Raw genomic sequence first — 56,721 nt, 5'->3', positions numbered from 1 at the left:
GAGGCCGAGAAGCAGGCCAGCCGCGAGCGCGCCCGCCTGATGCGCACCCTGCGCGCCGAGGGCTACCTGATGGCGGATGCCGGCAGCGGCCAGGTGATCTCCGCGATGGCCCGCGCCGGCGTGTTCCGGCTCGGCGGCACCCTGGTCGGCACCCAGGCCTTCCGCTGCTACGAGGGCGAGCTGGGCGTGCGCATCACCTTCGATCAGGCGGCGATGACCGACGATATCGACATCGCCAGCTTCGAGCGCCTCTCGCTGGTCTTGCAGGACAGCGTCGACGCCCCGCTGGCCGATGTCTTCTCGGAGCTGAAGTTCGACCCGCTGCCCTCCACCGAAAAAGGCCAGGTCTGGCGCTGGCGGCAGACCGACCGCCGCACCTTGGTGGAATTCCTCACCCCCTCCTTCAGCGATCAGGAGGGCCTGCGCGCGCTGCCCGCCCTCGGCGTCAGCGCCCAAAGCCTGCATTTCCTTAACTACCTGATTGCCGAACCGCTGCAGGCGCCCCTGCTCTACCGCTCCGGCGTGCTGATCCAGATCCCCCGGCCCGAACGCTTTGCCATCCACAAGCTGATCGTCGCCGACCGCCGACGCGGCGGCGCCGACGCTCTGAAATCGCGCAAGGACCGGGCCCAGGCCGCATTCCTGATCGAGGTTTTGCACGCCGAACGCCCCGACGATCTGGCCGAGGCTTACGAGACCGCGATGGACCGCGGCCCGGCCTGGCGCGCCCGCATCTCCGCCAGCCTGCAGCAGATGCCGGAGACCCGCGCCCTTCTGGACACGCTGCCGTCCTGACCCCGCCTCAGCCGGCCAGCTGCCGGACCATCTCGTCCCGCATCCGGAACTTCTGCGGCTTGCCGGTGACGGTCATCGGCAGCTCCGCCACGATCCGCACATGCTGCGGGATCTTGAAGTGCGCGATCTGGCCGCGGCAATGGCTGCGCACCTCCTCTTCCTCCAGGCTGGCACCCGCGGCCGGCACCACCCAGGCACAGACCTGCTCGCCGAATTTCTCATCCGGCACCCCGAACACCTGCGCATCCGCGATGGCAGGATGGCGGATCAGAAACTCCTCGATTTCGCGCGGATAGATGTTCTCGCCGCCGCGGATGATCATGTCCTTCACCCGCCCGGTAATGCTGCAAAACCCCTCCGCATCAAAGGTGCCCAGATCGCCGGTCCGCATCCAGCCGTCCCGGATCGCCTCCCCGGTCGCCTGCGCGTCATCCCAGTAGCCCTGCATCACCGAATAGCCGCGCACCAGCAGCTCGCCCCGCTCGCCCGCAGGCACGGTGCGGCCGTCGCCATCTACCGCCTTCACCTCCAGATGCGGATGTACCCGGCCCACAGTGGTGCAGCGCTTCTCCGCCGGGTCGGTGGTGAAGCTTTGAAAGGACACCGGCGCGGTTTCGGTCATACCATAGCAGATCGTCACCTCCTGCATGTGCATGTCGCGGTTGACCCGCCGCATGATCTCAATCGGGCACGGCGCACCCGCCATGATGCCGGTGCGCAGCGAGGAGACATCCCGCGGGCTCTGATCCAGCTCCTGCAGCATGGCGACAAACATCGTCGGCACGCCATAGAGCGCGGTGGCGCGTTCGGCGGCGGCGGCGTCCAGCACCGCGGCCGGCTCAAACGCCTCGCCGGGGAAGACCATCGCGGCGCCCTTGGATACCGCCCCCAGCACCCCCATCACCATGCCGAAGCAATGGTACAGCGGCACCGGGATCAGCAGCCGGTCGGCCTCCGTCAGCTTGATGCGGCTGGTGACGAACCGGGCGTTGTTAACGATGTTGAAATGCGTCAGCGTCGCCCCCTTGGGCAACCCGGTAGTACCGGAAGTGAACTGGATGTTGATCGCCTCCTCCGGCGTCAGCCCGGCGCTGAGTGCATCCAGCGCGGCAGTGTCCGCACCCGCGCCCATCTCCTGCAAGGTATCAAAGGACAGAACGCCGGGGCCCGGATCCGCCGCCATCACCACCGCATGGCGCAACGCGGGCAGCCGCGCCGCTGCCAGCCGGCCGGGAGCAGCGGCGGCCAGTTCCGGCGCCAGCTCGCGGATCATGCCCAGGTAGTTGGAACTCTTGAAGCTTTCCGCCGCGATCAGCACCTTGCAGCCGGTTTTGTTCAGCGCATATTCCAGCTCCGCCAGCCGGTAAGCCGGGTTGATCGTCACCAGAATGGCGCCGATCCGGGCAGTGGCGAACTGGGTCAGCACCCATTCGCAGCGGTTCGGCGACCAGATGCCGACCCGGTCGCCCTTGGCCACGCCAAGCTCCAGCAGCCCCGCCGCCAGCTCATCCGCCTTCCGGGCCAGCTCCGCATAGGTCATCCGGATGCCTGCCTCCGGGAACACCAGCGCCTCGCGGCCGCCATGCTGTTCGACCGCCTGCCGCAGCAACGCCGGGATGGTGATATGCTGCAGCGGCGGCGCGCTTGGCCCCTGCACATGCGAGAGGCCGTCAATCGGGGCAGTAAGTTCAGTTTGCGGGTCAGTCATGGGTGTTCTCTGCTGCTAGAGCGGACCGGGCCGCCGCGGCGGCAGCCCGGCCGGATTTCAAATGGGATCAGCCGCGGGCGACGTTGATCACCTGCATCTGGGTATATTCCGCCAGCCCCTCGACCGACTGTTCCACCCCCAGGCCAGAGCCTTTGAAGCCGGCCATCGGGATATGCGGGCCGATGTTCAACTGCTGGTTCACCCAGATGGTGCCGGATTCGATGCGCCCGGCGATCTCGGTGGCCTTGGCCGTATCCGAAGAATGCACCGACCCGCCCAGCCCGTAATCAGAGGCATTGGCCCGCGCGATCACATCGTCAATGTCGTCAAAGCGGATCACCGGCAGCACCGGGCCGAACTGCTCCTCGTCGACGATCTTCTGGCCGTCGGTCACATCGCGCACGATAGTGGGCGGCACGAAATAGCCCGGACCGTCCTTGGCGCTGCCGCCCGCAATGATCTGGCCGCAGGCGCGCGCATCCTCCAGAAACCCTTTGATCTTGTCGAACTGCGCCTTGTTCTGGATCGGGCCAATGGTCGTCCCCTGCTTCATGCCGTCATCGACCACCGCCTGCCCGGCCAGCGCTGCCAGCTCGGCGCAGAAGTCCTCGTAGATATCGCTGTGCACATAGGCGCGTTTCACCGCCAGGCAGACCTGCCCGGCATTCAGGAAAGCCCCGCCATAGACCTTTTCGGCCGCCGCCTTCACATCCACATCCGGCAGCACGATCGCCGGGTCATTGCCGCCCATCTCCAGCGTCACCCGCTTCATGGTGTCCGCCGCACTGGCCATGATCCGCTTGCCGGTCTCCGACGAGCCGGTAAAGCCGATCTTGGCCACATCCGGATGCGCCGTCAGCTTGGGGCCGAGGTCATTGGCATCGGTGATGATGTTCACCAGCCCCGCCGGGAAGATCCGCGCGCAGATCTCGCCCAGCTTCAGCGCCGCCACAGGCGTGGTCGGCGCAGGTTTCAAAACAATCGCATTGCCCGCCATCAGCGCAGGCCCGATCTTCCAGCAGCACAAGAGCAGCGGGAAGTTCCAGGCAATTATGCCCGCCACCACGCCCAGCGGTTTATGCCGGGTCTCAATCCGGAACTCCGCGTCGTCCTGGATCACCCGGTCCGGCAGCTCCAGCGTCGCGGTATGCGCCAGGTATCCTTGCGACCAAGCGACCTCGCCCTGCGCCTCGGGCAGCGGCTTGCCCTGCTCCATGGTGATCAGCCGCGCCAGCTCATCCGCCTCTTCGCCGATGGCGGCGGCCAGCGCCTCCACCTTGGCGCGCCGGTCCGCCATAGGTGTCTCCGCCCAGCCCTTCTGCGCCGCCTTGGCAGCGGCCACCGCCTGCTCCAGATGCGCCTCGGAGGCATGCGGCACGCGGGCAAACACCTCCTCCGTCGCCGGGTTGATCACCTCGATCATGCGCTCCGCCGAAACCTGTTCGCCGTTGATCAGCATGCGGTATTCCATTGCCGTTCTCCCTGTTTATCCGTCAGCCGGGTTTGATTGAAAAAGACAACCACGCCCCGGCGGCGGGGTCTTGGGGATGGGTGCCAAAGAGTTTGCGTCCTGCGCCAAAAATCCGCCCAGAGTGCAGGTGCTGAGGAACCCGCGCGGCGAGCAGCCGAACTGCTGGCGGAAGGTCCGGTTGAAGTGGGAGATATCGCCAAACCCCGCACCATAGGCGATCTGGGCAATCGGCACCCGGGCGCCCTGCCGCGCCGCATGGCGCAGCTTGCCCGCCACCGCGGCCAGCCGGGTGCGGGTCAGGCAATCGGTGAAGGTGGTGCCGTTTTCCTGGAACTCGCGTTGCAGCTGGCGCCGCGACAGCCCGGTGCGCGCGGCCAGCCTGTCCACCGTCAGACCCGGGTCTGCGCTAAGCAGCTCCAGCGTCTCGCGCACCAGCCGGAACCGGTGCTTGCGGCTGCCAAGGCTGCCCGCCCCCGCTCGCGCTCCGGCCCCGGCAAAGGCCAGCGGCACCAGGTCAAAGATATAGCCCGCGCTGTCCTCTGCGCCGTCCCGATCCAGCAGCCCGCACAGGCTGGCGTGCAGCGGATGCGGCGGCGCGATCTTGCACCCCGCTGCGGGCATCTCCCGGCACCTCTCCAGCACCAGCGCCCGCGGCAGATGCGCCGACAGAAACGCGGCAGGCCGGCCGCTTATGCTCAGCTCTGCCGCGCGGGTGGAATCGAGCAGCAGAAACTCCCCCGGCCGCAGCAGCACCTCGCACCCCGCGTGCAGGATGCCGGTTTCACCCTCCAGCTGGCGCAGCAGAAAGAAATGCTCCTGATCGTCGCGCAGGATGCCCTTGCGGGTGCGCTCGATGCGGGCCGGCGGGCAGCGGACCTCGGCCACATCAACCCCGCCCCGCTGCCGCAGGTCAAAGGTTCCCGCCCAATCCCGCACGGCCCGGTCCGGCGCCGCATAATAGTGGCCGCAGCTGGCCCGCAGGGTGCTGTTCCAATGGTCAAAGCAGTTCATGCCGCCTGCGGGCCTCCTGCCCCGATACGTTCCCGGCCCGTGAAGGACGGGGTTTGCAGCATCTCCTCGACCCCGCCGCCCGAGCAGGCGCGGGCCAGCAGCCCGGTGAAATGCGCCGCCGCCAGGCTGGCGCCCCGCACCGGCGCGCCGGGACCGCCCGGGCAGGCGCCAAACCGCGCCCCTGGCAGGTCCAGCAACGACCACTGGCCGGGCGCACAGCGGGCATCGCCCTGTACGGACAGAACGCCCTCGCACCCCGCCGGATAGACCGGCGCGCCGCGGGCGGGGGCGGAGGCCACCAGCAGCTTGCCTTCAGCCAGCACTGCCGCCACCGCCTCAGCCAGCAGCGGACTGGCCTCACCGTGGCCAAAGGAGCAGTGAACAATCTCCGCCTCCGACGCCGCCGCCCGGCACAGCGCCTCCGCCACGATGGCAAGCGAGGTGGCGAGCCGACCCGGAAAGATGCTGAGCCCAAGAATGCGGGCCTCAGGCGCATTGGCCCGAATGGCGGCGGCCATATGACTGGCATGGAGCGCCGCCGGGCTTTCAGCAGCCCGCGGGTGCAGCTGGCACATATCCATGCGGGAGCACACGCCTGGCGTGCCTTCCGCCAGCGGCCCGTCAATCAGCGCTATCAGCGGTGCACGGGTCATGGGCTGACCTCCGTCAGGTTGATTTCCATGTCGAAATCCCCACCCGCCGCCGCGCCGCCGTGGGCGGTCAGGATGCGGGTGGCATCGGGGAAAGTCGTGTCGATATGGGCAAGGATCCGGGCGGCCGTGGCGGGATCCACCTCCGACAGCGCCTCATCCAGGATCAGGATGTCAAAGGGCTGCAACAGCGCCCGCAAAAGGCACAGCCGCTGGCGCTCGCCGCCCGACAGGGTCAGCCCGCTCTCACCCAGCATGGTGTCCAGGCCCTCTGCGCTGCGGAACCTGTCTGCCAGGCCAAACAGCTCCAGCAGTGCCCAGACCCGCGCTTCAGTCTCAGGGTTGGCCCAGAAGGCACGGCTTTGGAACAAGTTGTCCCGCAGGCTGGCGCGCAGGGTAAACGGCCGCTGCCCGGCGTAGGCTACCCGCTCCGGCAGGGCAGCCCCGCCCAGCAGGCCCAGATCCGCACCGCCCAGGGTGACACGCCCGGCCAAGGGCCGCGCCCGCCCGCACAGCACCGCCAGCAAGGAGGTCTTGCCCGCCCCGCTCGCCCCTCTCAGCGCCACCCTGGCGCCCTCGAGAATGGTCAGAGACAGCGGACCAACCGGCTCAGCCGCCCCGCGGGAAACAGTCACGCCCTCCAGCCGCAGCGCATAGCCTTCCGGTGCAAAGCGGGCAGTCCCGGCGGGGGCCGCCCGCATCACCGCATCCAGCCGGGCCGCGGCAACCTTGACCCGCGCCTGCGCGTGCCACAGGCCCAGCAGCGACTGCATCGGCCCGGTCATGAAGCCCATGTAGGCCACAAAGGCGATCAGCGACCCCAACGGCCACTCGCCCCGGATCACCATCAGCCCGCCCGCCAGAAAGATCGCCGACCGGGTCAGCGCCGACAGCAGCACCGGCACCGCGCGGGTGAACTCGCCCCAGAGGTTCTGCGCAATCAGCCTCTGGCTCAGCCCGGCATGATCCCGCAGGCTGCGCCGCTCAGCCCATGCCGTTCCCCGCGCCGCCTGCAGCGCAGGCAGGCCGAACAGCGTCTCCGACAGCCCCGCCGCATACCGCCCCTGCCTCTCGCGCACCGCTGCCGCGTGGCGTTCGGTCCGGGGCCGCGCCCAGATCAGAAAGGCCAGCTCCGCCGGCGCCAGCAGCGCCGTCAGCAACCCCAGCCGCCAATCCAGCACCATCAGCATCGCCGAGCCGCCAATCAGCCGGATCAGCGCCGAGGAGCCGCCCAGCACCGCGTTGAAGGCAAACTTCTGCACCTCCGCCGCGTCGCCATCCACCCGCGCCAGCAGCTCGCCCGCGCGCTGGCTGGCAAACCAGCCCGCCGGTTTGGCGGCCAGCCGCGACAGCAGCCGCTTCCGCATCCGCGCCAGCATCCGGACCGAGGCCCGCATGTGCAGGATGTTGCTCAGCGCGCCGGTGCCGGTGGCCAGCAGGCCGATCCCGAACAAAGCCAGCGACCAGATCACCAGCTGCGCCGCATCCCCCGCCATCAGCCCGCGGTCAATCACCAGTTTGCTGATATAGGGCGGTAGCAGGCCAAGCGCGGCGGCGGCAAAACTGATCAGCAGCAGCACCGCCAGCCGCCGCCGGTGCGGACGCAGCAGCGGCAGCAGCCAGGCCGCGGTGGCGGGTGTAAATAGCGCCGCGCCCGCACGCGATGGCAGGCGCAGCCAGGCCCGGGCAGCAGCAGTGCCGCCCGGCTGGGAGGAGAGTTTGGCAGCAGGCCCGGTCATCCCTGCGGCACGACATGCAGGGTGGAAACCGACATATCCCCGCCGGAGGGCATCCGGATCTCGCCCACCCGCTCCAGCGTCTCGCTGTCATAGATGCCGATGTCGTCATTGGTGCCCGCGACATATATCTCGCGCCCGTCGCTGGAGACGTTGATGACGTAATAGGTGTGCGGCAGGTCCACCCGCTTGACCAGTTCCCTGGTCTCCAGGTTGTGCTTTGAGAGCTGGGTATAGACGCCATAGAGGTGCTTGGGATCCACCGCACTGCGCACGGCGGAGAACATCAGCACCTCGAAGGAGGCGAAATCGGCGATCTCCGTCTCACCGGTGGTCAAGTCAACCGACTGATACCCCCAGACGAAATCCGCCAACTCCTGCTGGGTTTCGTCGGCGAACACCGCCGCCGTGTACATCAGCAGCATCTCGTCGTTCTGGCTGCCGGTCGGCCAGAATGCCAGCACGTCCGGCGGGCTGTAGGTGGGACGGTCCCAGCTGGCATTGGCAATCGCCACCTCGGTCTCGCCGCTGGTGGGATCGACCCGGTAGATCTCATGCCCGGCGACATAGACCTGCCCGTTGCGGTCGCTCGCCATCAGGGTGGAACGGCGCGGCGCCTCAAAGGTGGCGGACGGCTTCGCCTCCAGCCCGGCACCTGCGTCATAGACGGCAAACTCCGGCTGCATCACCTCATAGCGGTCGGTCTTCTTGCGCACCGGATTGCGCACCGTGTAGATCTGGCTGCCGTCCTTGGACACCGCCAGCGAGGCCAGCGAGCGGCGGGTCACATCGCCCTCGGACTGGGCCGCTTGAAAGACCTTTTCGCAGGTCTGGATATCGACGCCGACCACATCCTGCCAATGGTTCAGCAGCACATAGGCGATGCGGTTGTCCGGCGACATGGCAATGACACCAGGCGTCACATTCGCCCCCAGATCGCAGTCGGCCTTGACCGAGCGGTCCTGGGCGTCAAAGACATAGAGGTTGGAAGGCCGGGCCACCGTCACCAGAACGTCGCCAGCGGCCAGCGGCAGGGCTGACGCGCAAAACGCAGCAGCAGCAAAAAGCGCGGATTTCATGATGCAGGTCTCCTCAGGTTTCGGCGTCGGTCGGGTAGGTGGCGCCAAGCGCCCGCCAGTCCTTGGCAGCATTGGGGGCGCCCTCGTCCCAGTTCTGGTGGTTGACCATGATGTCGGGCACCTGCGCAGGCCACCAGCAGGGATCGGAGCAGCCGTAAAGATCGGCCTCCATCGGCTGGCACAGCGCAGCCAGCCCGCCAAAGGGATCAACCTCCCAGCCCGGATCAAAGGTGGTGGCGCATCCGGCAGTCACGGTCTGCATCGCCCGGACCTCTTCCATCTGGCCTTGGGCCGCAGCCTGCTGAACGCGTTCGGCTTTCTGATTGAGCGGTTTCATTTTCCAAACGCCCTCCTCGGCGCAACATGTTGGTGAAAGAACTGCGGTGCCTGGGCGATCAGCCGGGCATAGGCGGCCACGCCAAAGTCGATCCAGTCGCGCATCAGGTCGCAGTAGTGATAGGTCGGCATCATCGGGTCGCTGAAATGGGCATAGCTCTCGTGATAGCAGCCGCCTGCGCAAAGGTTGCGGATCCGGCAGGTGGCACAGCCCTTCTCGGTGCGGTCAGACCGCGCCTTGATGAAGCCCGACAGCTCCTTGCGCTTGATGCCCTCATCGACGGTGCCGAACTGGTCCATTTCCGATCCGGTAAACCGGTGGCACAGGTTCAGCGCGCCATCGTGGTTGACCGCCAGCATCCCCACCCCGGCCCCGCAGGGCAGCGCCTTGGAGCGCCCTTCGTAGAGGTCGTTCATCATCTGATGCATGTTGGAAAAGCCGATGTTACGGCCCTCCAGCGCCGCCTCGACATAGAGTCTACCAAGGGATTTCATCCCCTCGAACACCTCCAGCAGCTCGGCGCCGTTGAGGTTGAAGGCATCCATCTCGCCCGAAGTGACCGGCGAGAACCCGACCTCGGCAAAGCCGATATCGTTGATCAAGTGGTCCCAGATCTCGACGATATTGGTGATGCCTGCCGTCAGGGTGACGCGGGCGCCCACCGGCTTGGATTTATACCGCGACAGCAGCAGCCGCGCCTTGGCGGCTACCGTGTCATAGGTGCCCTTGCCGCCCACCGTCTTGCGGTTCAGATCGTGCTGCGCCTTGGGCCCGTCGATGGAAACCGTCAGGCCAAAGCGATGTTCGTCCAGCCAGTCGATCAAGGGCTCGGTCAGCAGTGTCGCATTGGTCGTCAGGCTGAAATTCACCTCCTTGCCAAGCGCCGCAAAATGCGGCTCGGCCCAGTCCACCACCTGCCGGATCAGCGGCAGGTTCGACAGCGGCTCGCCGCCGAAGAACACGATGTTGTAGCTGTCCCGGTCCGGGTTTTCGGCCAGCAGCATCTCCGCCGATTTCCGCGCCGTCTCAAAGGCCATCTTCTGGCCCTTGGACGGCACCGCCAGATCCTCTTTGTAGCAATAGGAACAGGCCAGGTTACAGCCGGTGTTGACGTTCAGAACGATGGTGGTCAGCGGAAAGGTCTCGATCTCGATCGGCGGCCGTTCCGGCTGCAGCGGGCGGCCGTCGTTGACGATATCCAGCCGCACCAGCCCGTCGAGCCGCGCCGCCGCATCCTCAGCAGCAAACCGCGCCTCGAACTCGTCCATCGAGAACGCCTGCTCCTGCGCGGCATAGTCCAGAATATCCCGGTCTACCCCATCCATCTCGAAGATCGAGGTGGTGGGGACATGGAACAGAACCTCCCGCCCTTCGACCTCAACCCGGTGCGCATTGGCCGGCTGATAGTGAAAGTCTTTCATGGTCTCTCTCCCCTGTCTCAGCGGATCGGCGGGTCGATGAAGCGCTGCACGGTGACGATCAGCATCGCCTCCGCCTGCTGGCCCATCGCCTCTGCCTGCACGGTCAGCTCCCCCGCGTTGTTGGCGCTAAAGGGGCGGTCCGGGTTGGGGCCGGCAACCGCGGGCGCAAAGATGCCGTTTGGCTGCATTTCCCCTGCAAATTCAGTGTCTTTCATGTGCGCTGCGTGCTCATGCGCGTTGGCCACGGACCATTCCGCCTCAACCCGTCCGATGCGCACGTCATCCTCGGTCCCCGCTTTGCCATCGGGTCCGTTCCACATGCCAACCGCATTGAAATAGGCAGGCACCGCCGCCGGGCCTTCCTCGCTGCCGCCGCCGACGCGGGCGATGGTGAATTCCGGCTCCACCTTCAGGCTGTCGACAGAGGTGTAATGGGCGATCTGCCCTTCTGCCCCGCCTGCGCTGAAGGTGACAATGCCGTTGCCCTCAGCCGCCAGCGACAGCGCCGCGCCATAGGTGTTCGCAGCCGTCTCGCCGCTGGAGCTGTCCAGCCCGTCCAGCCCGGTGCCAACCACCTGCACCTGCGCCTCCCCTGCCGGCACGGCAGAGGGAACCGTGCCCAGGATGACGCTGCCAGCCCCGTCCCGCGCTCCTGTCAGCGGCGCGCCCAAGGCATCGTTGCTGCGGTCGAACTGGCGGCCCTGCAGGCTGTTGCCATCCTCTGACAGCGCCAGCACCTGGCGGTAGGCAGTGCCGCCAATGTCCAGATTGGCCCGCCATTCATAGCCGGTGTACAGGTTCATCTGCCCCGACGCCGGATGCGCGGTGCCGTCCGCGGTCACAAACTCGCCGCTGACCTGATAGGGCGAGGCATCGCCCGTCACCGTCAGCTTGCCATAGGCCTCGCCGATGCCGGGCAGATCGGTCATCACCACCCAGCCGCCCGCCACCGGCTGCTTCTCCGCCGCCTGCCAGTCCGTCCAGGCAGCGGTCTCCAGCGGGTTCTGTTCGGCCAGATAGCTGGCGATCTCGGTCCGGGCGATCTTGTACCACTCCCGGTCGCGGCCAAGCGCCTGGTATTCGATGGTGGGGAAATGGCCGACATGGAAGTCCATGTGCAGCTCCCATTCCTCCGCCGTGCGGTTCTGCAGCAGCCCCCGCGCGCCGGTATGGCAGCGCGCGCACATCGAGGCGAACGGCTCGTCAAAGCTCTCCTGCGCGTTCGGATCCTTCTCCAGCGCATAGCGGAACGGCGCGGCCTCAGCAGGCGCCAGCCCCTGCGTGTCCGCCAGATGCTGCACGATGGCGCGGCGGTCATCCGCGCTGATCTCCAGCCCGTGCGACTGCTGCATCCGGACGATGGTCATCATCCAGCCCTCAGGCGTCTTGCGCTGGCCGCTGATCCGGCTCAGCCCGCCCTCCCCTGCCGTGTGGCAGGCAGAGCAGGTGTTCTTCAGCAGCTCCTCGCTGCCCATCGCCGGCACCGCGCCCGCCGCAGATATCAGAAGTGCAGCCGTCAGGCCGCGGGGTCGTAGTTGCATGGTTCAGTCTCCCTGTTTGCAGTGTCCCAGGGGATCTGCGCCCCTCGGTGAAGCCTTGCGATAAAAGCCATTGATGGATCGCCCGGGCCGCCTGCGGCGGGGCCTCGGGCAGAACCGCGCTGTGAAAGCGGGTCGCATCCGGCAGCGGCTGGCCGTCCAGGCGGCGCAGCAGCGGCACGATCTCCTGCCCGGCAGCAAAAGCCGCACCGCCCGGTGCGTCCCGGGTGATCAGCACCTCGCGCCGCGCCAGATGCCCGTCCTGCACGACCACCCGCGTCGCGGTGTGAGGGCGGATGTCCGTGTCATGGGCCGGCGCATCGTCCGGCCAGGCCGCGCGCTGCTGCCAGAACGGCGTCTGAAACCCCGCCTCGCGGTAGAAATCCCGGCCCACCCGCGCCTGCCGCCAAAAGGTCTCTGCCACCCGGTTGCGGTAGAACTCGCGAGCCAGTTCCGCCTCCCCGGACAAGAGCGCCCGCGCGACGGGCACCGCCATCAGCGCCGAGGACACCGCCCAGAACATCCCGTGCCCCGACAGGGGGTCCAGCGCCACCGCCGCATCACCCAGCCGCGGGCAGCGTGGATCCAGATCCGGCGCCGCCAGCCGCGGCGCAATCGCATGAACAACGGGGCGGCGGGGCATCGGAGCATCTCCCGCCACCGTCTGCCACAGCGCCGTCACAGCCGTCTTGCCGCCCGTCTGGCCCAGCGAAGCCGCAGCACCCACCGCCTGCAGCCACAGCCGCTCGCGGTCCACAGGAACCGACCAGACCCAGCCGTCGGGCCGCGCCTCGATCCGCGGCGTCTCCATATCTCCCGCCTGCGGCGGCACAAATCCGGCAACGGAGATCGTGTCCGGCCCCACCAGCTCAGCCCGGTTCAGATCCGAACTCTGGCGCGGCGCCCGGCGGCCGCGGGCCTCAAACAGCAGCCGGGCGGCAATGCTTTGACCATCGGCCAGGCGGATTTCACCCGCCTCAGGCCGCACGCTGGACACCGCCGCATAGATAACGCTGACACCTTCGGCCCGCACCGCCTCCAGCAGCCCGGCATCAAACGCGCTGCGGTCGGCCAGATGCTCGCTGTTCTGGCCGCCCTGGAACGCGCCCCAGCTGACATGGCGCTGCGCCGCCGGGCCGATCCCGGCCAGCGGCAGGTGGTGCCGCGCCAGGATCGCCGCGACGCGGGCGGACATCCCCTCATACCGGGGCGCACGCGGCGGCAGAGTGGCCAGCGCCACGCTGAACCCGGCCCGCGCCAGCAGAACCGCCGCCACCGACCCGGCCGGGCCGCCGCCTGCAATCGCAATATCAAAGGTGCCTATTTGAGGTGCCATTTAGCCAAGGTGCCCCGGCAGGCCGCCCCTTGTGGCGGACACTTCCGGACAACAACCCGACATTTCCGGACAGATTCGGCCGCTTGGGCCCCGGTTACGGCAATTTTTCTCGAATGAGGGAATTTTGCGGTATTCTGGCGCAATCCTGAGGAACTGCGCGATGCCACACACCTACCAGCCCCGGATTTCCGCCTCCACTTTGAACGACCCGCTGCGGGCCGTCGAGTTCATGAACGGCGATGCCGCCTCGATTTCCCGCAACGCCGGGATCAGCCCGCAGGACCTGGAGGGCGAGATTGGCCTGAAGAAATTCGTGGACTTCTGCGAACACGCCTCGGACCAGCTGAACCTCCCCGATTTCGGCTGGCGGGTCGGCTCGGTCTTCGACCTGCAAAACCTTGGCACGCTTGGGGAATACATCCTGCAGGCGCCAACGCTGGGGGCGGCGCTGGCGCTATTCCGCAATGCCTTTCCGATGGTGCAAAGCGACTCGGAGCTGCGGCTGACGGTCGATGGGGACAAGGCGCGGCTGACCTACCGGATCCTCGACACCCGCATCTGGCCGCGGCAGCAGGATGCGGAGCTGACGCTGTCGGTGTTCCACAGCCTGATCCGCTCCGCCACCGGCCCGGACTGGCGGCCCGAGCTGTTGTCGCTGGAGCACGAATCAAGCGCCCTGCACAGCCGCAGCGCTGCCGGGCCGCGCTGCCCGGTGCAGTATGCTGCGCCCTCGAACACGCTGGTGTTTTCCGCGGGCCTGCTCGATCTGCCGCTGGCGGACCGCGAAAACCCCGCCTTCAAGACCGCCTCGCAGTCGATTGTCCGCACCGCCCGGCAAAGCGAACGCGAAGCGCCGGTGACCGTGCGGGTGCGCCGCGAGCTGCTGATGCGGATCGGCCGCGAGAGCTTTGAGCAGACCGCCATCGCCGCCGCCCTGGGCATGTCGCGCCGCACCCTGCGGCGGCGGCTGGAGGATGAGGGGCAGAAGTTCTCCCGCCTGCTGGCGGGCTGCCGGATGGAGATCGCCAAGCGCATGCTGTTGGCCCCCGGCGCGCAGCTGCACGACATCTCGGAGCGGCTGGGCTATTCCGAAGTTTCCGCTTTCGAACGCGCCTTCCGCCAGCGCGAGGGCGCAACCCCCAGCCAGTTCCGCAAGCAGTCCTGCGCAGACGGATCCGGGACCGCTGCCGGCAGCGCAGCCTCCACCGCGAACTGACACCCAAGCATTGCCATTTGCGGACAGCCGGTGCCAAGCGGGGCAGGCACCTGATCTCGGGTTCTATTTCCGGTGGCGCCAAAAACTTCGGAAAAAGCGGGTGTGCTCGGCCGCCTCAGCGTGAAGCCATTCCCTGAACCGCAACAGCGCATCGGTCCTGAGACCGTTTTCCGGCTGAAGAAAGAAATAGGAGTCCGGCGACGGCAGCCTGATATCGAAGGGGCAGACCAGCGTCTTATCCTCAATATGACCTCGGGTGGTGACTTCGTCTCCGATGGTTACTCCGTCGCCTCGCGCCGCCGCCGCCAGACACAGTATGGAGCGGTTGTAGATCCGCCCGGCGTCGGGGTTCAGGCTGCGGTCGCCAAGCGCATCGCGGAAGGCGCGCCACCAGGACCGGCTCTGATCGTGGATCAGATGCGGCTCGGGGATGTCCGAGAGCTGCGGCGCGCGGTCGAGGGCGCGGAAATACTGCGGCGCGGCAACCGGGAATACGGTGTTGGTCAGCAAGGGCTCGAACCTGCAGCCGGTCCAGTCGCCGCGCCCCCAGACCACCGCGCAGTCAAACTCGGCGCCGGGCGGGCGGTTCATGCCGACCTGAACCGAGATCGAGATACGGATATCGGGGTGCAGCGCCTCGAACCGGCGCAGGCGCGGAAACAGCCACAGCTCGGTGAAATCGGCATCGCCCCAGAAGCGGATCTGCTCCGGCAGCGGCGCCTTGGCCTGCTGCAGCCCGGTTTCGATGCGGCCAAAGGCCTCTGCCGCCAGATCGGCGACATGGCGGCCATAGGCGGTGATCTCCGCCTTGCGGTGCGATCGCAGAAACAGCGGCTGCTGCAATTCCGCCTCCAGCGCAGCGATTTGCTTGCTGACCGCCGACTGGGTGACACCCAGAGTATCGGCGGCCTTGGAGAACCCGCCCTCGCGCGCGACGGCGGCCAGGACGCGGAGGGCATTCAGGTTGGGCAAGCCACGGCCAGACATGAGAAAATCTCCTGTAAAAGCGGAATTATTGTAATTTGACTGAATAAACCGCCTGCATCAAGGTGCTGGCAACCCGGTTGCAGGAGGTTCGCATGGCACAGCTTTTCCCATTCACCGATCCGGCTCTGGCTGAAACCGATCCGCCCAGCCGCTTTGTCCGCGGCGAGGGGATCCGGGTGACCGATGCGGATGGCAAATCCTGTATCGATGCGGTGTCCGCGCTGTGGTGTTCGTCGCTGGGGTTCACGCCGGAGCGGCTGACGCAGGCGTTGACGCGGCAAATGTCCCAGCTTGCCTATTACCATTCCTTCATGGGGCGCACACCTGCGGTTGCGGATGAGCTGGCGGCGCGGCTGGTGGCGCGGCTGCCGGGCATGGCGCGGGTGTTCTTTGGCACCTCCGGCTCCGAGGCGGTGGAAACGGCGGCGAAATTCGCGCGCTTTTACTGGAACGCCAAGGGCCGGACGGACAAGAAGCGCATCATCGCCCGCGAGGGCGCCTATCACGGCTCGGGCCAGATGAGCGCGGCGCTGACAGGGCTGGCTTATTGTCATGACGGGTTCGACCTGCCGCTGGACGCGGTGCTGCGCACCGGGCGGCCGCATTATTTGCAGGACGCGGAGCCAGGCGAGAGCGAGATTGCCTTCTCCAGGCGCCGGGCAAGGGAGCTGGATGCGCTGATCCGCGCGGCTGACCCGGGCACCATCGGCGCCTTTATCGGCGAGCCTGCGATGGGCGCCGGCGGGGTTATCCTGCCGCCGGAGGGATATTGGAGCGAAATACAGGAGGTTCTGGCGCGCCACGATATCCTGCTGATCGCCGATGAGATCATCTGCGGTTTCGGGCGCACCGGCGAATGGTTTGGCTGCGAGACCTATGGCATCCGCCCCGACATGATGACGCTGGCCAAGCAGCTGACCGCCTCGGTCTTTCCGATGTCAGCGGTGGCGATGACCGGTGAGGTCTATGAGACGATCCGGTCGCTGGGCCATGAATACGGCACCTTTGGCCATGGCGTGACCTATGGCGGACATCCGGCGGGCGCGGCCGTAGCGCTGGAATGCCTTGATATCTATGAGGAAATGGACCTTCCCGCGCATACACAGCGGCTGGGCGCGCGGATTGCGGCGGGGCTGGAGCGGCTGCGCGGCGCGCCCAGCGTTCGGGATGTGCGCTGCCAGGGGATGCTGGCGGCGGTGGAGATGGACACCGAAGGTCTCGCCCGCGCCGCGGGGCAGGAGGCCGAGCGGCGGGGCGTGTTCTTCCGCATCATCGGGCCGGTTCTGGCGATTGCACCGCCCTATATCTGCACCGGTGAGGAGATCGGCGAGATCATGGCGGTGATGCAGGCGGCGGTCCAGTCCGTCACGGCCCCCGCATGAGCGGTCTGGCCTATCTTGGGGCGGCGGAGGCGCTGGCGGCCTTCCGGAAAAAGGCGCTGTCGCCGGTGGAGCTGACCGAGGCGGTGATTGCCCGGGCCGAGGCGACGGAGCCGGCGGTCAACGCCCTGACATACCGCTTTTTCGAGGCCGCGCGGGAGGCCGCGGGTGAGGCCGAGGCGCGGTATATGGGCAGGGGGCCGACGCCACGGCCGCTGGAGGGGATCTGCGTTGCGGTCAAGGATTCCGGCCATATCGCCGGGCAGCCGACCTCTGCCGGGTCGCTGCTGGCCAGCGAGGCGCCGCAGCCCGCGACCTCGCCCATCAACCAGCGGGTGCTGGAAGCGGGGGCCATTGTGCATGCCCGCAGCGCCACGCCGGAATATTCCTGCGCCGCAGTCACCTGGTCGCGCCGCTGGGGCGTGACCCGCAACCCCTGGAACACCGCAATGACGCCGGGCGGCTCCTCCGGCGGGGCGGGGGCGGCGCTGGCGGCAGGTTCGGCGACTCTGGCGACAGGCTCTGACATCGGCGGCTCGATCCACATTCCCGCCGCCTGCTGCGGGGTAGTGGGCTACAAGCCGCCGCGCGGGCGCAACCCGGTGGATGCGCCGTTCAACCTGGACCCCTATTGCCACACTGGCCCAATGGCGCGCAGCGTTGGTGATGCGCTGCTGTTTCAGAACCTGCTGAGCGGCCCGCACCCGGAGGACCCCTGCACCCTGCCCTATCAGGAAATCCGGCCAGGTCCTTCCAGGATCAAGGGGCTGCGGGTGGCGGTCTCGCGTGATCTGGGGTTCTTTGAAGTCGAGCCTGAGATGCTGGCAGCGCTGGAGACCGCGGCGCAGCTGTTCCGCGACCTGGGCGCCAAGGTCACGGAGATCAGCCTGCCCTGGGGCAACGATGTTCTGCAGGCGGCGCTGACCCATCTTCGGCTGATCTTCGGCACCTCCATCGCACCCGAAAATGATGCCGGCTGGGAGCGGATGACGCCCTATGCCAGCGATTTCGCCCGCGCCGGGCTGGCGGTCCGGCCGCGCGATTACCTGGCGGCGCTGACCACCGCAGGCGAGGCCGGGCGGGCACTCGGGAAGGCGATGGCGGGATATGATCTGCCTTTGTGCCCGGCAACGGCGATTCCGGCGGTGCCTGCGAATTTCGACCCCGCCAGTGACAGCCTGCAGATCAATGGCCGGGAGATGGACAGCATGCTGGGCTGGGCACTGACCGTGCCGTTCAACATGCTGGGGACCCATCCGGTGCTGTCGGTGCCGGTCGCGCAATCGGCCAGCGGCGTGCCGATGGGAGTGCAGATAACCGGCCGCCCGTTCGACGAGGCGACGGTTTTCCGCGCCGGGCTGGCGTTTGAACGCGCCCGCGGCGCATGGTTCACCAGCGGCGGACCGAAACCAATGGACACAAGTGTCCAAAATCATATGCTCTGACGGGCCAAACCAGGGAGACGGACAATGGCAAACGATTCCACCCATCCGGCGGCAGCGCTATATGCGCGCGAGTACCGCGCCGGGCTGATGACCAAGCGCGAGTTTTTGAGCCGCGCGACGATGCTGGGCCTGTCGGCCGCGGCGGCCTATTCGGCCATCGGCCTGGCCGCGCCCGCGCCAGCCCGGGCGGCGGCGCAGCAGGGCGGCACGCTGCGCGTCAACATGGAGACCAAGGCGCTGAAGGATCCGCGGCTGTGGGACTGGACCGAGATGGCCAATTTCTGCCGCGGCTGGCTGGATTACCTGTCGAACTTCAACCGGGACGGCACCGTGACCGGAAGCCTGCTGGAAAGCTGGGAAGCGAATGAGACCGCCGATCAGTACCGGCTGAACCTGCGCAAAGGTGTCAAGTGGAACAATGGCGATGATTTCACCGCCGAAGATGTGCTGCACAACCTGACCCGCTGGGCCGATGGCACGGTCGAGGGCAATTCGATGGCGGCGCGTGTGTCGGCGCTGCAGGACCCGGAAACCAAGAAGCTGCGCGAGGGTGCGGTGGAAGTGGCCGGCGATCACACCGTGATCCTGAACCTGTCGAAATCGGACATCAGCCTGGTTGCAGGCCTGTCGGATTACCCGGCAGCTGTGGTGCACCGCAGCTATGACGGCGGCGATCTGCTGGAGAACCCGGTCGGCACCGGCGCCTATCTGCCCGAAAGCTACAGCGTTGGAGAAAAGGGCGTGCTGGTGCGCAACCCCGATCACGGCTACTGGCGCGAGGGCGGCTGGCTGGAGCGGATCGAGTTCATCGATCTGGGCACCGACCAGACGGCGGTTCTGGCCGCGGCCGAGGGTGACGAGATCGACCTGACCTACCGCACCGATGGCGATTACGTCGATGTGTTCACCGGCATCGGCTGGACGCCGACCAATGTGGTGACGGCCAGCACTCTGGCAGTGCGGTTCAACCAGGGCGGCGCGCCCTATGACAGCCGCGATGTACGCCGTGGCATCCAGCTGTGCGTCGAGAATGCGCTGCTGCTGGAGCTGGGCATCGGCGGGCTGGGGCTGGTAGGGGAAAACCACCACGTCTGCCCGGTGCATCCCGAATACGCCGAGCTGCCGCCGCTGGAAGTGAACCCGGAGAAAGGGCTCGAGATGGTCGCCGCTGCGGGCCATGGCGAGACCGAGTTCGAGTTGATCTCGCTGGACACAGATTGGCAGAAGAACACCTGCGACGCGGTGGCGGCGCAGATGCGGGACGCGGGGCTGAACGTCGCGCGCAAGATCTTGCCCGGCGCAACCTTCTGGAACGACTGGACCAAATACCCGTTCTCGGCCACCGAATGGGGCCCGCGGCCGCTGGGCATCCAGATCATGTCGCTGGCTTATAAATCCGGCGCGCCCTGGAACGAGAGCGGTTTTGCCAATGCCGAGTTCGATGCGTTGCTGGAGCAGGGGCTGGCCATCGCCGATGCGGACAAGCGCCGCGAAATCATGGCCAAGATGCAGAAGCTGCTGCAGGACGAAGGGGTGGTGATCCAGCCCTACTGGCGCTCGGTCTATAACCATTCGAGCGGGAAATTTGCCAATGTTGACATGCACCCGTTCTATCAGCTGGACCTGCACGACATACATCTGGCGGGCTGACAAAGCCGCCTAGCCTTTGCGCTCGAGTTCGCCAAACAGTGCGTCCGCGACGGCTTGCTTCCCGGACTTGGCGAGAAGCCCCGCATGGCCCGGACCCTAATGAGGCGGCCTGACGGTAAATCACTAGCCCGCTCCTTTAACCAGGGGCGGGTGCAGTCTGGGTGCCGTTGGGGAGCCTGATCTGACGGGTCCGGTTTGATTGCCAGTGATGGCGTGGATACCCCCGCCTAACGGCATCACAGTGTGCCAAGGTGATGTTCTGCACAGTGTCACTTCGAATAAAGAGCAACCATGGCTGAAATCAGCATTATGGGCGTCTATCCGGCAAAGAACGTGTTGCCGCTCCACGGTGCTTGCGCCGATGGTATCGCCAAATGGATTCAGCGGCACACGGGCTTGCACAGCAGGTATTCACCAATTCGGCGATACTTCTGCTGCACATATGCCCTGTCCAACCTGGGCTTTTCCGGTCACAGCGCCGCAGTCGTGCCCCGAAAGATAGGCTCCGGTTCACAGCAGATCCTGAACGGATCCGGCGCATCAGAGGTTATGAAGGCAGTGAACTGCTCACCGGCGAGCGTTCCGATCGTGCCGGCCGGGATGCGGACCGTTGTCAGCCCCGGCTCGATTTCGGCGGAGCCCTTGAAGTCGCCGATACCGATGACCGACAACTGCTCCGGCACCTGCAGCCCGCAGCGCTGCGCAGCATAAAGCGCGCCCTGGGCAATCACGTCATTGCCGCACAGCAGTGCGCTTGGGCGCGCCGGCGCCGACAGCAGGTCCAGGGCCGCCTGCTTGGCCTGCGAAACGCTGTATGGCGCTTCGGATTTGCGACCGTCCGGCACCGCAACGCCAGCGGCCTCAAGTGTTTCCAGAACCGCCTCCAGCCGGTGCCGCGCCCGGTCGTTGCCCCGCGTGTCGGGAAAGATCAGGCCGATGTCCCGGTGCCCCAGTTCCACCAGGTGCTCCGCCGCCATCCGCCCGGCCAGCCGGTTGTCAGCGCCGACGCAGGGCAGCTCGGACTCCTCTGCATAATTCCAGATCGCCATCGCAGGTGTTTCCTGCTGCGCAATCAGCCGCGAGGTGGCCTCGGAATGCTCCAGCCCGATCAGCGCCACCCCGTCCACCCGGTGCTCCATCAGCTTGCGCACCATCTCGTACTCACGGTCCAGATCATAGCCGTGCGAGGCCAAGAGCAGGGTAAAGCCGGCCCGGTCGATCGCATCCGAAAACGCCTGGATCACCTCGGCAAAAATCGCGTGGTTGATCGTCGGCACCACCAGCCCGATGGTGCCCGACCGCTTGCCATGCATCATCTGCGCCGCACGGTTTCGGACATAGCCCAGTTTCTGCACCGCACGGGTGATCTTCTTGCGAGTCGCCGGGCTCACCAGATCGGGATGGTTGAACGTGCGCGACACCGTGGAGGGCGACACTTTTGCAGCCTTCGCCACCGCAACGATATCCACGTTACCCCTTTGTTTCGGCGCCATAATCCGCCCTCCTGAGGCAAGATTTATGAAAACGTTTGCAATACTATTTTCATGGCCTAACCTGTTTTGTCAACAAAAGCAAAAGCGCGATCAGCCTGGTTGGGAGGCCCCGAATGGAGTTCATTTATTACTTCGGAGACGTGTTCTCACCGCTGTCATTCCTGCTGCTTCTGGGCGGCACCATCGGCGGGCTGATCCTGGGGGCGACCCCGGGGCTTTCGCCGACAATGGCGGTGGCGCTGCTGATCCCCTTCACCTTCCATCTGGAGGCCGTTCAGGGCCTGATCCTGCTGGGCGCCGCCTATACCTCCACCGTGGCCGGCGGCGCAGTCAGCGCGATCCTTCTGAAGATTCCCGGTGCGCCCGCAAACATCGCCACCACGCTGGACGGTCACAAGATGGCCAAGCAGGGCCAGGGCGCCAAGGCGCTGCAGCTGTCGTTCCTGGCCTCCGCCGTCGGCGGCATCTTCGGCGTGCTGCTGCTGATCTTCCTGACCCCGCTGCTGGCCCAGTGGGCGCTGGCCTTCGGCCCCTCGCATCTGTTCTGGCTGGCGATCCTGGGCGTGACAGTTATCGGCTCGCTGGACTCGGCCTCCGTGGTCAAGGGGCTGCTCTCCGGCTGCATCGGCTTGTGGCTCGCCACCATCGGGTTCGACGACATCATGGGCGCTCAGCGTTTCATCTTCCACCCGTCGCTTGGCGGCGGCATCAACATCATCGCGGCGCTCATTGGCCTCTTTGCCATCCCGCAGGTGCTCACCATGTTCGCCAAGGGCCGCCGCGCGGACGGCGCCGAGGTGATCGAGGTGCAGAAGCATTCCGTGCTTGACGCCACCCGCGAACTGCTGCGCCGCCCGCGCGCCCTTGGCATCGGCACCATCACCGGCTCCATCATCGGGCTGATCCCCGGCGTCGGCGGCCAGATTGCCGGGCTGGTGGCCTATGACCAGACCAAGAAGTTCTCCTCCGAGAAGGAGAAATTCGGCAAGGGCCACAGCGAAGGCGTGATCGCCGCGGAATCCGCCAACAACGCCATGGTCGGCCCGTCGCTGGTGCCGCTGCTCACGCTGTCGATCCCCGGCAGCCCCACCGCCGCGGTGCTGCTGGGCGGCCTGCTGATCCACGGCATCTTTCCGGGTTCCGACCTGTTCGACAATCACCCGGATGTGGCCTGGACCTTCATCAACTCGATGCTGGTGGGCCAGGTCCTGATGTGCCTCTTCGGCCTCTATGTCGCAGGCCTCGCCGCCCGCGTCGCCCAGGTGCCGCAATCGGTGATGGCCGCCATCGTGCTCGCCCTCTCCGTCTTCGGCGCCTACTCGGTGCAAAGCTCGATGGGCGACGTCTACGTGATGGCCTGCCTCGGCATCGGCATGTATTTCCTGGAGCGTTTCGGCTTCTCCGCCGCGCCGCTGGTGCTGGGCCTGATCCTGGGCCCGATCGCGGAGTCGAACTTCATCCAGGGCGGCATGATCGCCGACGCGACCGTCGGCAAGTCCGCCTACTTCCTGACCGGCGGCCTCAACATCTTCCTGATCGCCGTGGTGCTGGCCTCCATCGCCTATTCGGCCTGGATGGAGCTGCGCAGCAGCCGCTACACCACCAAAGAGGAGGCGCAGGCATGAACCGGTCTCAGCACATCCTCGGGTCCGGCCTAGTCTTTGCCGTCGGCATCTGGGTCGCCTGGGTCAGCTACACCCAACAGCCTGCCGAGGCCTTCCTGTTCCCGCGCCTGATCGCATCTGTGTTCGTGGTGCTGGCAGGCTGGACCTTCGGCAAAGCCGTCCTGGGCCTCAGCAAGGTCGGCTCCGGCGTGTCCCGGACGATGTTCCTCAACATGGTTCCGGGTCTGGCGGTGATGCTGGTCTATGTCTTCTGGGCCGCCAAGGCGCTGGGGTTCTACACCGCCACCGCCATCGCCTTTTTCATTCTGCTGTCGCTCTACGACCCGGCGCCGCATTCCGAAGGCAAGACCTGGATCCGGCGCGCGCTGATCACCGCAGTGTTCGTGGCGGTGATGTACGGCCTCTTTGCCAATCTGCTGAGCGTCTACACGCCGCGGGAAATTCTGTTCTGACCGTTTGCGCACGGTCCGAAACCAAAAAGGGAGGAGAAGAAAATGAAGACACTGATTGCAGGCGCCGCCATCGCGCTGATGGGCCTGGCAGGCGCTGCCATGGCCGAGGAATATCCGGAACGCCCGATCATGATGATGGTCTCCTACGGGGCCGGCGGGGCGACCGATTTTCAGGCCCGGATCGTCACCATGACCGCGGGCAACGAGGATGCGCTGGGAATGCCCATCGCCATCATCAACAAGCCCGGTGCCGGCGGCCGTGTCGGCTGGAACTGGTTTGCCACCCAGGCCGATGCCGACGGCTACACGCTCGCGGCCTACAACGTGCCCCATTTCATCGCCCAGTCGATCAAGGGCGGCGTGCAGTATTCCGCGGACAGTTTCGAACCGATCGCCAACTGGGGCGCCGATCCGGCAGTGTTTGTCGTGGGAGCTGACAGCCCGTTCAACTCGATGGCCGATGTGGTCGCCTACGCCCAGGAGAACCCGGGCAAACTGACCTTTTCCGGCGCCGGCCTGTTTGTCGGCCACCACATCGCCGCGCTGCAGATCGAAAGGGCGGCGGACGTGAAGATGGCCTACATCCCAACCAAGGGCGGCGGCGCGGCCGCGATGAAGGCGGTGATCGCCGGTGAGGTGATGGGTGGCATCAACAACCTCTCGGACGCCTACCGTGCGCAGGAGGCCGGCAACGTCAAGATCCTGGGGGTTGCCGACCTGCAGCGCTCCGACTTCCTGCCCGATGTACCCACCATGCAGGAGCAAGGGCTGGAGGTTGACAACTCCTCGGTCAACTTCCGCGGCATCATGGTGCCCAAGGACACCCCGCAGGAGGTGATCGACAAGCTCGCCGCAACCGTGCCTGCAATGTTCGCCAATGACCGGGTCGCCAAGAAGATGCAGGCTGGCGGATCCCCGATGCACATCATGACCCGTGACGAGGTCAAGGAGATGTGGGCCGCCCGCGAACAGACACTGAAAGAGCTCCTGGCCGGTCTCTGATCCCAGCCGGAACGCCTTCGGGGCGCGCGCAGCCGCAGCGCGCGCCCCGGCCTAGAAATCGAGGTAAGACATGAACGCTCAGGACGCACTCGCCTCCGGCGCCGCCGAGGTGGAACAGATCGTGGTGCGCGCCCGCACCGCCCAACAGGACTTCGAGGCCAAGGGAAGCCAGGCACTGTATGACAAGGCCGCCCTGGCGGCCGGCTGGGCCATCATGGAACCCGCCCGCAACCGCGCCCTGGCGGAGCTGGCGGTGGCAACCACCGGCCTTGGCAACGTGCCGGACAAGATCACCAAGAACCACCGCAAGACGCTGGGCCTGCTGCGCGACATTGCGGGTGTCCGGACCCACGGCATCATCAGCGACGACCCTGAAACCGGCATCACCGAAATCATGCGCCCCATCGGCGTGATCGGCGCCGTTGTCCCCTCGACCAATCCGGCGGCGACGCCTGCCAACAACATCATCAACGCGCTGAAGGGCGGCAATGCCATCGTCGTGGCCCCCTCCCCCAAGGGCGTCGCCTCCTGCGAGCTGCTGCTCAGCTATATCCACGCCGAGTTTGCCAAGCTGGGACTCAATCCTGATCTGGTGCAGATGATCCCGGCCCCCGGTTCCAAGGCCAAGACCCAGGCGCTGATGGAAGCCGCCGACCGGGTGATCTGCACCGGCAGCCAGAACAACGTCCACCGCGCCCAGTCCTGCGGCACGCCTGCCGTGGCTGTCGGCGCCGGCAATGTGACCGTGATTGTGGATGAAACCGCGGATCTGGCCGATGCCGCGGCCAAGATCACCGCCTCCAAGTGTTTCGACAACGCCACCTCCTGTTCCTCGGAAAACTCCGTCGTGGTGGTGGATGCCATCTATGACCTTTTCATTGCAGCGCTCGCCCGGGAAGGCGGTGCGCTGGTGCCCGAGGCCGAGGCCGGCGGCATCATCGCCAGACTCTGGCCGGGCGGCCATCTGAACCGCGAGGTCATCGCCCAGGACGCCGGCAAGATGCTGGCCGCATTGGGCATGGCCGGCAAAGTCCCCTCAGACACCAAATTCCTGGCGGTGGAGACCAAGGGCATCGGCCCGAACCACCCGCTGTCCGGCGAGAAGCTGAGCCGCATTCTGGCCGTCTACCGCGCGGCGGACTTTGCAGATGCCAAAGCTATTGCATCCCGCATCCTGAACCATCAGGGCGCAGGCCACTCGATAGGCATTCACACCGCCAAGGACGAACGCGCCATTGAGATGGGCCGCGAACTGTCCACCTGCCGTGTGATCGTCAACCAGGCGCATACCTTCGCCACCGGCGGCGCCTTCACCAACGGGATGCCATTCTCCCTGTCGATGGGCTGCGGCAGCTGGGGCGGCAACTCCATCGACACCAACCTCAACTGGCGCCACTTCGTGCAGACCACCAAGATCGTGCGCGAAATCCCTTCCCGCGAGCCCGCGCTCAAGGACATCTTTGCCAGCTACTGGGCGGAGGCGGGCCAATGATGGAACCGCCCAAGGGAACCATCCGCGATTGGCTGGACAAACGTGCTGCTGAGGGCGGCACCGGCTTTGTCTTTCCCGATGGCGACCCCGATCTGTCCTGGGCGGAGCTGCGCGAGACGGCAGAAGCCATTGCCCGCTATCTGACCGCCCGGGGTGTCTCCAAGGGCGAGAGCATCGCCATCCTGCACCCCAACGGGCGCGAAGCGCTTGAATGCCTGTTCGGCGTGCTTTACGGCGGCTTCCGCGCCACGATGATCAACCTTGTTGCGGGCAGCAGCGCCGTTTCCTACGCCCTGCAGCACAGCGGCGCCCGCTTTGCCTTTGTGCACCCGAGTCAGTCGGACCTGTTCGAGCAGACTGCCAGCCTGTCTTCAATTTCCCCTTTGGACCAGGCGGCGGCAGCCGGCGGGTCACCGGCAGAGCTGCACCCGCTCTCTGCCGGTGACCACGCTTTGCTGATGTACACCTCCGGCACCACCGGCCAGCCCAAGGGGGTGGTGCATACGCACGCCAGCCTGCTGGCGGGCGGCTGGACCACCGCCGTGGCGCATGAGCTGACACCGCAGGACCGCGGTCTCTGCGTGCTGCCGATCTACCACATCAACGGGCTCTGCGTAACAGTGATGGGCGCGCTGATCTCCGGCGGTTCGCTCGCGATGTGCGCGCGGTTCTCCGCCAGCCGTTTCTGGGCCCATGCCGGCTGGTCAAAGGCGACCTGGTTCTCGGTGGTCCCGACCATCATCTCGCACCTGCTGCATTCGGACCTGGACCCCGTGGACAGTACCAAGGCGCGGCTGCGCTTCGGCCGGTCGGCATCCTCGGCGCTGGCCCCCGACGTGCAGCGCGCGTTCGAGGACCGCTTCGGCATGCCGGTGATCGAAACCATGGGCCTGACAGAGACGGCAGCCCAGATCCTGTCGAACCCCCTGCCCCCGGGCATCCGCAAGATCGGCTCCCCCGGCATCGCCTTTGGCAACGAGGTGACGATCCTGGATGCAAACCTTCAGCCCGTCACCAATGGCAGCGAAGGCGAGCTGGCGGTGCGCGGCCCCAACGTGATGCTGGAGTACCTGAACAACCCGGAAGCCACAGCCGCAACCTTCACCCCCGACGGCTGGCTGCGCACCGGCGATCTGGGGCGGATCGACGGCGACGGCTATGTCTTCGTCACTGGCCGCCTGAAGGAGCTGATCATCAAGGGCGGCGAAAACATCGCCCCGCGCGAGATCGACGAGGCGCTCTATTCCCACCCGGACGTGATCGAGGCCGCCGCCTTCGGGCGCCCCTGCAACAGCTACGGCGAGACGGTCGAAGCCGCGGTGAAGATCCGCGACGGCTCCAGCCTGACCCCGCTGGAGCTGATCGAGATCTGCCGGTCCCAGCTCGGGAAATTCAAATCCCCTGACGAGGTGCACATTCTGGCCGAGCTTCCCAAAGGCCCTTCCGGGAAAATCCAGCGCAACAAGATCCCCGCTGAGATCAGGGAGCGCTCGGCACGCACGCGCAGCTAGCAGACTTAATCCGCCGCAGCTTCCCGGCTGGGCGAACCGTTCCCGGTCCTCAAAGGCCATCCGGCGCCGGACCGGTAAATTTAGGCCGCAGACCGCCCGGCGCGGTTCATTTTGCCATTGAACCAACGGCGCAAGACTTCGGGCAGCTATTTCAATGACTGGCCAGCCAGCGCTGCGGGCTTCTGATCGCTTAAGAATTTCAAAATGAATCTCGGCTAGGACCTGCTGCAAAGGAAAAGTCATGCAGAACGTGTTTCTGATACTTGCTGCGGCAGCCATCGTGCTTTGCTCGCCAGCGCTCATGCTGGTTGCTGAGGGCCGTCCGCTGGCAGGAGAGGTGGCATTGGTAATTGCGCCTCCTTGGGGAAAGAGCGCTGCCGAAATCGCCGCAAGCTCCGAAGTGCAGGAAGTTACGCCAGAACGCGCCCCGATGGGTGCCCTGGTGCTGCTGGAGTCTCCACGCAGCGTTGACCGGCTCTACAGCCAGGGTGCCTGGCTGGTTGTAAATGGAAGAAAGATTTTGGAACTATGCGCAAAATGAAGGCGTCCGGGCCGCAAAACAGCCGCTCCGCTGAAACCGTGGCAACAGAGCGGCGCATCCAGCAGAACTCCAGCTGGCTTTTGATGCCGATCCCAGCCCTTGCCGCATATTTCTTGAACGGCTCTGCCGGCTGGTGGATGTTCGCAATCCTGAGTTTGGCTCTTGGCGCTTTGGCATTCGTGTCCCAGAGGCTGACGGAATCGACGCGCGACTACCTGCTGAGTTTCTGTTTTATCGCCCATTGCATTCTGTTCACTGCCTCGCTTAGCGGCCACGCTTGGCAGCTCGACGCGCATATGATGTTCTTTGCCGCTCTTGCGATCGTTTCGACCCTGGCCAATCCGCGCGCGCTGATCTTCGCAACCGTATTGGTGGCCTTGCACCACACTTCCTTCAGTGTGCTGCTGCCTGCTCTGGTTTACCCGAGCGGCGGCCTGACGGAGAACCTGCAGCGCACGGTATTGCATGCTGCCGTTGTCCTCTTGGAATCGGGCGTCTTACTGATCAGCCTCCGCAAGAGCTTGGCAGCCGATGCGGAGCTGAAACTGCAGCAGCAGGCGGCGCGCGACCAGGCAGAAGCTGCTGAGCGGGCAGAAGCCAAGGCGACGCAAAACAAAAAAGATGCTGAGCGCGTGGTTGAGGTTGCAGGGGAACACCTTCGCGAGCTGGCCGAAGGGCGGCTCGACTGCCGGATTCACGAGAGCTTTCCGCCGGAGTACCGGCAGTTGCGGGAGAACTTCAACTCCACGGTGGACACGATGAATGAAACCATCAGCCAGGTTCTGGATGCCACAAGCAGCATCAACAACGGTGCCACCGAAATCAGCCGGGCTTCGGATGATCTCTCCAACCGGACCGAAGGCCAGGCAGCCACTCTGGAGCAGACAGCTGCTGCGCTGGAGGAGCTGACTGTATCGGTAAAATCGGCGGCGGAAGGGGCAAAAAGCGTGGAAAGAACCATGGACGAGGCCCGGTTGGAGGCTGTTAACAGCGGCGAGATCGTCAAGGAAGCGGTCTCGGCGATGAGCGCCATAGAGGACTCTTCGTCGCAAATCGCGCGGATCATCAGCGTTATCGATGATATTGCCTTCCAGACTAACCTCTTGGCGCTGAACGCCGGCGTTGAAGCCGCCCGCGCCGGCGAGGCGGGCAAGGGATTTGCCGTGGTTGCCTCGGAGGTTCGGGCGCTGGCGCAACGGTCCGCCGATGCCGCAACCGAGATCAAGGGCCTGATCGGCGAAAGCTCCGGCCATGTCGGCCAGGGCGTCGAACTGGTGGGCAAAGCCGGGGAGGCGATCGAGAAGATCGTCGAGCAGGTAAACCATATCAGCGGGCTTGTGTCGAACATCGCCGAGGGCGCTGTCGAGCAAGCAACGGGCTTGAGTGAAATCAATACCGGGGTGAGCCAGCTGGACCAAGTAACGCAGCAGAATGCTGCCATGGTCGAGGAAGCAACCGCAGCCGGGCACATGCTGCATTCAGACTCTCAGAAACTGACAGAGCTGATGGCGCGTTTTACAACCGGCCCTTCCGCGCAAGCTTCAACCTCAGCGGCTGCTTGAGGCGAAGGTGGCCGGTCCCTGCACAAACGGAAGGAACTGAGGGGCTCCGGCACAGCCTTAATGGCATCTCGGTTTCAGCCGCACTTCGATTTGTCGTGAACATGCGCAATAGGTAAAGCGGATCCGGACTTTCAGGCGCTGGACCCGGTCTCAAACCGGTTTTGCACCGGGCAGTTCGACACCTTTGTTGCAGGCTGCACCCGGAGCCGCTAAGGATTCCTGTCATGCAGGTCCTAGATTACACGCATAACCAAGGGCTGGTGGCGGCTTCTTTTTTTGTTGCCCTGGTTGCGGGTTTCACGGGGTTATCGCTGACCAAGGGATTGTCGGCGCGTTCCTTCGCGCAGCGGAAGCTCGCGATTGCGCTGTCAGCGGTGGCGCTTGGCGGCGGCATCTGGTCTATGCACTTCGTGGCAATGCTCGGCCTGCAGCTGCCGATCCAGTTCTACTATGACTCGGCTGTCACCCTGGCCTCGGCGCTGGTGGCTATCCTGGTGGTCGGTACCGCCCTATTGATCCTGCATTTCTGGCAGCGCACCCGGATGACCGTGGCCCTTGCCGGAACCACGGTGGGGCTGGGGGTGCTGGCGATGCACTACATCGGAATGGCCGGGCTGGAGTTGTGCCGCGCTCTGTATACTCCCGGCGGCATTGCTCTGGCTGTTTCCGCCTCCTGCGTGCTCAACACCGCAGCGTTTTCAATTGCCTATGGCGAGCGCAGTCACCGCAACATCCTGCTGGGCACCGCCGGCTTTGGCCTGGCGGTCTTTACCGTGCATTTCATCGCCATCGCCGGCACCAGCTTCACCCCGCTGGAGGCGGCCAGCCAGGTCGGGCCGCTGATCGGCAAAGAGACATTGGCCATCGGGGTGGTGCTGACCAGTTTTGCCCTTTGCGGAGCGTTTCTGCTCACTGGCGTCACCTTTCTGAAGCCCTCTTCCCCGATTGCCCAGCCCGCCCTGGACAGCGCGCCGCCGCCTGCTGCCGGTGCAGAGCCGGAAGCGGAACCCGCACCGGTTTCGCGGCAGATCCCGTATGAGCAGGAAGGCCGCACTCAGTTCTTTTCCGCCGACGCGGTGGCGGCAATCCGGGCCGAAGGGCATTACACCCACCTCTACACCGCTGCCGGCCAGCATTTCTGCAGCTGGTCGATCACCGAGGCTGAGCGGCGCTTGGCGCAAACGGATTTCATCAAGAGCCACCGCTCTTACCTGATCAACCCGGCGCATGTCAGCGGCTTCGAGCGGCTGAAGGACAACGGTGTCTGCCATTTCGATATCCCGGGTCTGGCCAAGGTACCGGTGTCGCGCTCACGGCTTAAGGTCGTTCGGGCGGCTTTGGGCGTCTGAACCCCGCGCATTTCGTGCGCGCCTATTCGCATTTCGTGCAGAAACCCGCGAAAACCGTTGAAATTCCCGCGCCTTAGACCGCCGCTGCAGACAGTCTCTTCTTCACGCATCTGAGGGAGGACAAGCGATGATACCAGCGGCGTTCGAGTATCACAGGCCAGGCGATATTTCCGGTGTGATCGCCCTTTTGGAAGAGCATGGGGATGATGCGCGGGTGATGGCGGGCGGACACAGCCTGATCCCCATGATGAAGCTGCGCATGGCCGAGATACCGCACCTGATTGATCTGCAGGGTGTGGCAGGGCTGAAGGGCATTACCGTTGCAGATGACCGCATCACCCTGGGCGCGATGGTCACTCAGCACGAGCTGATTCAGCATCAGGGGCTTGCCGCTGCCGCTCCGATCCTTCGCGAAGCGGCCCTGGTGATTGCCGACCCGCAGGTCCGCTACATGGGCACCGTCGGCGGCAATGTTGCCAATGGCGATCCGGGCAATGACATGCCGGGGCTGATGCAGTGCCTGGATGCGGAGTTCACCCTTGTCGGCCCGGATGGCGAGCGCACCGTGGCCGCACGCGATTTCTATGAAGCTGCCTATATGACCGGCCGCGAGGATGAAGAGGTCCTGACTGCGATCAGCTTTGCGGTCCCTTCAGGCGGTTACGCCTATGAGAAGCAGAAGCGCAAGATTGGCGACTATGCCACTGCCGCCGCAGCCGTGATCCTGCAGAAAGACGGAGATACCTGCACTGCAGCCTCCATCGCGATGACCAACCTCAGCGACGTGCCGGTGTTCTCGGAAACGGCCGGCGAAGCGCTGACCGGCACGGCTGCCGATGACGCCGCCGTCAGCGCCGCCGTCCGGGCGGTTCTCGACGACATCGACCCGGTCGAGGACAACCGGGGCCCGGTGGCATTCAAGCGGCACGTGGCCGGCATCATCCTGACCCGCGCGATCCAGCGCGCCTGGCACCGCGCGTAAGGGAGGCAGACATGAGCGGCAAGATGCATATCAAGCTGAAGGTGAACGGAAAGAACCGGGAGTTCCTGGCCGAACCGCGCGAACTGCTAATCTATGCGCTGCGCGAGCATCTGGACCTGACCGGACCGCATGTGGGCTGCGACACCTCCCACTGCGGCGCCTGCACAGTCATGGTGGATGGCAAATCGGTAAAGTCCTGCACCATGTTCGTGGCCCAGGCCAATGGCGCCGAGATCACCACCATCGAAGGCATCGGCCAGCCCGATGCGCTGCACGTTCTGCAGGAAGCCTTCCGCGAGCATCACGGGCTGCAATGCGGTTTTTGCACCCCGGGCATGATCACCCGGGCCACAAAGCTCCTGGAGGAGAACCCGAACCCTACCGAAGAGGAAATCCGTTTCGGAATGGCCGGCAATATCTGCCGCTGCACCGGCTACCAGAACATCGTGAAGTCGATCCAGGCGGCTGCCACCGAAATGAATGCGAGCAAGGAGGCCGCGGAATGAACGACATGACTCCCGACCGCAAAGACCGTTCCGCAAACCTCAAAGGCATGGGCTGCTCCCGCAAGCGGGTGGAGGACGTCCGCTTTACCCAGGGCAAGGGCAATTACGTCGACGACGTGAAACTGCCCGGCATGCTGCACGGTGATTTCGTGCGCTCGCCCTTTGCCCATGCGCGGGTCAAATCCATCGACACCAGCGCGGCAATGGCGCTGGACGGTGTGGTGGCGGTGCTGACCGCCGGGGATCTGGCGCCCCTGAACCTGCACTGGATGCCCACTCTCGCAGGCGACAAGCAGATGGTGCTGGCCGACGGCAAGGTGCTGTTCCAGGGCCAGGAGGTCGCCTTTGTCGTGGCCCGCGACCGCTACGTGGCCGCCGACGCGGTAGAGCTGGTCGAGGTGGAATATGAAGAGCTCCCAGTCATCGTCGATCCGTTTGAGGCGCTGCGGTCCGATGTGGTCCTGCGCGAGGATCTTGAGCCCGGCGCTGATGGCGCCCACGGCCCCCGCAAGCACCACAACCATATCTTCCTGTGGGAAGCGGGCGATGAGACCGCCACCAACCAGGTCCTGGACAATGCCGAAGTCGTGGCCGAGGAAACCATGTACTACCACCGCACCCACCCCTGCCCGCTGGAGACCTGCGGGTCGGTGGCGTCGATGGACAAGGTGAACGGCAAGCTGACCCTTTGGGGCACCTTCCAGGCGCCGCATGTGGTGCGCACCGTGGCCTCGCTGCTGTCGGGGATCGAAGAGCACAATATCCGGGTGATCTCCCCCGATATCGGCGGCGGCTTCGGCAACAAGGTGGGGGTCTACCCCGGCTACGTCTGCTCCATCGTCGCTTCAATCGTCACCGGCAAACCGGTCAAGTGGATCGAGGACCGGATGGAGAACCTGATGTCCACCGCCTTTGCCCGCGACTACTGGATGACCGGCAAGATCTCGGCCACCAGGGAAGGCAAGATCACCGGGCTCCACTGCCATGTGACCGCAGATCACGGCGCGTTCGACGCCTGCGCCGACCCGACCAAATACCCGGCCGGCTTCATGAACATCTGCACCGGCTCATATGATATTCCAGTCGCTTATCTGGGCGTCGATGGCGTTTACACCAACAAGGCGCCGGGCGGGGTCAGCTACCGCTGCTCGTTCCGGGTGACCGAGGCGGTCTATTTCATCGAACGGATGATCGAGGTGCTGGCCATGGAGCTGAACATGGACGCCGCCGAGCTGCGCCGGATCAACTTCATCAAGAAGGAGCAGTTCCCCTATCAGGCCGCTTTGGGCTGGGAATATGACTCGGGCGACTACCACACCGCCTGGGACAAGGCGCTGAAGACGGTGGAGTATGACGCCCTGCGCCAGGAACAGGCGGAACGCGTCGAGGCCTTCAAGCGCGGCGAGACCCGCAAGCTGATGGGCATCGGCCTCAGCTTCTTTACCGAGATCGTCGGCGCCGGACCGGTCAAGAACTGCGATATCCTTGGCATGGGCATGTTCGACAGCTGCGAGATCCGCATCCACCCGACAGGCTCGGCAATTGCGCGTCTCGGCACCATCAGCCAGGGCCAGGGGCACGCCACCACCTTTGCCCAGATCCTGGCCAGCGAAACCGGCATCCCCGCCGACAGCATCACGATCGAGGAAGGTGACACCGACACAGCGCCCTATGGGCTTGGCACCTACGGGTCGCGCTCAACCCCGGTGGCCGGCGCCGCCACGGCGCTGGCGGGCCGCAAGATCCGCGCCAAGGCGCAGATGATCGCGGCCTACCTCCTGGAAGTCCACGACGACGACGTGGAATTCGATGTCGACCGCTTTGCGGTTAAGGGCGCGCCGGAGCGGTTCAAGAGCATGAAGGACATCGCCTATGCCGCCTATAACCAGGCGATCCCGGGGGTGGAGCCGGGACTGGAAGCGGTAAGCTATTACGACCCGCCGAACATGACCTACCCCTTCGGCGCCTATGTTTGCGTGATGGACATCGACGTCGATACCGGCGTGCCGGAAATCCGCCGCTTCTATGCGCTGGACGACTGCGGCACCCGCATCAACCCGATGATCATCGAAGGCCAGGTGCATGGCGGCCTGACAGAAGCGCTGGCCGTCGCCCTGGGGCAGGAGATTGCCTATGACGATCTGGGCAATGTCAAGACGGGCACGCTGATGGACTTCTTCCTGCCGACTGCCTGGGAGACGCCGAACTATGAGACCGATCACACGGTGACGCCCTCGCCGCATCACCCGATCGGCGCCAAGGGCGTAGGCGAAAGCCCGCATGTGGGCGGCGTGCCCTGCTTCTCCAATGCGGTGCAGGACGCGTTCCGCGCCTTTGGCCTGCGCCACACACATATGCCGCACGACCATTGGCGGATCTGGAAGACCGCAAACGAGCTCGGCCTGCACGGCTGACGGGTTCCGGGCCGGCTGGCGCCGGTCCGGTCCAGCGGAGGGGGGCTCCCCCTCCGCCCCCCGGAATTATTGGCCAGATGAAGAACGGATGCCTGCTTTGACACATGCTGAGCTGCAACAGGAAATGGCCTGGCACGGCTATTTCGCCAGCGCGGATCTGGCGATGGCGGTGCATCTTGCGCTGTCGCTGGGGCGCCCGCTGCTGCTGGAAGGCGCAGCCGGCGTCGGCAAAACCGAGGTCGCGCGGGTTCTGGCCGCTGTCCGGAACACCCGGCTGATCCGCCTGCAATGCTATGAAGGGCTGGATGCGGCCCAGGCGATATATGAGTGGAACTATCAGCGGCAGCTGCTGACCATCCGCGCCGCCGCCGAAGGCGGGGAAACCGGCCGGACGGTGGAGAGCCGCATCTTCTCCCAAGACTTCCTTCTGGAACGTCCCCTGCTTCAAGCCATCCGGCAAGACGTGCCGCCGGTTCTGCTGATCGACGAGATAGACCGCGCCGATGAGGAGTTCGAGGCCTATCTGCTCGAAGTTCTCTCTGACTTCCAGATCTCCATCCCCGAGCTAGGCACCATTGCGGCCATATCGCGGCCCATCGTGATCCTGACCGCCAACGGCACCCGCGATCTCAGCGACGCGCTGCGGCGGCGCTGCCTCTATGCCCATGTGGATTACCCCGATCCGGCCAGCGAACTGGCAATCCTTCAGGCCCGCTGCGCCGGAATCGAGGCCCAGCTGGCCCGCCAGATCACCAGCTTTGTGCAGGCCCTGCGCAAGGAGGAACTTGAGAAGGTCCCGGGCATTGCCGAAACGCTCGATTTTGCGGCTGCCATGATGGGACTGGGTATTGCGGATCTCAGCTCCGATCCGGCCGTTTTGCAGGCGGCCCTTGCCACCCTGCTGAAAACACAGACGGACCGCGCGAATATCACCACCGAGGTGGCGCAGCGCCTGGCCGGGCGTGCCGCATGAGCCGGATCACGCGTTTTGCCGCCCGCGATGCCGGGCCCGCGGCGCGTATGGCCGGCTTCATAGCCCATCTGCGCGCCAACGGGCTGCGGCTGGGAGCGGCAGAAACCAGCCTCGCGCTGGAAGCCTTGAACACTGTGAACGCATCAGACCCGGATACCGCATGCAGCGCGCTGAAATCCGTGTGCGCGTCCAGCGCCGAGGAGGCCGCGCGGTTTCCTCAGCTTTTCGACAGCTTCTGGCGCAATGGCGGCCGGGTACAAAGCCGGATCATGCCCAAGCCGGACCCAAGCCAGCCGCCCGGGCCGTCCAATGCGCATTCCTCCCGTCAGGCCGAAGGCGAGGACACTGGCAGCGCTGGCGGAGAAAGCGGGATGCCGGACGGCGGTGAAGGCGCGGCCGAGCGCGATGGCGAAGGCCTCCTGACCGCTGTCTCTGCCCGCAACCTGATGAAAAAGGATCTGCGCGAGCTGGTTCAGAAGGAAGACATTGCCGCGGCTGAAAAGGTCGCGGCCTGTCTCGGCGCCGCCTTGCGCGACCGCAGGGACCGCCGCCGCAAGGCCGCGGATCGCGGCAGGCGCCTGCATTTCCGCAAGGTGATCCGCCGCAGCCTGGCCACCGGCGGCGAGCCTTTGCGTCTCTTTCGCAAGACACGTCTGGACCGGCCCGTCAAAATTGCAGCGCTCTGCGATGTTTCTGGCTCCATGACGGTCTATTCCCGCGTCTTTCTGGCCTTTCTTGCCGGGCTGATGCGCGCGGATCCGGCCAGCGACGCCTACCTGTTCCATACCCGGCTGGTGCGCATCACCGGCGCCTTGCGCGACAAGGACGCCTTGCGCGCGCTCGGGCGCCTGTCGGTTATGGCCGAAGGCTTTGGCGGCGGCTCAAGGATCAGCGCTGCGCTTGACCATTTCTCCCGCACATATGCCCGCCGCTTCGTCGATGGCCGCACGGCAGTTCTGATCCTTTCGGACGGCTATGACACCGACCCGCCCGAGCATATGGCGCGCGCGCTGGCGCGCCTGCGCAAGCGCGGCTGCCGCATCATCTGGCTGAACCCGATGAAGGGCTGGGAGGGATATGAGCCCATCGCCCGCGGCATGGCCGCTGCCTTGCCGCATCTTGACCTGTTTTGTGCGGCGAACCGTCTGGAAGACCTGGCCGCCCTGGAAACGGAGCTTGCCCGGATATGACCCCAGCAGAACTGACAGACCGCGATCTTGCCTGCGTGACCCGGGAGCTCCGGGCCGAAGGCGCGCCATTTGCCATTGCGACGGTGATCCGTACCGTGGGCCTGACCGCTGCCAAGCCCGGGGCCAAGGCGGTTCTGCTGGCAGATGGGGCGATTGCCCACGGCTGGGTGGGCGGCGGCTGCGTGCGCGCGGCATTGGCCCGGGCCGTGAAACAAGCGGTGGCAGAAGGCCGTCCGCAGCTGATCTCGCTGCTGCCGCAGGACGTGCTTGAGGCTGAAGGCATCACCCCGGGCACCGATCAGCACGGCATCCGCTTTGCCAGGAACGGCTGCCCGTCCAAGGGCTCGCTCGATATTTTTGTTGAGCCGGTGCTGCCGCGGCCCGAACTGGTGGTCTTTGGCGCATCGCCCGTGGCCGAGGCGCTGAAGGCATTGGCAGCACAGTTTCAATGGGCAGTAACGCCAGGCAATGCAAAGACAGCGCCTGCCGCTGTGCCGGCGGGCGCCCGCCGGATGATCGTTGTGGCCACGCAGGGCCAGGACGACGCCGCTTGCCTGCGCCGGGCTTTGGAAGGCGGGGCTGAGTTCACTGCCTTTGTCGGCAGCCGCCGCAAGTTCTCGGCGCTTTCGGAAAAGCTGTCAGGAGAGGGGGCGGACCCGGTTCTGCTCGCCCGCGTTCAAGCGCCGGCGGGCCTGGCCATTGATGCTGTAACCCCTGAGGAAATTGCCCTCTCAATCCTGGCGCAGCTTACTCAGGAGCGGCGCCGGCGGCAGCGCGGAGACCAGAACCATGGCTGACATCCGTGACCCCGGGACGATCAAATCTGCCGGCTTTCTGGCCCGCCTGTGGCGGCGCCTGGCGCGGGCCCCGCTATCTCCGGACCAGGCCAGGCTTCTGTCCAGAATCAAATTCCCCTGCTGCTAAGAAGGAACTGCAAATGGAATTGAATGACGAGATCATCATCGACGCGCCGAAGGCCCGGGTCTATGAGGCGCTGAACGATCCGGAAATCCTGCAGCAATGCATTCCCGGCTGCGAAGAGCTGATCAAACACTCCGATACCGAACTGGAAGCCAAGGTTGTGCTCAAAGTCGGCCCCGTAAAGGCCCGTTTCAGCGGCAATGTCGAGCTGGACACCTCCGGCGCGCCGGATGCGTTTTCACTGTCGGGCCAGGGCAATGGCGGCGCAGCCGGGCACGCCAAAGGCGGTGCTGATGTGACCCTCGAAGAGGCTGACGGTAAAACGGTGCTGAAATACACCGCCAAGGCCGAGATCGGCGGCAAGCTGGCGCAGCTAGGCAGCCGTCTTGTCCAGAGTACGGCGAAGAAGCTGGCCAGCAAGTTTTTCAAGAGCTTTGCTGAGGTCATGGCCCCTGTGGACGTCTGACAGCATGCAAGACCACGGCGGCATCTGGGACCGGCAGAAGATACTCAGGGCATTGGCGGCATGGACACTCCGGTGCCGCCGATCAATGGAGCGCTGCGTTCCGGCGGTTAGGAGCTGGACCAGCGCGCCATTGGATGCGCTAGTGCCGGTACCTGCAGGCTGTTCTGCTGGGCCATGCTCTGTTCTCATCATTCGGGTATTCCCTGAATTGCGCGGCTCCCCGGCCGTGAACCGCCGGACGCTGGATTTTCCGGCTCTGTCACGATGCCATCTGGCGGGGGCATCCGCGCCGTCAGCATGACCTGCTTGGCTCCAGTCCAAGCTGGAGCCCGCTTCTCCGTAAAGGCGCGAGGTCCTTCGATGGCATCGGAGGATGTGCTGACGGAGGCCCAGAGCGCGTCCGACAGCCCCCATAACTCACGCTCGCCGAGAGCTTCGGCTGCGCGTGCCAGTGTCAAAGTCGCTGCAACGCCCAAGGGAGCGTTTCGCGCGATCCGCTCGGCCAGGGCCAGCGCAGTATCCAGCAATGCGCCGGCTTCGACGACGCTGCTTACCAATCCCAGCGCCAGCGCCTCATCCGCCGGGATCCGCTCCGCCGTGAGCGCCAGTTCAAGCGCCTTGGCCGGCGCGATCTTGCGGGCGAACCGGAACGGGCCGCCGGCGCAGGCAAATATGCCGACACCCACCTCGGGCAAGCCGAAAACGGCTGACTCGGCGGCAACGATCAGGTCGCAGGCAAGCGCGATTTCGAATCCGCCGGCCAGGGCGGGGCCGTTGACGGCAGCGATCACCGGTTTGGAGCGCGGCGCATCGACAAACCCGGCAAAACGGTTAGTGCCGAACAGGATGTCATTTCCCTGCCCGTCCAGAAACGCCTTGAGGTCCATGCCGGCGCAAAACACGGGGCCGGCCCCGGTGATGATCCCGACCCGGGCGGCGGGGTCTGCTGCAAACCGAGCCATCGCGTTGCGCAGCGCCTCGGTCATGGCCGCATCAACGGAATTGCGCTGCTCGGGGCGGTTCAGCGTGAGGATCGCGGTGCTGCCCCGGACCTCATAGAGTACAAGCCCGGTCATGCCAGAATCCTTTCCGGTTCGGAAGTATGGCCTATGGACGGAAAGACCAGGCCGAGGAGCGGCCCGAACCCCTGCCCCGCGCCGAGATTGTCTATCGCAGCCTCGATTCCGGCTGAGCGCTCCCGGCCGAGAACCGGATCGGCATAGGTGTGGAACTTGGCGCGGATGGCAGACATGGGAGCAGGGTCCTCGGGGTCTCCGATTGCCTCGGTGGGGCCGGAATGGACCCGGGTGCCGTCCTTCAGGACCAGCGTGACATCGGCGATCCGCCGTGCCGGGAAGGCGGCATTGTAACCGGCGTTTTCGGTGACTGTCATGCCCTCCGCCAGGCGGCGGATGTCGGGGTCGGCAAAGGCCGCTTCCATGACGTCGCCCGGGCCGATTCCGCCGCGGGCCAGCGCCACGGCGGTGACAAAGACGGTGGAGTATTGCGCTTCTTCGGTCGTACGCGGGTGGCGCGTGGCCAGGCGCAGCGATTCATGAAAAGTCGATACCTCGATCCGCGCCACGTCCGCTGCGGTCAGGCCGTGCCTGCTGCGCAAGCCCAGCACCGCCTGGACCGGCGGTTGCGCCCAGCGGCAGACCGGAAAGGGCTTCCAGTACTGCTCGAGGATTCGCCAGTTGCTGCCGAGATCCGACCAGAGATCGGCGGCATCAGGATCCTCGATTGTGATGGCGGGGGCGCCGGTAAAGCCGCCGGCCGCGAGATAGGCGGCCGAGACACCGGCCATTGCGCCCCAGCCAGAGCCGTCCTTGAGCATCGTGGGATGGTCGATGCAGCGCATCATCTGGCTGCGCGGGCCATGGTATTCGGCTATGCCGATCGCCTCGCGGGTGCGGGCCTTGTCGAGCCTCAGCAAGCGGGCGCCAAGCGCCGCACAGGCCAGCGCCACCCAGGCGCCCGATGTGTGGTAATCGGGTGCAGTCCGGTGCAGCGCGATGCCGGCGCGGGTTCCGGTCTCATAGCCGATCACCAGCGCAGTCAGGAAGGCGCGGTCGTCCTCCATGCCTTCCGCATCCGCCAGGGCCAGAATGGCCGGCAACACGCCGCAGCCGACATGGCCCTTGGTGAGCTTGTGGCCGTCATGGCCGTCGAGCGCGTCGATGGTCATGCCCGCCGCAAGCGCCGCCCCGGCAGGGCTGACGGACCGCCCGTCCAGCAGCATCCGGGCGCTTTTTTTTTTCGTACCCGCACCGAAGTGCGCGGCGGCATGGTCGCGGATGATGGCCGACAGCCGGGTTTGCGACCCGCCGGCGGCAACGCCCACAAGGTCGAGCAGCCAGCGGCGGGCAAATTCGCGGACCTCGCCGGGCAGGTCGTCCCAGGTCAGGTCGTGCAGGAAGTCGGAGAAGGGCAGGCTCATGCTGCGGGGCTCCTGAGATGGGCGAGGGCGGACATTCCGGTCAGCCGCCCGCGAAGGTCGGAATCGAAGGCGACGGCGCGCGGACCCGAGCGGTCGACATGGACGAAAAGGATCTCCGCTTCGGCGGCGATCTGGCCATTGCTGCGGGTCAGCCGGTGCGTGAGGCTGAGCCGCTTGTCGTCGGCGCCGCCCAGCCAGGTGGACACGCGATAGGCGTCGCCGCTCGCCATGCCGATGCGATAGGTATAGCGCGCCTCGACAACATAAAGCCCGTTTCCCGTGTGCTCGCGATAGGCGCAGCCCAAGCCGAGCACCTCCATTGCCTGGTCATTGGCCGCGCCGAAGGCAACGGCGAAATAGGGCGCGCTCATGTGGCCGTTGTAATCGGACCATTCCGGCGGCACCCTGTCTTCGAGGACGGCAAGCGCCATGAATCAGGCTCCGGTGAAGACGGGGCTGCGCTTTTCAAGCAGCGCGTTGACCGCTTCGTCATGATCCATCGTCTGGTGGCACGCGCCCTGATAGGCGGCGGCCAATTCCAGCACCGAGGACAGGCGGGTATTCAGCCCTTCGCGCAGCAGCCGCTTCGCCATGCGCAGCTGGCGCGGCGGGTTCCTGGCGATCCGCGCGGCCAGGGAGCGGGCTTCATCCATCAGCGCCTCGGGCGCCACCACCTTGGACACCAGCCCCCAGGCCAGCGCGGTTTCGGCATCCACCGGGTCAGCGGTGAAGGTCATCTCCGCCGCCCGGCTCAGCCCGACCTGCCGCGGCAGGAGCCAGGCGCCGCCGTCGCCGGAGATCAGGCCGACATTGACGAAATTCTCGGCAAAGGTGGCCCCGGTCGAGGCGATACGGATGTCGCAAAGGCAGGTGGTGTCACAGCCCGCGCCGTAGGCCGGGCCGTTGACCGCAGCGATCAGCGGCACTTCGCATTCCCACATCGCGCGCGCGACCCGCTGGATACCGGCGCGGTAGCCGTCCTTCACGCTGACCGCGTCGCCGGCAAAGGTGCCGTGCTTGTCCTTCATGTGCTTCAGGTTGCCGCCCGACGAGAACGCCTTGCCAGCACCGGTGACGATGGCCACGCGGACCGACGGGTCATGGCTGATCCGTGCCATCGCAGCAACGATTTCGTCGCAAAGATCGTGGTCGGTCAGCGCGTTGCGCGTCTCGGGCATGTTGAAGGTCAGAGTGACGACGTGGCCGTCCTGTTCGTAGATGGTCTTTGCCATGATGCGGGTCTCCTTCAGGCGGCAGCGGCAGGGGAATAGGTGGCGACGAGCTCGCGTTTCAGCACCTTGCCGCTGGGGTTCAGCGGCAGGGAGTCGATGAACGTGATGCGTTTGGGCCGCTTATAAGGGGCGATATCGTCGCTGGCCTTGAAAAAGGCGTCGATGGCTTCAGCCGTCAGCCCGTCGTCCGAGCGGACCACGAAGGCGGTAACGATCTGGCCCCACTTCTCGTCCGGCAGGCCGGCAACCGCGGCCTCCCTCACGCCGGGGCAGCGATAGAGGATTTCCTCGACTTCGCGGGGATAGATGTTTTCGCCGCCCGAAACGATCATGTCATCGGCACGCCCGTGGAAATAATAGAACCCCTCGCCGTCCTTCGAGAACAGATCGCCAGTATAAATCCAGCCCGCCTTCAGCTTCTTTTGGGTCTCGAAGGGTTTGTTCCAGTACCCCTCCATCGCTTGCGGCCCGCGCACGATCAGCTGGCCGATCTCGCCCGGCGCAACGGTTTCGCTTGGCGGCACCTCGCGGGCCGGATCGTTGGCGATCACCCGGCATTCCGAAATCAGCGTCGGCTTGCCGCAGGAGCCGAGCTTGGCCAGCGCGTCCTCGGGGTGCAGTACCAGCGTCAGCGAGGCTTCGGTCATGCCGTAACCGTTGTAGATGTTCGGGCAGAACTCGCCGATCACCCGTTCCATCGTGGCCGAGGAAATCGCCGCGCCGCCGGTGGTGATCAGGCGCAGCTTCGACACGTCGTAATCCTTGAAGCGGGGATGGAACAGCATCTCCTGGATCTGCGTCGGCACGGCGAACAGCGTGGTGATCCGTTCGGACTGGAGAGTTTCCAGCGTCTTTTCCGCCTCGTACCGGCCGATCACCACATTGGTGCCGCCAACCATCAGGTGCGGCAGGAAATAGGCCTGCATGCCGCCGACGTGATAAAGCGGGGCGATATGCAGCGCGTTGTCGCGGTGCGACAGCGAGTATTCCATCACGCAGTTCATCGCGATGGCCATGTCGTTGGCATGGGTGTGGATCACGCCTTTCGGGCGGCCCGTCGTGCCCGAAGTATAGACCAGCGCCGAGATATCGGTGCTTTCCGGCGCCGGGCGCGGTTCGTCGCGGTCCACGGTCTGTTCCGCCAGCGTGTCGAAATGGTGGTGGCCTTCCGGAATATTCGCCACGTCATAGGCACAGCCGATGAAATCGTGGACCGACCGCACCTGGGCCGCGATCTTGAGCGCATTTTCGGTCAGGCTGCGGCCATAAACCAGCACTCGCGCACCGGAATCCTGGATCACATAGGCAGCCTCGCCCGGGCTCAGCCGGAAGTTAAGCGGCACCGCCACGGCACCGAGGAACTGGCAGGCGAAGTAGGTTGTGACCGAGTTTTCCGAGGTCGAGACGTAAAATGCCACGCGGTCGCCGGGGCGGACGCCGAGATCCGAAAGCGCCTGGGCAAAGCGGCGCACGCGCCCGAGCCATTCGGAATATGTCCAGCGGCGGTCTTCGTAGACCAGCGCGGTGTGGTTGGGATAGCGGTCGGCCGAAGCTTCCAAAAGACGGGCGATATGCATCGCTTTGGGTTCCTGGTGAGGTGAGTCAAAGGTTGGGTTTGATCGACGGCATTTCGCGCGCCGCGATCAGGTATTTGCACATTTCCGAAGAGCCGCCGACGATGGGCAGCGCGCGGGCGTCGCGGTAAAGCTGCTCGGCCTGGCCGTACTGGCGGGTCACGCCATCGCCGCCGAGGATCTGCACGGTGCGGTCGGTGCAGAACACCGCCGTCTCGGTTGCCACCAGCTTGGCCTGGCTGGCCTCGCGCATGAGGTCCTTGCCGCCAATTCCGCTGTCATACATCTTGGCCGCCCGCTGGGTCAGCAGTTCGGCTGCGTCGATGCGCCAGCTCATCTGCGCGATCATGTCCCAGATCAGCTGTTTCTGGCCCAGTTTCTGGCCAAAGCTCTCCCGCGTCTCGGCATGCTGCTTGGCAATGCCGAAGGCCGAGCGTGCAACGCCGAGGCCGGACCCGCCAAGGATCACCCGTTCGAAGTTGAAGGCGCCCAGCATGATGCGGAAACCGCCGTTGACCTCGCCCAGCAGGTAGTCTTCGGGCACGCGCACGCCGTCAAAGGCGACCTCGCCGACAACGCAGCCGCGCCGGCCCATGAAATCGTAGTTCCGCGGAAACGACAGTCCCGGCGTCCCGGCGGGCACCACGACAGCGCTCATCCCCTTTTGCGGCGCAACGCTGGAATCGGTGATGCCCCACACGATATAGACATCTGCCTTGGAGGCATTTGAGATGTAGCGCTTGAAGCCGTCAATCACCCATTCGCGGGTGGTCTCGTCAAAGCGGATCCGGGTTTCCATCCCGGCACTGTCCGAGCCGACATTGGGCTCGGTCATGCAGATCGACCCAACCGCGCGGCCCTCCAGGATCGGAGTCAGATACGCCTCGCGCGGACCGGGCTGCGCATGTGCGTGCAGCGGATAGGCGCAGGACAGCGCGGTGGCGATGGTGGTCTCGAATGCATAGTTCAGATACGCGGCTTCCTCGGACAGGATCGTCGCATGGGTGAGGCCCGGCTTCGGCAGCGGGCCGTCGTAAAGATCGGCAAACATCAGCTTCATGTAGCCGGCCTCGCCCAATGCGCGGACCACGGATTTCACCGCATCCCAGTCCTCGTCGCGTTCGATGGCATCGCAGCGCGGCGCCAGTTCGCGGGCCAGGAAACTGCGGATCTCGGCGCGGAAGGCGCGGTCTTCGTCGGTCAGAAAGAAATCGTGCATGTCAGGTATCCTCAGGCGTCGCGGCGGACGAAGTCCGGTATGCCAAGCTTGTCTATCAGGCGGGCAGTCTCGCGCTGGACCAGCGCGATATTGCTGTCCCGTACGGTCGGCAGCAGGTGGCGGGCGCGGCGCACGGCATCGTAGTCGAGTTCGGCGGTGATCAGCTCCTCGCCGGTGCCTGCCACCGCCAGCTCGCGCCCGAACGGATCGACGATGCGCGAGCCGCCCCAGAAGGTCAGGTCGCGCTCGGTGCCGGTGCGGTTCACCATGATTGCCGGCGCGCCGTACATCATCGCATTGAACCGCATGGTCAGCGCCCAGCCGCCGGGATTGTCGAAATCCGCACCCACCGCTTCGACGCCGGAACTGACCGGACAGATCAGCAGCGTCGCGCCATGCAGGAAGGCCAGATGCGTCAGTGCCGGGTTCCAGACATCGGCGCAGATCAGAAGACCGGCGCGCCAGTCCTCGTCCAGGCTGCAGGTCTCGACGAAACGGCCGGAAGCATAATGTTTGCCTTCCTCCAGCTTGCCGTAGGTCGGCAGGTTGATCTTGCGGTGCAGGTGGATCATGCGCCCGTTCTGCAGGATGGCGGCGGAGTTGTAGAACTGGGCCGCCGGGCCTTCTTCCATGAAGCCGACGACCAAGCGCATCTCACCGGCCTTCTCGGCCAGGCGGGTCAGCCGTTCGTCGCTGCGCCGCATCGCGCCGGTGAGCAGTTTCTCGGGGCCGTAGTGGCCGGTCAGCGACAGTTCGGGAAGAACCAGAAGGTCGAGGCCAGCTTCATGACCGCGCGCGATCCAGTCGAGGTGACGGTCCATGTTCGCGTCGACATCGCCGATTTCACTGGCAAACTGGGCGGCGCCGATTTTGAGAGTGCGTGCGGTCATGATGGTGGCCTTTCTTGCGGGGCTGGGGGGCGCCGGGACGCCCCCCGGGGAATGGCCTCAGATCAGGCCGTTCTCTTTCAGGAAGTCTGCGGCAACATTTTCGACCGAGACCTTTTCGACATCAACGCGGGCGTTGAGGCCGGCCATCACGTCGTCGTTCAGGATTGCCGCGACACCGTTCAGCAGCCCGGCCAGTTCGGGATGCGCGTCCAGCGCCTCCTGGCGGACTACCGGAGCCAGCGCATAGGCCGGGAAGTAGCCCTTGTCGTCCTGCAGCACCACGAAGTCGAAGGCGGGGATGCGGCCGTCGGTGGCGAAGACCAGGCCGACGTCGACCTGCGCGTCTTTCAGCGCTTGGTAGACCAGGCCGGTATCCATGCGCTTGACGTTGGCGCGGCCGAAGTCGAACCCATAAGCCTCCTGCAGCGGTTTCAGACCGTCGGGGCGGGCATAGAACTCGGCATTCGAACCCAGGGTCAGATCACTGCCGCTGTTCATGCGGGTGGCCAGATCGGTCAGCGACGCGATGCCCTTTTCCGCGGCATCCGCCCGGCGCATGGCCAGCGCATAGGTGTTGTTGGCCTTCGAGGCGTCCAGCCAGACCAGGCCTTTTTCGCCGTCAAGCTCTTTCACCTTGGCGTAGGTTTCGTCCGCGGTGAAGCTGCCTTCCACCTTGTTATAGGTGATCAGCGAAGTGCCGGTATATTCCCAGTAAACGTCGATCTGGCCGTTTTCCATCGCCTGGCGCACGGCGGCAGAGCCCATGCCGGCGCGGTTGTCGACGGTGTAGCCCTTGGCTTCCAGAAGCTGCTCGGTAATCGACGACAGCAATTGCTGCTCGGTGAAGTTCTTGCCGCCGACGACGATGTCAGCAGCTTGTGCGACCGTGGCAGCACCCAGGAGGGCAATGCCGGCAAAGGCGCATTTGAAGGTCTTGAGCATTGAGGGCGTCTCCTATCGTAAAGCCCAGTTGTCCGCTTTGGTTATCTCAGCGGGTTCACACCCTTGGGGATCAGGCGCAGCTGGCCTTGCCCCGTCAGGAAATCCACCAGCACCGCCAGCATCGCGGTCGGGATTGCCCCCGCCAGCAGCATGCCGGTGTCCATCAGGTCGATGCCGGTAAAGATCAGCTCGCCGAGACCGCCGCCGCCGATAAGGAAGGCCAGGGGCGTGGTGCCGACATTGATGGCAAGCGCGGTGCGCACGCCGGAAAAGATCACGTAGAGCGCATTTGGCAGCTCGACCCTCCAGAGGATCTGCGCCCCGGTCATGCCCATGCCGGTGGCGGCTTCTTTCAGGTGCGGCGGCACCGCCAGAAGCCCGGCATAGGTGTTGCGCACGATCGGCAGGAGCGAGGCAACGAACAGCCCGAAGAACGCCGGAGCGAAACCGATGCCGAGGATCGTCATCGACAGGGCGATCACCGCCAGCGTGGGGATCGTGGTGCCGATGTTGAACACCTGCATGATGGACTCGGCGTAGCGTTCCATTCTGGGCCGCGACAGCCAGATTCCGACCGGAATGCCGATTAGGATGGCCGCGCCGCCCGAGGCCGCCACAAGCACCATGTGCTGGCGGCTGAGAAAGACGATGTCTTCCCAATAGGCGGCGATCGGCTCGATCAGACCGGCCTGGGTGATCAAGATGCCCAGCAAGAAGGCCGCGATCAGGGAAAGCCCGGTCAGCGGGCTGTAAGTGCTGCGGGTCATTGCTCTCTCTTCCCGGGTCAGGCGGCCTCGGCCTGGCGATAGGTCTCGCCAAGCGCGCGGGTCACGGCGGGCTGCGTCACGGTGCCGGCAAAGCGGCCGTTGTCGTCGACGCAGGCCAGCCACATCGTGTCATTGGCAAACATCTCGGACACCACGGCGCGCAGGTCGGCCCGCACCGGCACCGTCGCCGGCAGCGGATGGGCGAAATCGGATGCCGTGCCGCTGGCGCCTTCGATCTCTTCGGCGGTCAGGTATCCGACGGGGCGGTGGTCGGCATCGATCACGACCGTAATGCGATGGCCCTTGGACCGCATCGCCGCCGCGGCATCGGACACCTTGCCATGGCGGGCAATGACCGGGGCACCGGTATCCGCAACCTCTTCGGCGGTCACCAGGCGCAGCCGTTTCAGGGTGCGGTCGGCACCGACGAAGTCCGCGACAAAGGCGTTGGCGGGATGCGCCAGGATCTTGTCGGGGCTGTCATACTGCTCGATCTTGCCGCCGCGGAAAATGGCGATCTTGTCACCCATCTTCACCGCTTCGTCGATGTCATGGCTGACGAACATGATGGTCTTCTTCAGCTCTGCCTGCATCTTCAGGAACTCGTCCTGAATGATTTCGCGGTTGATCGGGTCGATGGCGCCGAAAGGCTCGTCCATCAGCATCACCGGCGGATCGGCCGCCAGCGCCCGGATCACGCCGACGCGCTGCTGCTGCCCGCCCGAAAGCTCTTTCGGATAGCGGCGCAGGAACAGTTTCGGGTCGAGCCCGACGAGGTCGAGCAGATCGCTGGCGCGGGTTTTCGCCTTCTTCATGTCCCAGCCCAGAAGGCGCGGGACGACGCAGATGTTTTCCTCGATCGTCATGTTCGGGAACAGGCCGATCTGCTGGATGACGTAGCCGATATTGCGGCGCAGTTCGATGTCGTTGAGCTGCGACGTGTCTTCGCCGTTGATGAGGATCTTGCCGCTGGTCGGCGCGATCAGGCGGTTGATCATCTTCAGCGCGGTGGTTTTGCCGCAGCCCGAAGGGCCAAGGAGGATGCAGATCTCGCCGGCAGGGACTTCCATGGTTACGTTGTCTGCGGCGGTCACGAGCCCGTTCGGGGTCTCGAAGGTCTTGGTCAGGTTCTCAAGACGGATCATCGGTTGCTGTTCCTCATTCAGGGTGGCGCGTCAGCGGGTCAGGCCGGCAGGGGTCAGGCGTTTCTGCACAAGCAGCAGCACCCAGTCGGCCAGGATGGCGAGCAGCGAGACCGCAACCGCCCCGGCGATGAGCTGACGGGGGTCGGTCTGGGTGATGCCGCGTGAAATCAGAACGCCCAGACCGCCGGCCCCGATATAGGCCGCGATGGCCGCGACGCCGATGTTCATGACGACGGCGGTGCGCACGCCCGCCATGATGACCGGCACGGCAATCGGGATCTCGACCTGCCAGAGGCGCTGCAGCGGGGTCATGCCCATGCCGCGGGCGGCTTCGCGCAAGGCCGGATCGACGTTTGTGATGGCGGTATAGGTGTTGCGCACGATGGGCAGCTGCGAATAGAGCAGGATGGCGATGACTGCAGGCAGCCAGCCGATGCCCTGGCCGATCATCGACAAGAGCGGGATCATCAGGCCGAAAAGCGCAATCGACGGGATCGTCACGATGATCGAAGCGACATAGAGCACCGCATTGGCGGCCCGCCGGTTCTGGGTAATGGCAATGCCGATCGGAACCCCGGTCAGAATGGCCAGCCCGACAGCCACGGCCACGATCGAGATATGCTCGACCGCCATTTCCGCGATCACGGCCGCGTTGTTGATGACGAACTGGATCGCCTCCATGCGCTGTCCTTTCGAAGACCTTCTGGGAAAGGTGCACCGGGCGCCCCTTCGTTGGACAGTTATTAAACCGAAGCGTCTCGAAGGGTGTTACAGGGGGCCGCCAATGTTTTGCATTTTGCCGACAATCTTGTCCCGGTGCCGCCGGCGCACGGCCGAGGGACTTTCCCCAGCCCATCCTTTGAATCTGCGGCTGAAATGGGAAAGGCTTGAAAAGCCTAATTTTTCTGAAATCTCTTCAAGTGATTCCGTGGAGTTCAGCAACCACTTCTCAGCCGCTTTCAACCGGAGCTCCAGATAGAAGTCCGACGGTGACTTGCCGAATTCCGACAGGAACAGCCTCTCGAGCTGTCTTTCCGATACCCCGGCAATGCCTGCCACCTGGCCGATCTTCAGCGGGTCAGGCTTGTGCTCCTCCATCGCCCGGATTGCCGTGACGATGCGGCGGTCGGCGGTCTGGAAGCGCCAGCGCACGTCCTGGCGCTGCATCTCCGTGGAGGGGCGGACCGGTCCGTGCAGGAACTGGTCCGAGACATCTGCGGCCATCTCGGCGCCCTCGCGCCCGGCAATCAAGGCGAGCATCATGTCCATGGAAGCGGTGCCGCCAGCCGCCGTCAGGACTCCCTTGTCCGAGCAATAGATGTCAGCCGACACATCGAGGTCGGGAAACTCCTCGGCCAGGAGCCGCTGCGTTTCCCAATGGATGGTCACCCGGCGGCCGCTCAATACGCCGGCACGCGCCAGCAGCAGCGTGCCGTTGGAAACCGCGCCGATCTGCCGCCGCTCCGCGCGCAGGCGCCGAAGCGAGCGAAAGAGAGCAGGGTTGAAATATCTCTCGGCATCGTAGCTCGCAACCACGACCGTCAGGTCGGCACGCGGAAAGTGCGCTGCATCCGCTGTCGCCGAGACTTCCAGACCATTGCTTGCCGCCACCTGCCCCACCGTGTCTGCAGCGACCGACCAGACATACCGGTCCTCGCCGGTCAGCCGGTTTACGGCGCGCAACGGCTCGATCGCCGAACTCAGGGCCATCAGAGAGAACCCCGGCACCACAAAAAACAGCACATGGAATGCCGTTTCTTCCTGCTCAGGCCGAGCAGATACAGACTGTATATCTCGCGTCGAATTGACCATGCCGAAGTGTTCTATGCTTCGGCGAGGCCAGTCAATGCAATCCTGACGGGCCCGTTGCATTGACCTCCGGGATGCCAGAAGCGCCGCTGGCCCAAATCTTGGAGACAGCCATGGCCCGGCGCAAACCATTCAGGCGCAATCGCTTTCCGCACGGGGTCCTCCCGCCGGCGGCGCCCTGCGGCAGCCGCCTGAACTGCGCTCCGGGGAGCATCGGATCCGGCGGGAGGAAAGACCGTCAGCATTGCGCCGCCGGTGAACTTGGGAACCCGCCGCCCTGACTGATCGCATCGCATTCCCGTTCAGCCTCGCAGATGCAATTGACGTGCCAATTGGAGCCAGATTGGCACAGGCAAGCATCAACCGGCCCTTTCGTCAGGAGCCCCGGCCGCTCATGTGAGTTCAGCAAGTTCCCTGGCAGCCTTCTGCAGCGACGGAAGGAAGCCGATCAGGTCCTGCAGGCTGCGGCGCTGCACCGGGGCATGGACCGAGAGCGTGGCCATCAGCCTCTTGCGCGCGTCCCGCACAGGGACCGCGACGGCGACCATGCCGGCGATGAACTCCTCCTCATCGGTGGAATAGCCGCGGCTGGCGATGGCTTCCAATTCGGCGCTGATCGCATCCGGGTCGGTGCAGGTCTTGCTTGTTAACGCCTCCAGCGGCCGGGCGCGCAGAACGGGCACCAGCGTGCTGGGCTTCAGGGTCGATAGATACATCTTGCCGCTGGCAGTGCAATGAAACGGCACCTGAGTGCCAATCGGCAGCTGGATACGCAGCGGCCATTTGGTTTCCACCCGGTCCAGATAGATCATCCCCTCGCGGTCGGGGGTGGCAAGGTTGCACGTCTCGCCCAGCTCCTCGGCGACGCTCTTGAGGATGCTGAGGCGGGCGGTGCGCAGGTGCTCCGACGACATGGTGTTGAGCGCCAGCTTGCGCAGGCGCGGGCCGGGCCCATAGGCCCGCCCGTCGAGGTCACGCTGCAGGAAACCCTCAGCCTCAGCCGTCTGCATCAGCCGGTGCACGGTGGGCTTGGGCAAGCCCATCGCCTCGATCATCTCGGTCGGCTTCACCGCAACGCCGCGGCGGGCGACCTCCTCCAGCAGCACCAGCAGCCGCAGGTTGGTGGGGATCTGCCCCTCTTTCTTGTCCGGCGCATCCGCTGCCATCGCCGCCTCGTCGCTACTTGTTGGGCAGCAGCACCAGCGCGAAATCAGGCACCAGCGAGACCAGCACCCAGACCCCGATCAGGGCTGCAAGGTAAGGCACCGTATAGCGGAGCAGACGGAAATACGGAACACCGGTCACACCCGAAGCGACATAGAGATTCAGCCCGTAGGGCGGGGTGATGAAGCCGATGGAGGCGCCGACCAGGAAGATCACCGAGAAGTGGATCGGATCGACCCCGACGGAGGCCGCGATGGGCGCCAGGATCGGCGCCAGGATGATGGTCACCGGCAGGCTTTCCAGCACCATGCCGGAGAAGAACACGATCACCATCGAGGTGAACAGAACCGCGTGGTAGCCGCCCATCGAGGTGACAAACCCGCCGATCGCCTGCTGCGCCCCGAGGAGCGACAGGATCTGCTGCATCACCACGGAAATCGCGATCAGCGGCGCCAGGATGCCGGTGATCTGGGCCGAGCGCACCACGATGCCGGGGATCTGCGGGATGGTGAAGCCCTCGACCACCAGCATTTCGGCATAGGATTTCTCCTCCCAGGTCTTGTCACTGCTGGCGCCGGTGATCTTGGTCACCACCCAGGACAGCACGCCCGCGATGACGCAGAAGCCGACGGTCACGCCCGCCGCCTCGGTGGGGGAGAACTTGCCGGTATAGATGCCCCACAGCACCAGCCCGATGGCAAAGAAGCCGAGCCAGGCGCCGAAGGCGGTTTTCAGCACCCGGTTCAGCTGCAGGGGGATCAGGAAGCCCCAGCCGTTCTTGCGGCAGATGATCCAGCAGGCCAGCTGCATGCCGATGACCATCATCGCGCCGGGCAGGATGCCTGCGACAAACAGGTCCGAGATCGGCAGGTTCATCAGGAACCCGTAGACGATAAAGATGATCGACGGCGGGATGATGATGCCGACGGTGCCGCCCGCAGCGGCGGTGGCGGCAGAGAAGCGCTCGTCATAGCCGCCCTTGACCATTTCCGGGTGCAGCATCGAGCCGATGGTGGCCGTTGTCGCCGAGTTAGAGCCTGAAATGGCGGCAAACAGCCCGCAGGCGCCGAGCGAGGCCATCGCCAGCCCGCCGCGCATCCAGCCCAGGCAGGCATAGGCGAAATCGCTCAGGCGGCGGGCGATGCCCGACTGGTTGATCAGGTCGCCGGTCAGGATGAACAGCGGCATCGCCAGCAGCGCAAAGCCCTTGTTGAACACATTCAAGAGCTCCGCCCCCATGTTGTCGAGTGTCAGCCCCAGCACGAAGGAGCAGCCGATCACCCAATAGCCGATGACCAGCAGCACCGGCACGCCCAGCATGAACAGGAAGGTGACCCCTAACGAGATCAGCGTGACCCAGGTTCCCGTATCCATTACACGTCTCCTCCGATCACGGCCTGTTTGATCAGCGGCGCACCGCTGCGGTAGTTGCGGATGTCATCGCCCAGATTCTCGAACACCCGGGCGATCATCAGGACAAAGGACATCGGTGCGGTGATCAGGAACCACCATTGCAGCACGCTGTCGGTGCCCAGAACGATCTGGAAATTGGAGGCCGACAGTGCGGTCAGCCGGGCGGTGGTGACAAAGACGATCACTGCAAAAACGAACCACAGGACCGCATCCAGGGTAAGGCAGGCCATCTGGGCCCAGCGGGGCATAACCGTACGGAACTCGGCAAAGCTCAGATGCGTACGCAGCCGCACGTTGAAGGCGGCCCCGAACCAGGCCATCACCATGAACAGCAGGGGCGGAATGGTAGTGGACCAGGGCTGCTGGTTCTTGAACACAAAGCGGTCGATCACCCCCCAGAAGATGATGAAGGCAATCGCCAGGTAGCTCCACACCATGATGGTGCGTTCCAGGTGCCGGTCCAGCAGCGGCACCAGCCGGTAGAGCAGCATCACCAGCCCCCCGCCGAGCGCGGCGGCGGCGGTGCCCAGCACCCAGGCGGCATTGCTTTCCAGGGCATTGCGGATCTCCCAACTGTCCTGGGATGCGAAGGCGCTTAAGATCGCGCCGATTTCCGGCCAAAGTTGCATCTGTTCCTCCCCTCATTGCCCCGTGATCCTGCCGGATCCTTCCGGGCAAACAAGGCCGGCGCAGTCCGGCGCCGGCCCACTGCTCGCAGTTTGGGCCTCTGTCAGCCCTTCCACCAGCGGCGCGGTTCCACGTTCTCGGGCTTCATGTCTTTGTCGACTTCGCGCGCGATGGTGTAGATTTCCTGATAGGTGTCGATGCCGCCAGCCCATTTGTTCAGGCGGTCGCGCCACTGTTCCCACAGCTGCGGCTGGAACTCGGGCGAGCACATTTCCTCGGCCATGCGGATTTCGCTGTCCGGCAGGAAGGCCGGGCGGACGCCATGTTCCGCAAACACCGTGCCCGGAAGCTGCGGGTCGGAGAAGCCGACGGTCTTGACCAGCGCCGCCTCGTTTGCCGCCTGCACATGGGCCTGCGCCCAATAAGCACTCTCCATCACCGCGTCCTGCAGATAGCCTTCGAGGCCGTCAAAGACCTTGGCCGACATCGAGGTGTGCTCGGTGCCGCAGAAGAACTTGAGGTCGACCGACTGCGAGACCACCGGCGCCATGTTGGCATAGGCCACCGCGGAGGCCCAGGTTTCGGCACCGTCGATCAGGCCCTGCTTCAGCCCGTCGAGGGTCTCTTCCCAGGCCACCGGCACCGGGTTCAGGTTCAGCGCGTTCATCGCGATCCGGCCCAGCTGGGTGCCGGTGACACGGTTCTTGGTGCCGAACAGCTGCTCCAGCTTGGTGATGGTCGGCTGGTCCTTGTATTTCAGGCCCAGCTGGATGCCCCGCAGCTCGCAGTGGCTGAACAGGAATTTCAGCCCGTGCCGCTTCTCCAGCGGGTCGCGCAGGATCTCCTGGCTCTTGGGGTGATAGAGGAAGTGGTACTGGGACGCCCGGCCGGGGAACATGAAGGCATAGTCCAGCACGTTCAGGTAAGGTGCGCCGCCGGCCGAATTCTGGGTCGAGGCCGCGTAGATGTCGACAATGCCCTGCTGAGTTTTCTCGACGCAGCTGAGCTGGCCGCAGATCTGGTTGTCGCCGATGAACTCGATGCGGATCTCGCCGTCGGTGCGGGCCTCGAGGTCCCGGGCAAACTCCAGCGCCCCTGCCCGTTCGATCAGCAGATTGCGCGCGTTGAAGCCCGAGGCGCCGAACTTCAGCGTGTGCTTGGCGGGCTTGGCAAAGCGCTTCTCATAGGTCGATTCCGCAGCCGAAGCGAGGTTCGCCAGGCTCATTGCCCCGCCGAAACTGCCCGCAGCCAGCAAGGTCGAACTCATCCCGTAAGTCCCTGCCACACGGAACAGATCCCGCCGTGATATGCGGTTCAATTTGTTAGTCAGCCCCATAATTCTCCTCCCTAGACTTCATTATTGAGACGTTTCGTATCAAAAATAGCTAGCTTATTTCATCCATTCTGTATAGAAGTTTTTTCAACACAGGGCGGAGAGAAGGTCGTGGAAGCAGATTTCATTGTCATCGGAGCAGGCTCGTCGGGCTGCGTCATTGCCAACCGGCTGAGCGCAAATCCACAGAACAAGGTGGTGCTGCTGGAGGCAGGCGGACGGGACATAAACCCGTGGATCCACATCCCGGTTGGCTACTTCAAGACGATCCACAACCCCTCGGTCGACTGGTGCTACAAGACCGAACCGGATCCGGGCCTGAACGGCCGCTCGATCGAATGGCCCCGCGGCAAGGTGCTGGGCGGCTCGTCCTCGCTGAACGGCCTCCTGTATGTGCGCGGCCAGCCGCAGGACTATGACCGCTGGCGCCAGATGGGCAATGCCGGCTGGGGCTGGGAGGATGTCCTGCCGCTGTTCAAACGCTCCGAGAACAACGAGCGCGGCGAAGATGAATTTCACGGCACCGGCGGCCCGCTGTCGGTCTCCAACATGCGCATCCAGCGCCCCATAACGGATGCCTGGGTCGCCGCGGCGCAGGCGGCAGGCTATCCGTTCAACCCGGATTACAACGGCGCCACCCAGGAAGGTGTCGGTTTCTTCCAGCTCACGTCAAGGAAAGGCCGCCGCTGCAGCGCCGCCGTGGCCTTTCTGAATCCGGTGAAGAACCGCAAGAATCTGCAGATCATCACCCGTGCGATGGTGCAGAAGGTCGACATTCAGGAGGGCCGCGCCGTGGCGGTTCTGTACAAGGACCGGTCGGGGCAGATCCAGCGTATCACCGCGCGGCGCGAGATCGTGCTGTCGGGCGGTGCCATCAACTCGCCCCAGATCCTGATGATGTCGGGCATTGGCGAGGCGGCACAGCTTGCCGAACACGGCATCGAGGTCAAAAAGAACCTCTATGGCGTCGGCAAGAACATGCAGGACCACCTGCAGGCGCGGCTGGTCTACAAATGCAATGAGCCGACACTGAACGACGAGGTCCGCACCCTGTTCGGCCAGGCCAAGATCGGCCTGAAATATGCGCTGTTCCGGGCCGGTCCGATGACCATGGCCGCGAGCCTGGCCACCGGTTTCATGAAGACCCGCGACGACCTGGAAACCCCGGACATCCAATTCCACGTGCAGCCGCTGTCGGCCGAGAACCCGGGCAAGGGGGCCGATCCCTTCTCGGCCTTCACCATGTCGGTCTGCCAGCTGCGCCCCGAAAGCAAGGGCGAGATCCGGATCGTGTCCGGCGATCCGAATACCTATCCCAAGATCATTCCGAACTACCTGTCGGCCGAGACTGACTGCCAGACCCTCGTGGCCGGGGTGAACATCGCCCGCAAGATCGCCCGCCACGCGCCGCTGACCTCGAAGATCTCCGAGGAGTTCCGCCCCAGTGCGGATCTGCCGATGGACGATTACGAGGCAACGCTGGACTGGGCACGCAGCAACACCGCGTCGATCTATCACCCCACCGGCACCTGCAAGATGGGACAGGGCGGCGACGCGGTGGTCGATGCGGAACTCCGCGTGCATGGCATTCGGGGCCTGCGGGTGGCCGACTGCTCGATCATGCCGGAAATCGTGTCGGGCAACACCAACGCGCCTGCGATCATGATCGGCGAAAAGGCCAGCGATTTGATCACCGGCTGATCAATTCCCCCCGTGTTTGCTCCGGCTCTCACTCCAAACCAAAGCTTTGTTCCAAAGGAGAACCCGCCATGAAAATGACCACCGAAGAAGCCTTTGTGAAAACGCTGCAGATGCATGGCATCCAGCACGCGTTTGGCATCATCGGCTCGGCAATGATGCCGATTTCCGACATCTTCCCCGCCGCAGGCATCACCTTCTGGGACTGCGCCCACGAAGGCTCCGGCGGC

Annotated in this window: 50 protein-coding genes (1 of these 50 only partly in view); 22 read left to right on the top strand and 28 right to left on the bottom strand. The window is 65.1% G+C overall.

The window, feature by feature from the left end:
• Positions 1–795, top strand: the 3' portion of a protein-coding gene (locus ACFMBG_RS20065) for a nucleotidyltransferase family protein (RefSeq protein WP_421056450.1). It extends 228 nt beyond the left edge of the window; 795 of the gene's 1,023 nt are visible here — the last part of the coding sequence; its start codon lies beyond the left edge, outside the window; its stop codon occupies positions 793–795.
• Between the two features lie 7 nt (positions 796–802).
• Here ACFMBG_RS20065 and ACFMBG_RS20060 read toward each other — a convergent pair whose 3' ends face one another.
• The 10 genes from ACFMBG_RS20060 to qhpG all read right to left on the bottom strand — a co-directional run bounded on the left by ACFMBG_RS20060 (position 803) and on the right by qhpG (position 13,082).
• Entirely contained in the window at positions 803–2,503 is a 1,701-nt protein-coding gene (locus ACFMBG_RS20060; protein WP_421056449.1) for an AMP-binding protein, read from the bottom strand.
• A gap of 67 nt (positions 2,504–2,570) precedes the next feature.
• Positions 2,571–3,974, bottom strand: coding sequence for an aldehyde dehydrogenase family protein (locus ACFMBG_RS20055; protein WP_421056448.1), 1,404 nt, complete (start codon positions 3,972–3,974; stop codon positions 2,571–2,573).
• A 15-nt stretch (positions 3,975–3,989) separates the two neighbouring features.
• The gene (locus tag ACFMBG_RS20050) at positions 3,990–4,985 is read right to left on the bottom strand and encodes a helix-turn-helix domain-containing protein (RefSeq protein WP_421056447.1); all 996 of its coding nucleotides are present in this window, start codon (positions 4,983–4,985) and stop codon (positions 3,990–3,992) included.
• Positions 4,982–5,638 carry a subtilisin-like serine protease QhpE gene (qhpE, locus tag ACFMBG_RS20045; RefSeq protein ID WP_421056446.1) on the bottom strand — a complete coding sequence of 219 codons (657 nt, stop codon included), beginning with the start codon at positions 5,636–5,638 and terminating at the stop codon, positions 4,982–4,984. The genes ACFMBG_RS20050 and qhpE overlap by 4 nt, the downstream gene beginning before the upstream one ends.
• A complete protein-coding gene (locus tag ACFMBG_RS20040) occupies positions 5,635–7,374 on the bottom strand; it encodes an ABC transporter ATP-binding protein (protein WP_421056445.1) in 1,740 nt (579 codons plus the stop codon). Before ACFMBG_RS20040 ends, qhpE begins: the two co-directional genes overlap by 4 nt.
• A complete protein-coding gene (gene peaD, locus ACFMBG_RS20035; RefSeq protein ID WP_421056444.1) occupies positions 7,371–8,450 on the bottom strand; it encodes a quinohemoprotein amine dehydrogenase subunit beta in 1,080 nt (359 codons plus the stop codon). The genes ACFMBG_RS20040 and peaD overlap by 4 nt, the downstream gene beginning before the upstream one ends.
• A gap of 13 nt (positions 8,451–8,463) precedes the next feature.
• A complete protein-coding gene (qhpC, locus tag ACFMBG_RS20030; protein WP_421056443.1) occupies positions 8,464–8,787 on the bottom strand; it encodes a quinohemoprotein amine dehydrogenase subunit gamma in 324 nt (107 codons plus the stop codon).
• Complete coding sequence (gene peaB / locus ACFMBG_RS20025; RefSeq protein WP_421056442.1) at positions 8,784–10,208, bottom strand: quinohemoprotein amine dehydrogenase maturation protein; 1,425 nt, start codon at positions 10,206–10,208, stop codon at positions 8,784–8,786. Before peaB ends, qhpC begins: the two co-directional genes overlap by 4 nt.
• Positions 10,209–10,225: 17 nt before the next feature.
• Positions 10,226–11,692 carry a quinohemoprotein amine dehydrogenase subunit alpha gene (peaA, locus tag ACFMBG_RS20020; RefSeq protein ID WP_421056459.1) on the bottom strand — a complete coding sequence of 489 codons (1,467 nt, stop codon included), beginning with the start codon at positions 11,690–11,692 and terminating at the stop codon, positions 10,226–10,228.
• On the bottom strand, positions 11,586–13,082 hold the full coding sequence (gene qhpG / locus ACFMBG_RS20015) for a flavin-dependent monooxygenase QhpG (RefSeq protein WP_421056441.1): 1,497 nt from the start codon (positions 13,080–13,082) through the stop codon (positions 11,586–11,588). The genes peaA and qhpG overlap by 107 nt, the downstream gene beginning before the upstream one ends.
• A gap of 160 nt (positions 13,083–13,242) precedes the next feature.
• Here qhpG and qhpR point away from each other — a divergent pair, with 160 nt between their 5' ends.
• Positions 13,243–14,298 carry an AraC-like transcriptional regulator QhpR gene (gene qhpR, locus ACFMBG_RS20010; protein ID WP_421056440.1) on the top strand — a complete coding sequence of 352 codons (1,056 nt, stop codon included), beginning with the start codon at positions 13,243–13,245 and terminating at the stop codon, positions 14,296–14,298.
• A gap of 63 nt (positions 14,299–14,361) precedes the next feature.
• Here the strand turns inward: qhpR and ACFMBG_RS20005 are convergent, their stop codons facing one another.
• Positions 14,362–15,285, bottom strand: a complete 924-nt coding sequence (locus ACFMBG_RS20005; RefSeq protein WP_421056439.1) for a LysR substrate-binding domain-containing protein — start codon at positions 15,283–15,285, stop codon at positions 14,362–14,364.
• 92 nt (positions 15,286–15,377) lie between these two features.
• On the opposite strand from ACFMBG_RS20005, the gene ACFMBG_RS20000 reads away from it, so the two are divergent.
• Genes ACFMBG_RS20000 through ACFMBG_RS19990 form a run of 3 tightly spaced genes read left to right on the top strand, consistent with a single transcriptional unit; the run spans position 15,378 to position 19,759 of the window.
• A complete protein-coding gene (locus ACFMBG_RS20000) occupies positions 15,378–16,667 on the top strand; it encodes an aminotransferase class III-fold pyridoxal phosphate-dependent enzyme (RefSeq protein WP_421056438.1) in 1,290 nt (429 codons plus the stop codon).
• Entirely contained in the window at positions 16,664–18,109 is a 1,446-nt protein-coding gene (locus ACFMBG_RS19995) for an amidase (RefSeq protein ID WP_421056437.1), read from the top strand. Before ACFMBG_RS20000 ends, ACFMBG_RS19995 begins: the two co-directional genes overlap by 4 nt.
• A gap of 24 nt (positions 18,110–18,133) precedes the next feature.
• A complete protein-coding gene (locus ACFMBG_RS19990; RefSeq protein ID WP_421056436.1) occupies positions 18,134–19,759 on the top strand; it encodes an ABC transporter substrate-binding protein in 1,626 nt (541 codons plus the stop codon).
• A 470-nt stretch (positions 19,760–20,229) separates the two neighbouring features.
• Here the strand turns inward: ACFMBG_RS19990 and ACFMBG_RS19985 are convergent, their stop codons facing one another.
• The gene (locus ACFMBG_RS19985; RefSeq protein WP_421056435.1) at positions 20,230–21,252 is read right to left on the bottom strand and encodes a LacI family DNA-binding transcriptional regulator; all 1,023 of its coding nucleotides are present in this window, start codon (positions 21,250–21,252) and stop codon (positions 20,230–20,232) included.
• Between the two features lie 113 nt (positions 21,253–21,365).
• Here ACFMBG_RS19985 and ACFMBG_RS19980 point away from each other — a divergent pair, with 113 nt between their 5' ends.
• The 15 genes from ACFMBG_RS19980 (at position 21,366) to ACFMBG_RS19910 (ending at position 38,238) form a co-directional block, all read left to right on the top strand.
• Positions 21,366–22,877: a tripartite tricarboxylate transporter permease gene (locus ACFMBG_RS19980; RefSeq protein WP_421056434.1), complete on the top strand. Its 1,512-nt coding sequence runs from the start codon at positions 21,366–21,368 to the stop codon at positions 22,875–22,877.
• Positions 22,874–23,329, top strand: a complete 456-nt coding sequence (locus tag ACFMBG_RS19975) for a tripartite tricarboxylate transporter TctB family protein (protein ID WP_421056433.1) — start codon at positions 22,874–22,876, stop codon at positions 23,327–23,329. Before ACFMBG_RS19980 ends, ACFMBG_RS19975 begins: the two co-directional genes overlap by 4 nt.
• Positions 23,330–23,371: 42 nt before the next feature.
• Positions 23,372–24,331 (top strand): Bug family tripartite tricarboxylate transporter substrate binding protein, encoded by a 960-nt coding sequence (locus ACFMBG_RS19970; protein ID WP_421056432.1) that lies wholly within the window; start codon positions 23,372–23,374, stop codon positions 24,329–24,331.
• Positions 24,332–24,401: 70 nt separating this feature from the next.
• Complete coding sequence (gene sauS / locus ACFMBG_RS19965) at positions 24,402–25,823, top strand: acylating sulfoacetaldehyde dehydrogenase (RefSeq protein ID WP_421056431.1); 1,422 nt, start codon at positions 24,402–24,404, stop codon at positions 25,821–25,823.
• Positions 25,820–27,334: an AMP-binding protein gene (locus ACFMBG_RS19960; protein WP_421056430.1), complete on the top strand. Its 1,515-nt coding sequence runs from the start codon at positions 25,820–25,822 to the stop codon at positions 27,332–27,334. The genes sauS and ACFMBG_RS19960 overlap by 4 nt, the downstream gene beginning before the upstream one ends.
• A gap of 241 nt (positions 27,335–27,575) precedes the next feature.
• A complete protein-coding gene (locus ACFMBG_RS19955) occupies positions 27,576–27,875 on the top strand; it encodes a hypothetical protein (protein WP_421056429.1) in 300 nt (99 codons plus the stop codon).
• On the top strand, positions 27,863–29,437 hold the full coding sequence (locus ACFMBG_RS19950) for a methyl-accepting chemotaxis protein (protein WP_421056428.1): 1,575 nt from the start codon (positions 27,863–27,865) through the stop codon (positions 29,435–29,437). Before ACFMBG_RS19955 ends, ACFMBG_RS19950 begins: the two co-directional genes overlap by 13 nt.
• Before the next feature lie 224 nt (positions 29,438–29,661).
• Complete coding sequence (locus ACFMBG_RS19945) at positions 29,662–30,786, top strand: MHYT domain-containing protein (protein ID WP_421056427.1); 1,125 nt, start codon at positions 29,662–29,664, stop codon at positions 30,784–30,786.
• 127 nt (positions 30,787–30,913) lie between these two features.
• A complete protein-coding gene (locus tag ACFMBG_RS19940; protein WP_421056426.1) occupies positions 30,914–31,768 on the top strand; it encodes an FAD binding domain-containing protein in 855 nt (284 codons plus the stop codon).
• Between the two features lie 11 nt (positions 31,769–31,779).
• Complete coding sequence (locus ACFMBG_RS19935; RefSeq protein ID WP_421056425.1) at positions 31,780–32,274, top strand: (2Fe-2S)-binding protein; 495 nt, start codon at positions 31,780–31,782, stop codon at positions 32,272–32,274.
• On the top strand, positions 32,271–34,688 hold the full coding sequence (locus tag ACFMBG_RS19930) for an aerobic carbon-monoxide dehydrogenase large subunit (protein WP_421056424.1): 2,418 nt from the start codon (positions 32,271–32,273) through the stop codon (positions 34,686–34,688). The genes ACFMBG_RS19935 and ACFMBG_RS19930 overlap by 4 nt, the downstream gene beginning before the upstream one ends.
• Positions 34,689–34,776: 88 nt before the next feature.
• Entirely contained in the window at positions 34,777–35,661 is an 885-nt protein-coding gene (locus ACFMBG_RS19925) for an AAA family ATPase (protein ID WP_421056423.1), read from the top strand.
• Positions 35,658–36,851: a vWA domain-containing protein gene (locus ACFMBG_RS19920; protein ID WP_421056422.1), complete on the top strand. Its 1,194-nt coding sequence runs from the start codon at positions 35,658–35,660 to the stop codon at positions 36,849–36,851. Before ACFMBG_RS19925 ends, ACFMBG_RS19920 begins: the two co-directional genes overlap by 4 nt.
• Positions 36,848–37,648 (top strand): XdhC family protein, encoded by an 801-nt coding sequence (locus ACFMBG_RS19915; RefSeq protein ID WP_421056421.1) that lies wholly within the window; start codon positions 36,848–36,850, stop codon positions 37,646–37,648. The genes ACFMBG_RS19920 and ACFMBG_RS19915 overlap by 4 nt, the downstream gene beginning before the upstream one ends.
• A 140-nt stretch (positions 37,649–37,788) precedes the next feature.
• Positions 37,789–38,238, top strand: coding sequence for an SRPBCC family protein (locus ACFMBG_RS19910; protein WP_421056420.1), 450 nt, complete (start codon positions 37,789–37,791; stop codon positions 38,236–38,238).
• 188 nt (positions 38,239–38,426) lie between these two features.
• Here the strand turns inward: ACFMBG_RS19910 and ACFMBG_RS19905 are convergent, their stop codons facing one another.
• The 16 genes from ACFMBG_RS19905 to ACFMBG_RS19830 form a co-directional block, all read right to left on the bottom strand.
• The gene (locus ACFMBG_RS19905) at positions 38,427–39,314 is read right to left on the bottom strand and encodes an enoyl-CoA hydratase-related protein (protein WP_421056419.1); all 888 of its coding nucleotides are present in this window, start codon (positions 39,312–39,314) and stop codon (positions 38,427–38,429) included.
• On the bottom strand, positions 39,311–40,678 hold the full coding sequence (locus tag ACFMBG_RS19900; protein ID WP_421056418.1) for an MmgE/PrpD family protein: 1,368 nt from the start codon (positions 40,676–40,678) through the stop codon (positions 39,311–39,313). The genes ACFMBG_RS19905 and ACFMBG_RS19900 overlap by 4 nt, the downstream gene beginning before the upstream one ends.
• Complete coding sequence (locus ACFMBG_RS19895) at positions 40,675–41,109, bottom strand: thioesterase family protein (RefSeq protein WP_421056417.1); 435 nt, start codon at positions 41,107–41,109, stop codon at positions 40,675–40,677. Before ACFMBG_RS19895 ends, ACFMBG_RS19900 begins: the two co-directional genes overlap by 4 nt.
• A gap of 3 nt (positions 41,110–41,112) precedes the next feature.
• Positions 41,113–41,910 carry a crotonase/enoyl-CoA hydratase family protein gene (locus tag ACFMBG_RS19890; protein WP_421056416.1) on the bottom strand — a complete coding sequence of 266 codons (798 nt, stop codon included), beginning with the start codon at positions 41,908–41,910 and terminating at the stop codon, positions 41,113–41,115.
• Between the two features lie 14 nt (positions 41,911–41,924).
• Complete coding sequence (locus ACFMBG_RS19885) at positions 41,925–43,487, bottom strand: class I adenylate-forming enzyme family protein (RefSeq protein ID WP_421056415.1); 1,563 nt, start codon at positions 43,485–43,487, stop codon at positions 41,925–41,927.
• A 25-nt stretch (positions 43,488–43,512) separates the two neighbouring features.
• Positions 43,513–44,703: an acyl-CoA dehydrogenase family protein gene (locus ACFMBG_RS19880; RefSeq protein WP_421056414.1), complete on the bottom strand. Its 1,191-nt coding sequence runs from the start codon at positions 44,701–44,703 to the stop codon at positions 43,513–43,515.
• Positions 44,704–44,714: 11 nt separating this feature from the next.
• Entirely contained in the window at positions 44,715–45,593 is an 879-nt protein-coding gene (locus ACFMBG_RS19875; RefSeq protein WP_421056413.1) for a nitrilase-related carbon-nitrogen hydrolase, read from the bottom strand.
• A 57-nt stretch (positions 45,594–45,650) separates the two neighbouring features.
• On the bottom strand, positions 45,651–46,535 hold the full coding sequence (locus ACFMBG_RS19870; protein WP_421056412.1) for a glycine betaine ABC transporter substrate-binding protein: 885 nt from the start codon (positions 46,533–46,535) through the stop codon (positions 45,651–45,653).
• 41 nt (positions 46,536–46,576) lie between these two features.
• Positions 46,577–47,302 carry an ABC transporter permease gene (locus tag ACFMBG_RS19865; RefSeq protein WP_421056411.1) on the bottom strand — a complete coding sequence of 242 codons (726 nt, stop codon included), beginning with the start codon at positions 47,300–47,302 and terminating at the stop codon, positions 46,577–46,579.
• A 17-nt stretch (positions 47,303–47,319) separates the two neighbouring features.
• Positions 47,320–48,447: an ABC transporter ATP-binding protein gene (locus ACFMBG_RS19860; RefSeq protein WP_421056410.1), complete on the bottom strand. Its 1,128-nt coding sequence runs from the start codon at positions 48,445–48,447 to the stop codon at positions 47,320–47,322.
• Between the two features lie 30 nt (positions 48,448–48,477).
• Positions 48,478–49,128 carry an ABC transporter permease gene (locus tag ACFMBG_RS19855; protein ID WP_421056409.1) on the bottom strand — a complete coding sequence of 217 codons (651 nt, stop codon included), beginning with the start codon at positions 49,126–49,128 and terminating at the stop codon, positions 48,478–48,480.
• 87 nt (positions 49,129–49,215) lie between these two features.
• On the bottom strand, positions 49,216–50,259 hold the full coding sequence (locus ACFMBG_RS19850; protein WP_421056408.1) for a GlxA family transcriptional regulator: 1,044 nt from the start codon (positions 50,257–50,259) through the stop codon (positions 49,216–49,218).
• Between the two features lie 389 nt (positions 50,260–50,648).
• Complete coding sequence (locus ACFMBG_RS19845; protein ID WP_421056407.1) at positions 50,649–51,422, bottom strand: IclR family transcriptional regulator; 774 nt, start codon at positions 51,420–51,422, stop codon at positions 50,649–50,651.
• Between the two features lie 13 nt (positions 51,423–51,435).
• Positions 51,436–52,794: a TRAP transporter large permease gene (locus ACFMBG_RS19840; protein ID WP_421056406.1), complete on the bottom strand. Its 1,359-nt coding sequence runs from the start codon at positions 52,792–52,794 to the stop codon at positions 51,436–51,438.
• A complete protein-coding gene (locus ACFMBG_RS19835; RefSeq protein WP_421056405.1) occupies positions 52,794–53,462 on the bottom strand; it encodes a TRAP transporter small permease in 669 nt (222 codons plus the stop codon). Before ACFMBG_RS19835 ends, ACFMBG_RS19840 begins: the two co-directional genes overlap by 1 nt.
• A gap of 101 nt (positions 53,463–53,563) precedes the next feature.
• Positions 53,564–54,796, bottom strand: a complete 1,233-nt coding sequence (locus ACFMBG_RS19830; RefSeq protein ID WP_421056404.1) for a TRAP transporter substrate-binding protein — start codon at positions 54,794–54,796, stop codon at positions 53,564–53,566.
• Positions 54,797–54,904: 108 nt separating this feature from the next.
• On the opposite strand from ACFMBG_RS19830, the gene ACFMBG_RS19825 reads away from it, so the two are divergent.
• Both ACFMBG_RS19825 and ACFMBG_RS19820 read left to right on the top strand, forming a co-directional pair.
• Positions 54,905–56,494: a GMC family oxidoreductase gene (locus tag ACFMBG_RS19825; RefSeq protein WP_421056403.1), complete on the top strand. Its 1,590-nt coding sequence runs from the start codon at positions 54,905–54,907 to the stop codon at positions 56,492–56,494.
• A gap of 68 nt (positions 56,495–56,562) precedes the next feature.
• Positions 56,563–56,721 (top strand): thiamine pyrophosphate-binding protein (locus tag ACFMBG_RS19820; RefSeq protein WP_421056458.1); only part of this gene is annotated, 159 nt, incomplete at its 3' end.

Origin of the sequence: Leisingera coralii, assembly GCF_049056525.1 — a bacterium.
Classification (GTDB): Bacteria; Pseudomonadota; Alphaproteobacteria; order Rhodobacterales; family Rhodobacteraceae; genus Leisingera; species Leisingera coralii.
Note: the sequence above shows the minus strand (reverse complement) of the source record. Positions and strands in the feature narration are given on the sequence as shown.

What these genes read in the sequence shown, in the direction of transcription:
- qhpC (WP_421056443.1), bottom strand. Translation starts at nt 8,787, where the DNA reads ATGAAACCGCTCAATCAGAAAGCCGAACGCGTTCAGCAGGCTGCGGCC.
- ACFMBG_RS19975 (WP_421056433.1), top strand. Translation starts at nt 22,874, where the DNA reads ATGAACCGGTCTCAGCACATCCTCGGGTCCGGCCTAGTCTTTGCCGTC.
- ACFMBG_RS19950 (WP_421056428.1), top strand. Translation starts at nt 27,863, where the DNA reads ATGCGCAAAATGAAGGCGTCCGGGCCGCAAAACAGCCGCTCCGCTGAA.
- peaB (WP_421056442.1), bottom strand. Translation starts at nt 10,208, where the DNA reads ATGAAAGACTTTCACTATCAGCCGGCCAATGCGCACCGGGTTGAGGTC.
- ACFMBG_RS19925 (WP_421056423.1), top strand. Translation starts at nt 34,777, where the DNA reads ATGCCTGCTTTGACACATGCTGAGCTGCAACAGGAAATGGCCTGGCAC.
- sauS (WP_421056431.1), top strand. Translation starts at nt 24,402, where the DNA reads ATGAACGCTCAGGACGCACTCGCCTCCGGCGCCGCCGAGGTGGAACAG.
- ACFMBG_RS19855 (WP_421056409.1), bottom strand. Translation starts at nt 49,128, where the DNA reads ATGGAGGCGATCCAGTTCGTCATCAACAACGCGGCCGTGATCGCGGAA.
- ACFMBG_RS19970 (WP_421056432.1), top strand. Translation starts at nt 23,372, where the DNA reads ATGAAGACACTGATTGCAGGCGCCGCCATCGCGCTGATGGGCCTGGCA.
- ACFMBG_RS19840 (WP_421056406.1), bottom strand. Translation starts at nt 52,794, where the DNA reads ATGGATACGGGAACCTGGGTCACGCTGATCTCGTTAGGGGTCACCTTC.
- qhpE (WP_421056446.1), bottom strand. Translation starts at nt 5,638, where the DNA reads ATGACCCGTGCACCGCTGATAGCGCTGATTGACGGGCCGCTGGCGGAA.
- ACFMBG_RS19985 (WP_421056435.1), bottom strand. Translation starts at nt 21,252, where the DNA reads ATGGCGCCGAAACAAAGGGGTAACGTGGATATCGTTGCGGTGGCGAAG.
- ACFMBG_RS19835 (WP_421056405.1), bottom strand. Translation starts at nt 53,462, where the DNA reads ATGCAACTTTGGCCGGAAATCGGCGCGATCTTAAGCGCCTTCGCATCC.
- qhpR (WP_421056440.1), top strand. Translation starts at nt 13,243, where the DNA reads ATGCCACACACCTACCAGCCCCGGATTTCCGCCTCCACTTTGAACGAC.
- ACFMBG_RS19995 (WP_421056437.1), top strand. Translation starts at nt 16,664, where the DNA reads ATGAGCGGTCTGGCCTATCTTGGGGCGGCGGAGGCGCTGGCGGCCTTC.
- ACFMBG_RS19845 (WP_421056407.1), bottom strand. Translation starts at nt 51,422, where the DNA reads ATGGCAGCGGATGCGCCGGACAAGAAAGAGGGGCAGATCCCCACCAAC.
- ACFMBG_RS19910 (WP_421056420.1), top strand. Translation starts at nt 37,789, where the DNA reads ATGGAATTGAATGACGAGATCATCATCGACGCGCCGAAGGCCCGGGTC.
- ACFMBG_RS19860 (WP_421056410.1), bottom strand. Translation starts at nt 48,447, where the DNA reads ATGATCCGTCTTGAGAACCTGACCAAGACCTTCGAGACCCCGAACGGG.
- ACFMBG_RS19920 (WP_421056422.1), top strand. Translation starts at nt 35,658, where the DNA reads ATGAGCCGGATCACGCGTTTTGCCGCCCGCGATGCCGGGCCCGCGGCG.
- ACFMBG_RS20060 (WP_421056449.1), bottom strand. Translation starts at nt 2,503, where the DNA reads ATGACTGACCCGCAAACTGAACTTACTGCCCCGATTGACGGCCTCTCG.
- ACFMBG_RS19905 (WP_421056419.1), bottom strand. Translation starts at nt 39,314, where the DNA reads ATGACCGGGCTTGTACTCTATGAGGTCCGGGGCAGCACCGCGATCCTC.
- ACFMBG_RS19880 (WP_421056414.1), bottom strand. Translation starts at nt 44,703, where the DNA reads ATGCACGATTTCTTTCTGACCGACGAAGACCGCGCCTTCCGCGCCGAG.
- ACFMBG_RS20005 (WP_421056439.1), bottom strand. Translation starts at nt 15,285, where the DNA reads ATGTCTGGCCGTGGCTTGCCCAACCTGAATGCCCTCCGCGTCCTGGCC.
- ACFMBG_RS19960 (WP_421056430.1), top strand. Translation starts at nt 25,820, where the DNA reads ATGATGGAACCGCCCAAGGGAACCATCCGCGATTGGCTGGACAAACGT.
- ACFMBG_RS19940 (WP_421056426.1), top strand. Translation starts at nt 30,914, where the DNA reads ATGATACCAGCGGCGTTCGAGTATCACAGGCCAGGCGATATTTCCGGT.
- ACFMBG_RS20050 (WP_421056447.1), bottom strand. Translation starts at nt 4,985, where the DNA reads ATGAACTGCTTTGACCATTGGAACAGCACCCTGCGGGCCAGCTGCGGC.
- ACFMBG_RS20000 (WP_421056438.1), top strand. Translation starts at nt 15,378, where the DNA reads ATGGCACAGCTTTTCCCATTCACCGATCCGGCTCTGGCTGAAACCGAT.
- ACFMBG_RS19945 (WP_421056427.1), top strand. Translation starts at nt 29,662, where the DNA reads ATGCAGGTCCTAGATTACACGCATAACCAAGGGCTGGTGGCGGCTTCT.
- peaD (WP_421056444.1), bottom strand. Translation starts at nt 8,450, where the DNA reads ATGAAATCCGCGCTTTTTGCTGCTGCTGCGTTTTGCGCGTCAGCCCTG.
- ACFMBG_RS19895 (WP_421056417.1), bottom strand. Translation starts at nt 41,109, where the DNA reads ATGGCGCTTGCCGTCCTCGAAGACAGGGTGCCGCCGGAATGGTCCGAT.
- ACFMBG_RS20040 (WP_421056445.1), bottom strand. Translation starts at nt 7,374, where the DNA reads ATGACCGGGCCTGCTGCCAAACTCTCCTCCCAGCCGGGCGGCACTGCT.
- ACFMBG_RS19955 (WP_421056429.1), top strand. Translation starts at nt 27,576, where the DNA reads ATGCAGAACGTGTTTCTGATACTTGCTGCGGCAGCCATCGTGCTTTGC.
- ACFMBG_RS19990 (WP_421056436.1), top strand. Translation starts at nt 18,134, where the DNA reads ATGGCAAACGATTCCACCCATCCGGCGGCAGCGCTATATGCGCGCGAG.
- ACFMBG_RS19830 (WP_421056404.1), bottom strand. Translation starts at nt 54,796, where the DNA reads ATGGGGCTGACTAACAAATTGAACCGCATATCACGGCGGGATCTGTTC.
- ACFMBG_RS19930 (WP_421056424.1), top strand. Translation starts at nt 32,271, where the DNA reads ATGAACGACATGACTCCCGACCGCAAAGACCGTTCCGCAAACCTCAAA.
- ACFMBG_RS19885 (WP_421056415.1), bottom strand. Translation starts at nt 43,487, where the DNA reads ATGCATATCGCCCGTCTTTTGGAAGCTTCGGCCGACCGCTATCCCAAC.
- ACFMBG_RS19980 (WP_421056434.1), top strand. Translation starts at nt 21,366, where the DNA reads ATGGAGTTCATTTATTACTTCGGAGACGTGTTCTCACCGCTGTCATTC.
- ACFMBG_RS19875 (WP_421056413.1), bottom strand. Translation starts at nt 45,593, where the DNA reads ATGACCGCACGCACTCTCAAAATCGGCGCCGCCCAGTTTGCCAGTGAA.
- ACFMBG_RS19850 (WP_421056408.1), bottom strand. Translation starts at nt 50,259, where the DNA reads ATGGTCAATTCGACGCGAGATATACAGTCTGTATCTGCTCGGCCTGAG.
- ACFMBG_RS20055 (WP_421056448.1), bottom strand. Translation starts at nt 3,974, where the DNA reads ATGGAATACCGCATGCTGATCAACGGCGAACAGGTTTCGGCGGAGCGC.
- ACFMBG_RS19915 (WP_421056421.1), top strand. Translation starts at nt 36,848, where the DNA reads ATGACCCCAGCAGAACTGACAGACCGCGATCTTGCCTGCGTGACCCGG.
- qhpG (WP_421056441.1), bottom strand. Translation starts at nt 13,082, where the DNA reads ATGGCACCTCAAATAGGCACCTTTGATATTGCGATTGCAGGCGGCGGC.
- ACFMBG_RS19935 (WP_421056425.1), top strand. Translation starts at nt 31,780, where the DNA reads ATGAGCGGCAAGATGCATATCAAGCTGAAGGTGAACGGAAAGAACCGG.
- ACFMBG_RS19900 (WP_421056418.1), bottom strand. Translation starts at nt 40,678, where the DNA reads ATGAGCCTGCCCTTCTCCGACTTCCTGCACGACCTGACCTGGGACGAC.
- ACFMBG_RS19865 (WP_421056411.1), bottom strand. Translation starts at nt 47,302, where the DNA reads ATGACCCGCAGCACTTACAGCCCGCTGACCGGGCTTTCCCTGATCGCG.
- ACFMBG_RS19870 (WP_421056412.1), bottom strand. Translation starts at nt 46,535, where the DNA reads ATGCTCAAGACCTTCAAATGCGCCTTTGCCGGCATTGCCCTCCTGGGT.
- ACFMBG_RS19890 (WP_421056416.1), bottom strand. Translation starts at nt 41,910, where the DNA reads ATGGCAAAGACCATCTACGAACAGGACGGCCACGTCGTCACTCTGACC.